This window comes from Noviherbaspirillum sp. (genome assembly GCF_036563305.1).
Taxonomy (GTDB): Bacteria; Pseudomonadota; Gammaproteobacteria; order Burkholderiales; family Burkholderiaceae_D; genus Noviherbaspirillum.
In genome coordinates, this window is record NZ_DATCMQ010000016.1 from 1 (window position 1) to 56,612 (window position 56,612).

General features: G+C 63.1%; 55 protein-coding genes, 1 pseudogene and 1 riboswitch (1 of these 57 running past the window's edge). Of the genes and pseudogenes, 39 read left to right on the top strand and 17 right to left on the bottom strand.

The genetic code is table 11. The annotated features are described in order from the left end of the window. The 3 genes and pseudogenes from VIM12_RS16385 to VIM12_RS16395 all read right to left on the bottom strand — a co-directional run. A pseudogene (locus VIM12_RS16385) lies at nt 1-232 on the bottom strand (hypothetical protein); the annotation flags it as partial. Nucleotides 233-294: 62 nt separating this feature from the next. Then, entirely contained in the window at nt 295-831 is a 537-nt protein-coding gene (locus VIM12_RS16390) for an acyloxyacyl hydrolase (RefSeq protein WP_331942746.1), read from the bottom strand. A 227-nt stretch (nt 832-1,058) separates the two neighbouring features. Further along, on the bottom strand, nt 1,059-1,949 hold the full coding sequence (locus VIM12_RS16395) for an SMP-30/gluconolactonase/LRE family protein (protein ID WP_331942747.1): 891 nt from the start codon (nt 1,947-1,949) through the stop codon (nt 1,059-1,061). A 106-nt stretch (nt 1,950-2,055) separates the two neighbouring features. On the opposite strand from VIM12_RS16395, the gene VIM12_RS16400 reads away from it, so the two are divergent. Then, the gene (locus VIM12_RS16400; RefSeq protein ID WP_414691810.1) at nt 2,056-2,931 is read left to right on the top strand and encodes an NAD(P)-dependent oxidoreductase; all 876 of its coding nucleotides are present in this window, start codon (nt 2,056-2,058) and stop codon (nt 2,929-2,931) included. Nucleotides 2,932-3,329: 398 nt separating this feature from the next. Next, complete coding sequence (locus VIM12_RS16405) at nt 3,330-4,154, top strand: DUF3047 domain-containing protein (RefSeq protein ID WP_331942748.1); 825 nt, start codon at nt 3,330-3,332, stop codon at nt 4,152-4,154. 16 nt (nt 4,155-4,170) lie between these two features. Here VIM12_RS16405 and VIM12_RS16410 read toward each other — a convergent pair whose 3' ends face one another. Together VIM12_RS16410 and VIM12_RS16415 are read right to left on the bottom strand one after the other, a co-directional pair. Next, nucleotides 4,171-5,184: a DUF2891 domain-containing protein gene (locus VIM12_RS16410; protein ID WP_331942749.1), complete on the bottom strand. Its 1,014-nt coding sequence runs from the start codon at nt 5,182-5,184 to the stop codon at nt 4,171-4,173. Then, nucleotides 5,181-6,374, bottom strand: coding sequence for a M20 aminoacylase family protein (locus VIM12_RS16415; protein WP_331942750.1), 1,194 nt, complete (start codon nt 6,372-6,374; stop codon nt 5,181-5,183). The genes VIM12_RS16410 and VIM12_RS16415 overlap by 4 nt, the downstream gene beginning before the upstream one ends. A gap of 128 nt (nt 6,375-6,502) precedes the next feature. Here VIM12_RS16415 and VIM12_RS16420 point away from each other — a divergent pair, with 128 nt between their 5' ends. The 3 genes from VIM12_RS16420 (at nt 6,503) to VIM12_RS16430 (ending at nt 11,561) form a co-directional block, all read left to right on the top strand. Continuing rightward, a complete protein-coding gene (locus tag VIM12_RS16420; protein ID WP_331942751.1) occupies nt 6,503-8,575 on the top strand; it encodes a molybdopterin oxidoreductase family protein in 2,073 nt (690 codons plus the stop codon). Nucleotides 8,576-8,583: 8 nt separating this feature from the next. Next, nucleotides 8,584-9,672 (top strand): aminopeptidase, encoded by a 1,089-nt coding sequence (locus VIM12_RS16425; protein ID WP_331942752.1) that lies wholly within the window; start codon nt 8,584-8,586, stop codon nt 9,670-9,672. A gap of 206 nt (nt 9,673-9,878) precedes the next feature. Next, nucleotides 9,879-11,561: a long-chain fatty acid--CoA ligase gene (locus tag VIM12_RS16430; RefSeq protein ID WP_331942753.1), complete on the top strand. Its 1,683-nt coding sequence runs from the start codon at nt 9,879-9,881 to the stop codon at nt 11,559-11,561. Nucleotides 11,562-11,630: 69 nt separating this feature from the next. On the opposite strand, the gene VIM12_RS16435 is transcribed toward VIM12_RS16430, so the two are convergent. After that, entirely contained in the window at nt 11,631-12,038 is a 408-nt protein-coding gene (locus VIM12_RS16435; protein WP_331942754.1) for an acyl-CoA thioesterase, read from the bottom strand. A gap of 93 nt (nt 12,039-12,131) precedes the next feature. On the opposite strand from VIM12_RS16435, the gene VIM12_RS16440 reads away from it, so the two are divergent. The 10 genes from VIM12_RS16440 (at nt 12,132) to VIM12_RS16485 (ending at nt 22,746) form a co-directional block, all read left to right on the top strand. Further along, the gene (locus tag VIM12_RS16440) at nt 12,132-13,988 is read left to right on the top strand and encodes an ABC transporter ATP-binding protein/permease (RefSeq protein WP_331942755.1); all 1,857 of its coding nucleotides are present in this window, start codon (nt 12,132-12,134) and stop codon (nt 13,986-13,988) included. A gap of 32 nt (nt 13,989-14,020) precedes the next feature. After that, nucleotides 14,021-14,998 carry a LysR family transcriptional regulator gene (locus VIM12_RS16445; RefSeq protein WP_331942756.1) on the top strand — a complete coding sequence of 326 codons (978 nt, stop codon included), beginning with the start codon at nt 14,021-14,023 and terminating at the stop codon, nt 14,996-14,998. Between the two features lie 142 nt (nt 14,999-15,140). Next, nucleotides 15,141-16,427, top strand: a complete 1,287-nt coding sequence (locus VIM12_RS16450; protein ID WP_331942757.1) for a Glu/Leu/Phe/Val dehydrogenase — start codon at nt 15,141-15,143, stop codon at nt 16,425-16,427. 126 nt (nt 16,428-16,553) lie between these two features. Then, nucleotides 16,554-17,456, top strand: a complete 903-nt coding sequence (locus VIM12_RS16455; RefSeq protein WP_331942758.1) for an amino acid ABC transporter substrate-binding protein — start codon at nt 16,554-16,556, stop codon at nt 17,454-17,456. A gap of 155 nt (nt 17,457-17,611) precedes the next feature. After that, nucleotides 17,612-18,505: a transporter substrate-binding domain-containing protein gene (locus VIM12_RS16460; RefSeq protein WP_414691799.1), complete on the top strand. Its 894-nt coding sequence runs from the start codon at nt 17,612-17,614 to the stop codon at nt 18,503-18,505. Between the two features lie 130 nt (nt 18,506-18,635). Further along, a complete protein-coding gene (locus VIM12_RS16465; RefSeq protein WP_331943846.1) occupies nt 18,636-19,361 on the top strand; it encodes an amino acid ABC transporter permease in 726 nt (241 codons plus the stop codon). Next, on the top strand, nt 19,361-20,047 hold the full coding sequence (locus VIM12_RS16470) for an amino acid ABC transporter permease (RefSeq protein WP_331943848.1): 687 nt from the start codon (nt 19,361-19,363) through the stop codon (nt 20,045-20,047). Before VIM12_RS16465 ends, VIM12_RS16470 begins: the two co-directional genes overlap by 1 nt. A gap of 10 nt (nt 20,048-20,057) precedes the next feature. After that, a complete protein-coding gene (locus tag VIM12_RS16475; RefSeq protein WP_331942759.1) occupies nt 20,058-20,786 on the top strand; it encodes an amino acid ABC transporter ATP-binding protein in 729 nt (242 codons plus the stop codon). 107 nt (nt 20,787-20,893) lie between these two features. Continuing rightward, nucleotides 20,894-21,937, top strand: a complete 1,044-nt coding sequence (gene pyrC / locus VIM12_RS16480) for a dihydroorotase (RefSeq protein WP_331942760.1) — start codon at nt 20,894-20,896, stop codon at nt 21,935-21,937. Nucleotides 21,938-21,954: 17 nt separating this feature from the next. Beyond that, nucleotides 21,955-22,746, top strand: coding sequence for a DUF3025 domain-containing protein (locus tag VIM12_RS16485; protein ID WP_331942761.1), 792 nt, complete (start codon nt 21,955-21,957; stop codon nt 22,744-22,746). A 142-nt stretch (nt 22,747-22,888) separates the two neighbouring features. Here the strand turns inward: VIM12_RS16485 and VIM12_RS16490 are convergent, their stop codons facing one another. Both VIM12_RS16490 and VIM12_RS16495 read right to left on the bottom strand, forming a co-directional pair. Further along, the gene (locus VIM12_RS16490; protein WP_331942762.1) at nt 22,889-23,908 is read right to left on the bottom strand and encodes a porin; all 1,020 of its coding nucleotides are present in this window, start codon (nt 23,906-23,908) and stop codon (nt 22,889-22,891) included. A 348-nt stretch (nt 23,909-24,256) separates the two neighbouring features. Next, nucleotides 24,257-25,273, bottom strand: coding sequence for a porin (locus VIM12_RS16495; RefSeq protein WP_331942763.1), 1,017 nt, complete (start codon nt 25,271-25,273; stop codon nt 24,257-24,259). 340 nt (nt 25,274-25,613) lie between these two features. On the opposite strand from VIM12_RS16495, the gene coq7 reads away from it, so the two are divergent. Then, nucleotides 25,614-26,222, top strand: coding sequence for a 2-polyprenyl-3-methyl-6-methoxy-1,4-benzoquinone monooxygenase (gene coq7 / locus VIM12_RS16500; RefSeq protein ID WP_331943850.1), 609 nt, complete (start codon nt 25,614-25,616; stop codon nt 26,220-26,222). A 29-nt stretch (nt 26,223-26,251) separates the two neighbouring features. Here the strand turns inward: coq7 and VIM12_RS16505 are convergent, their stop codons facing one another. After that, nucleotides 26,252-26,698, bottom strand: coding sequence for an OsmC family protein (locus VIM12_RS16505; protein WP_331942764.1), 447 nt, complete (start codon nt 26,696-26,698; stop codon nt 26,252-26,254). 131 nt (nt 26,699-26,829) lie between these two features. Beyond that, nucleotides 26,830-27,027 carry a hypothetical protein gene (locus tag VIM12_RS16510; RefSeq protein ID WP_331942765.1) on the bottom strand — a complete coding sequence of 66 codons (198 nt, stop codon included), beginning with the start codon at nt 27,025-27,027 and terminating at the stop codon, nt 26,830-26,832. Nucleotides 27,028-27,164: 137 nt separating this feature from the next. Here VIM12_RS16510 and rplM point away from each other — a divergent pair, with 137 nt between their 5' ends. The 6 genes from rplM to erpA all read left to right on the top strand — a co-directional run bounded on the left by rplM (nt 27,165) and on the right by erpA (nt 30,748). After that, entirely contained in the window at nt 27,165-27,593 is a 429-nt protein-coding gene (gene rplM / locus VIM12_RS16515; RefSeq protein WP_331942766.1) for a 50S ribosomal protein L13, read from the top strand. Nucleotides 27,594-27,602: 9 nt separating this feature from the next. Continuing rightward, a complete protein-coding gene (gene rpsI, locus VIM12_RS16520) occupies nt 27,603-27,995 on the top strand; it encodes a 30S ribosomal protein S9 (RefSeq protein ID WP_135088272.1) in 393 nt (130 codons plus the stop codon). Nucleotides 27,996-28,135: 140 nt separating this feature from the next. Further along, entirely contained in the window at nt 28,136-29,179 is a 1,044-nt protein-coding gene (gene argC, locus VIM12_RS16525) for an N-acetyl-gamma-glutamyl-phosphate reductase (RefSeq protein ID WP_331942767.1), read from the top strand. Nucleotides 29,180-29,303: 124 nt separating this feature from the next. Next, nucleotides 29,304-29,945: a DUF6776 family protein gene (locus VIM12_RS16530; RefSeq protein ID WP_331942768.1), complete on the top strand. Its 642-nt coding sequence runs from the start codon at nt 29,304-29,306 to the stop codon at nt 29,943-29,945. A gap of 12 nt (nt 29,946-29,957) precedes the next feature. After that, complete coding sequence (locus VIM12_RS16535) at nt 29,958-30,347, top strand: polymer-forming cytoskeletal protein (protein ID WP_331942769.1); 390 nt, start codon at nt 29,958-29,960, stop codon at nt 30,345-30,347. Nucleotides 30,348-30,397: 50 nt separating this feature from the next. Beyond that, nucleotides 30,398-30,748 (top strand): iron-sulfur cluster insertion protein ErpA, encoded by a 351-nt coding sequence (gene erpA, locus VIM12_RS16540; protein WP_331942770.1) that lies wholly within the window; start codon nt 30,398-30,400, stop codon nt 30,746-30,748. 67 nt (nt 30,749-30,815) lie between these two features. On the opposite strand, the gene VIM12_RS16545 is transcribed toward erpA, so the two are convergent. Next, nucleotides 30,816-31,934: an anhydro-N-acetylmuramic acid kinase gene (locus tag VIM12_RS16545; protein ID WP_331942771.1), complete on the bottom strand. Its 1,119-nt coding sequence runs from the start codon at nt 31,932-31,934 to the stop codon at nt 30,816-30,818. A 77-nt stretch (nt 31,935-32,011) separates the two neighbouring features. Further along, nucleotides 32,012-33,373 carry a M23 family metallopeptidase gene (locus VIM12_RS16550; RefSeq protein ID WP_331942772.1) on the bottom strand — a complete coding sequence of 454 codons (1,362 nt, stop codon included), beginning with the start codon at nt 33,371-33,373 and terminating at the stop codon, nt 32,012-32,014. Nucleotides 33,374-33,601: 228 nt separating this feature from the next. On the opposite strand from VIM12_RS16550, the gene tyrS reads away from it, so the two are divergent. The 8 genes from tyrS (at nt 33,602) to ruvC (ending at nt 40,291) form a co-directional block, all read left to right on the top strand. Continuing rightward, on the top strand, nt 33,602-34,837 hold the full coding sequence (gene tyrS, locus VIM12_RS16555; RefSeq protein WP_331942773.1) for a tyrosine--tRNA ligase: 1,236 nt from the start codon (nt 33,602-33,604) through the stop codon (nt 34,835-34,837). A gap of 2 nt (nt 34,838-34,839) precedes the next feature. Then, on the top strand, nt 34,840-35,295 hold the full coding sequence (gene dtd, locus VIM12_RS16560) for a D-aminoacyl-tRNA deacylase (RefSeq protein ID WP_331942774.1): 456 nt from the start codon (nt 34,840-34,842) through the stop codon (nt 35,293-35,295). A 47-nt stretch (nt 35,296-35,342) separates the two neighbouring features. Beyond that, entirely contained in the window at nt 35,343-35,984 is a 642-nt protein-coding gene (locus VIM12_RS16565; RefSeq protein WP_331942775.1) for a YbhB/YbcL family Raf kinase inhibitor-like protein, read from the top strand. Nucleotides 35,985-35,999: 15 nt separating this feature from the next. After that, entirely contained in the window at nt 36,000-36,653 is a 654-nt protein-coding gene (locus VIM12_RS16570; protein ID WP_331942776.1) for a histidine phosphatase family protein, read from the top strand. Between the two features lie 108 nt (nt 36,654-36,761). Continuing rightward, complete coding sequence (gene dusB / locus VIM12_RS16575; RefSeq protein WP_331942777.1) at nt 36,762-37,778, top strand: tRNA dihydrouridine synthase DusB; 1,017 nt, start codon at nt 36,762-36,764, stop codon at nt 37,776-37,778. Nucleotides 37,779-37,806: 28 nt separating this feature from the next. Then, nucleotides 37,807-38,040: a Fis family transcriptional regulator gene (locus VIM12_RS16580; protein ID WP_331942778.1), complete on the top strand. Its 234-nt coding sequence runs from the start codon at nt 37,807-37,809 to the stop codon at nt 38,038-38,040. Between the two features lie 93 nt (nt 38,041-38,133). Continuing rightward, complete coding sequence (gene purH, locus VIM12_RS16585; protein WP_331942779.1) at nt 38,134-39,699, top strand: bifunctional phosphoribosylaminoimidazolecarboxamide formyltransferase/IMP cyclohydrolase; 1,566 nt, start codon at nt 38,134-38,136, stop codon at nt 39,697-39,699. Nucleotides 39,700-39,748: 49 nt separating this feature from the next. Then, nucleotides 39,749-40,291, top strand: a complete 543-nt coding sequence (gene ruvC, locus VIM12_RS16590; RefSeq protein ID WP_331942780.1) for a crossover junction endodeoxyribonuclease RuvC — start codon at nt 39,749-39,751, stop codon at nt 40,289-40,291. Here the strand turns inward: ruvC and VIM12_RS16595 are convergent. After that, nucleotides 40,288-40,749, bottom strand: coding sequence for a signal peptide prediction (locus VIM12_RS16595; protein ID WP_331942781.1), 462 nt, complete (start codon nt 40,747-40,749; stop codon nt 40,288-40,290). The genes ruvC and VIM12_RS16595 overlap by 4 nt on opposite strands. Before the next feature lie 207 nt (nt 40,750-40,956). Here VIM12_RS16595 and ruvA point away from each other — a divergent pair, with 207 nt between their 5' ends. The 3 genes from ruvA to VIM12_RS16610 all read left to right on the top strand — a co-directional run bounded on the left by ruvA (nt 40,957) and on the right by VIM12_RS16610 (nt 43,722). Continuing rightward, nucleotides 40,957-41,535 (top strand): Holliday junction branch migration protein RuvA, encoded by a 579-nt coding sequence (ruvA, locus tag VIM12_RS16600; RefSeq protein ID WP_331942782.1) that lies wholly within the window; start codon nt 40,957-40,959, stop codon nt 41,533-41,535. A gap of 6 nt (nt 41,536-41,541) precedes the next feature. Then, nucleotides 41,542-42,600 (top strand): Holliday junction branch migration DNA helicase RuvB, encoded by a 1,059-nt coding sequence (ruvB, locus tag VIM12_RS16605; protein WP_331942783.1) that lies wholly within the window; start codon nt 41,542-41,544, stop codon nt 42,598-42,600. A 291-nt stretch (nt 42,601-42,891) separates the two neighbouring features. Continuing rightward, the gene (locus VIM12_RS16610) at nt 42,892-43,722 is read left to right on the top strand and encodes a 2-keto-4-pentenoate hydratase (protein ID WP_331942784.1); all 831 of its coding nucleotides are present in this window, start codon (nt 42,892-42,894) and stop codon (nt 43,720-43,722) included. Nucleotides 43,723-43,807: 85 nt separating this feature from the next. Here the strand turns inward: VIM12_RS16610 and VIM12_RS16615 are convergent, their stop codons facing one another. Beyond that, nucleotides 43,808-44,215 carry a DUF2147 domain-containing protein gene (locus VIM12_RS16615; protein ID WP_414691811.1) on the bottom strand — a complete coding sequence of 136 codons (408 nt, stop codon included), beginning with the start codon at nt 44,213-44,215 and terminating at the stop codon, nt 43,808-43,810. A gap of 119 nt (nt 44,216-44,334) precedes the next feature. Then, the gene (locus VIM12_RS16620) at nt 44,335-47,142 is read right to left on the bottom strand and encodes a valine--tRNA ligase (RefSeq protein ID WP_331942785.1); all 2,808 of its coding nucleotides are present in this window, start codon (nt 47,140-47,142) and stop codon (nt 44,335-44,337) included. A 96-nt stretch (nt 47,143-47,238) separates the two neighbouring features. After that, nucleotides 47,239-47,348: riboswitch (TPP riboswitch) on the top strand. A gap of 51 nt (nt 47,349-47,399) precedes the next feature. Here VIM12_RS16620 and thiC point away from each other — a divergent pair. The 6 genes from thiC to VIM12_RS16650 all read left to right on the top strand — a co-directional run bounded on the left by thiC (nt 47,400) and on the right by VIM12_RS16650 (nt 54,114). Continuing rightward, a complete protein-coding gene (thiC, locus tag VIM12_RS16625; protein WP_331942786.1) occupies nt 47,400-49,313 on the top strand; it encodes a phosphomethylpyrimidine synthase ThiC in 1,914 nt (637 codons plus the stop codon). A gap of 5 nt (nt 49,314-49,318) precedes the next feature. Beyond that, nucleotides 49,319-49,519, top strand: coding sequence for a sulfur carrier protein ThiS (thiS, locus tag VIM12_RS16630; protein ID WP_331942787.1), 201 nt, complete (start codon nt 49,319-49,321; stop codon nt 49,517-49,519). A gap of 24 nt (nt 49,520-49,543) precedes the next feature. Further along, nucleotides 49,544-50,341: a thiazole synthase gene (locus VIM12_RS16635; RefSeq protein WP_331942788.1), complete on the top strand. Its 798-nt coding sequence runs from the start codon at nt 49,544-49,546 to the stop codon at nt 50,339-50,341. Continuing rightward, a complete protein-coding gene (locus tag VIM12_RS16640) occupies nt 50,338-51,132 on the top strand; it encodes a hydroxymethylpyrimidine/phosphomethylpyrimidine kinase (RefSeq protein WP_331942789.1) in 795 nt (264 codons plus the stop codon). The genes VIM12_RS16635 and VIM12_RS16640 overlap by 4 nt, the downstream gene beginning before the upstream one ends. After that, entirely contained in the window at nt 51,129-51,737 is a 609-nt protein-coding gene (thiE, locus tag VIM12_RS16645; protein WP_331942790.1) for a thiamine phosphate synthase, read from the top strand. Before VIM12_RS16640 ends, thiE begins: the two co-directional genes overlap by 4 nt. Before the next feature lie 106 nt (nt 51,738-51,843). Next, entirely contained in the window at nt 51,844-54,114 is a 2,271-nt protein-coding gene (locus VIM12_RS16650; protein WP_331942791.1) for a UvrD-helicase domain-containing protein, read from the top strand. Between the two features lie 511 nt (nt 54,115-54,625). Here the strand turns inward: VIM12_RS16650 and VIM12_RS16655 are convergent. Further along, nucleotides 54,626-55,852, bottom strand: a complete 1,227-nt coding sequence (locus VIM12_RS16655) for an HD-GYP domain-containing protein (protein WP_331942792.1) — start codon at nt 55,850-55,852, stop codon at nt 54,626-54,628. A 73-nt stretch (nt 55,853-55,925) separates the two neighbouring features. Further along, a protein-coding gene (locus VIM12_RS16660; protein ID WP_331942793.1) for a BPSS1780 family membrane protein crosses the window boundary here: on the bottom strand, nt 55,926-56,612 show its 3' portion. Its footprint extends 117 nt past the window's final position; only the last 687 of its 804 coding nucleotides appear in the window; its start codon lies off the right edge, out of view; it ends in the stop codon at nt 55,926-55,928.

Here is a 56,612-nt window from a genome sequence, read left to right on the forward strand (position 1 = left end):
AAACCACAAACCACAAACCACAAACCACAAACCACAAACCACAAACCACAAACCACAAACCACAAACCACAAACCACAAACCACAAACCACAAACCACAAACCACAAACCACAAACCACAAACCACAAACGTCGAACGTCGAACGTGGCAGCCGGTAGTCGGCAGTCAGATGACGGAAGTCGGACGAAGCACGCCGTACTTCGTGCATCCACCAGCAGAGTGTACTACTCACACATGCAAGTTGCTGCCCGGCCCCGTGCAAAGGCGAACGCGACGGTTGCGGGCACTGCGAAGCTAAAATGTGTAGCGCAAGCGTACCACCGCAAAATCTACGCCATCGTTCGGCTTCTTGATGCCGCCGTTCGAGAAGTGCTGGATCTTCAGCCCAATATCCAGGTTATTGTCGAACACGTAGCCGACGCCGATATGATCACCGAACTGGAAAGCCGTCGACAACTGCTTCCCGTCGTTGTCATACAGCTCGGAAAACAGGTGCGCGCCAATGCCGGCTTCGGCGTAAAACCCTTTCAGACTGTCGTTTTGAAACCGGAAAACAGGGGTAATTCCGAGGACAGCGATATCCTGCCTTCTGCCAGGAATGTCGCGATATCGCTGACCTCTCCATTGGGCAAGCGTCAGGTCCCAGTAGCCACCGATGTGCGTGCCGTTCGACTTCCACCACTGTTTGTCCCAGGCCCACTGCACCCCCACCCGGACGAGGCGAGTCCGGTCGCCCGCGCCATACTCGAGGGATGCGGAGTCGACAGCGTGTGCGACGACGCTTGGCAGCAAGAGGGCGAACGCGGCGCTGACAAATTTTCTTGTTCTCATTGTGTTACTCCAGCAAAGATGGGGGCGACGGCATATCCGCCTGCATTGTCTGCCATCCAATCGGCTCCCCCCCGCACGTCATTTCCGCTTGCGGAAGGATGGGGCAAACGCATTTGCTCGACCCATTCTCGCAGCGGACCGCACGGCGGGCATGCTCACCCTCAAACAAGTCCCTGGCCTTCTTTGATTCAGTTCTATGGACCAGCGCACGCCATCGCCCACTGCGCCTAGGGGAGGTAAGCGGGCTCGACGCGGCCCGGCACGTCCGTTCTCATCGTGAGCACGCAGCCGGACAGCGGGAAGGCTGCAAGCTCCTCCGCTGGACGCTTGTGACGAACCGTTGTGATGAAGAGCGTCCTGAGATCGTCGCCACCAAACGCGAGCATCGTCGGACACCGGACCGGCAGGGGAATTTGATTCAGGATGGCGCCGGACGGCGCAATGCGCAGCAGCCGTCCACCTTCATACATCGCGCACCAGTACGCGTCCTCGCTGTCGACGGCTGCCCCGTCGGGGCGTCCGCCGTAGTCCTTGCCGCGCTCGGACGGGAATTCCTTGAAGATGCGGGCAGAACCGATCGTGCCGGTGTCGAGATCGAAATCGTAGGCGGTGATCCGGTGGGCGCTCGTATCAGCGTGATAGAGCGTGCGCTGATCGAGGCTGAATGCAACGCCGTTGGACACCGTGACGGGAAGGCCGATATCGCGCAATGCGCCACGTTCGATGCAGTAGAGCGAGCCAAGCGCCTTGTCCCGCGCGTCGTAGGCGGTTCCGGCCCAGAGACGGCCCCTGCCGTCGCAGCGTCCATCGTTGAACCGCATCAGGCCAGGATCGTACGGCGGGTCCGCAATCGGGGCAAGGACGCCGGTCGCAGTATCAAGAAAGGCCACGCCGCTGCGCATCGCGACAATCAGCCTGCCGTCAGCTGCAAGGGCAATACAGCCGGGCTCCGCAGGAAGCGGCCACAGTCGGTGAAGGCCGGCGCCCATCTGAAAGCGATGAACGGCAAGGCCTGCGATATCGATCCAGTACAGTGCCTGCTCCTTCGGATGCCACACCGGACTCTCCCCAAGTTGCATGGGCAGGGCCAGGAGGGCCTCGATGTTGCCTGTCGACATAGCATCAGATTCTTTGAGATGATGACATCGCGATTATGCAGCGAATTCGTTTTGGACGAGGAGACGGACATTGAACACGAACGGAGGACTTCCAACCATCGCCTTTCTGGGCATTGGACTAATGGGAAAGCCGATGGCGGCACGCCTGCTGCAGGCGGGATATCCGGTCACAGCATGGAACCGTACGCCTGAAAAGGCCGCCGCGCTGCTGCCGCTGCAGGCGTCAGTCGCCGCCTCCGTGGAGGCCGCGGTCAGCAAGGCGCATATCGTCATCACCATGCTGGAGGCGGGCCCTGTCGTCGCGGAGGTTCTCGCGCTTGCCGTGCCCGCCATGGGTCCCGCTACGCTTGTGATCGACATGAGTTCAACCCGCCAGTCGGAAGCGCAGGCGTTCGATGCACTGGTGCGCGACGTCGGCTGCACATTCATCGATGCCCCGGTGTCAGGCGGCGTGATCGGCGCAGAGGCCGGGACACTGGCGATCATGGCAGGCGGCTGCGCCGAGGACTTCCAGCGGGCGGAACCTGTGCTGCGCGTCCTCGGAAGGCCGACGCTGGTCGGCGGTGCCGGCTGCGGCCAACTCGCCAAGCTGTGCAATCAGCTGATCGTTGGCGGCACCCTCAACATCGTGGCCGAGGCCCTGCTGCTGGCGCAGGCGGGGGGCGCGAATCCGGCAGCGGTCAGGGCCGCCCTGCGCGGCGGATTTGCGGAAAGCCGCATACTCGACGTGCACGGCCAACGCATGCTGGACCGGAATTTCCTGCCTGGCGGGCAGGTGAAGAGCCAGGCCAAGGATCTCGACAATGTGCTGGCTGCTGCAGCGGCAGCCGGCGTGAAGCTGCCGGTAGCCGAGATGATGGCAGAGTGGTATCGGGACATCGTCGACGCGTTCGGGGGCGCCGACCAGTCAGCGACGCTGCTCGGGCTGGAACAGATCAATCCACTTGTCCGCCTTGGGGAAGGGCCGGATCGCTTGCCCTGAACGTCTGCCGGGCGACGCCACACCCGCTGACCAAGGGAGCGGCGCGCAGGATGGCAGGCGCGAATCATCGCGGATCGCGATGCCCGAGAATTGCGAGGAGACGATCGGGCGAAGCGATTCGTCGCCGGTAGCAGGACGGCGTCTCGCGGAGGGGTGACTTTCCCCAGCCGGACGCCATCGAGTTCGGGATGCAGGTCCATGAATACCTGGCTGCTGCCGGCCACCTGCAGACAAACCCAGGTGAACGTGCCCGTGACATGGGGCCGGCGTCGGGACGGCCGCATCTCAACTTGCGCCTGCACGCTGTTGCGACAGACGTCGCGCCCGGTGCGCGGGGACGCAGACACGGCGGCGCACCGGTTATACAATCCTGATGACCAATATTTCTGGCCGGCAAGATGGCCGCTTTCTTCAAGCCGTGGCGGATGCGATGCTTGCGCCTGCCATCACCTTTCGACGACATAATGCGCCTGTTTGCACTGATTCCGATCGCCATCGCCATCGCCGGCTGCGCAGCACCGCCTTCTATACCGCCAGCGGCCCCTGGTGTCACACCTGAAAGCACATTGCCCTCGTTGTTTTCGTTAAGCACCAGCGATGGCTTGCCGCCGGGCTGGGAGCCAATGGTCATCCTGCGACACAAGAAGCAGACGCAGTACCAGCTCGTGCGCAAGGAAGAGCGGACGGTCTTGCATGCGCGGGCAGACAACGCCTCTTCCGGGCTGATGCATCGAACGCTTATCGATCCCATCGCACGGCCCTGGCTGCACTGGCAGTGGAAGATCGAGGATGTGCTGCCCGACGCCGACAACACCCGCCGGGCGACCGAAGATTCACCGGTCCGGATCATCCTCGGGTTTGACGGCGACAAGGAGAGCCTGCCGTTCTCGGACCAGATCCTCTTCGAGACTGCCAAGATGGTGACTGGCTACGACTTCCCTTATGCGACGCTGATGTATATCTGGGAGAACAAGGCGCCCGTCGGCACCGTCATCCGCAGCACGCACAGCGGCCGCATCCGCATGGTGGTCGCGGCTCAGGGCGCGGAAGGCGTCGGCAAGTGGCACAGTTTCACTCGCAATATCGTCGAGGACTTCGAAAAGGCCTACGGCGAGAAGCCAGGCAAGCTCATCGGCATCGGTGTGCTGACCGACACCGACAATACCGGGGACAGCGTCGAGGCCTGGTACGGCGACATCCGGATTCTGGGCAACTACGAATAGCAGCGAACGGCATCGCCTATTCTGCAAGCGCAAGCAGTGCGAAACTGGCAAGCCAGTGGGTGCGGGCGTAGGCTCCCTCGGCGGCATGGGGAAGCGCGGCGGCGAGATGCGCTTCGATGGACTTTCCGACAACGTCCTGCAGCGAGGACGGCAGTTGCGGCAGCAATTGCTTCCAGCACCATGCGCGGGAAAGGTTCAGCCCGTCAAGATGGGCCAGGCGAAAGTCGTTCCTGTCGCTGACCTGCACCGGCAGCAGCCAGGCCCGCAGGTCCAGGCTGTCCGGCCGGAATACTTCCCACCAGTCGGCAAAGCTGCAGCCATCGACCAGCCGCAGCATCAGCACGGCTTCCACCAGGCCGGGTGACAGGAAGTCCTCGCCGCCCGGTTCATACGCCGCAGGATAGCGGCGGTCCCGGCCGAACCAGTCGTTGGCCTTGCGGGCGATCAGCTTGCGCAACGCGAGATGCTGGCGTCGCTCGGCGTAGTCCAGGGTCAGCAACAGGCCGAACGCGCTATTGCCGTGGGTGCCGGCGCGAACCGGGTAAGTGGCGAGTGGAAGGTGATGCAGGGTGCGATCGACGACGGCATCCGCCAGCGGTTGCAGGGCGTCGCGCCAGCGGACTGCCGGCGGTGTGATCTCGGCCAGCGCGTCGAGCTCCGCCTGCAGTTTCAGGAGCCAGGCCCAACCGTATGGCCGTTCAAAGGTTTCGCGCCCGGGCTGTTGCAGGTAGGCGATTTCGTCCGCCACCTTCGCGGCTTGCAGGCCGTCCGACAGCGCGGCCCGGATGTTGGCGGCTTCCGGCAGGTCCGGAAAGCGCCGCAGCAGGTGGGCAAGCGACCAGTGCATGTGCACCGCCGAGTGCCAGTCATAGCAGCCATAGAAGACCGGGTGGAGTGTGCGCGGCGCAAGCGCATCGTCAGCACCCTGCAGGACATGATCCGGCTTGTTCGGATACTCGCGCCCGATATTGTCCAGCGCAACCCGGGCGAACCGGGACGCGTATGCGCGAGCCGGATCCAGGTGTCTCACCGCTTGCGCAGCCAGGTCTCCGCCAGGCGCACCCAGTAGGTTGCCCCGAGCGGCAGCAGCTCGTCATTGAAGTCGTAGCTGCCGTTGTGCAGGTTGCAGGGGCCCGCGCCGTGCCCGGCGCTGCGATGGCCGCCTTCGCCGTTGCCGATGAAGACGTAGCAACCGGGCTTCTCCTGCAGCATGAAGGCAAAGTCCTCGGCCCCCATCGTCGGCTCGACCCGGGCGTCGATCCCCGCGTCCCCGACGATGGAGCGGATGACGTCGACCGCGAATTCGGTTTCCTTCGCATGATTCACCAGCGGTGGATAGTTGCGGACGAACGCGAAATCGACTTCGGCGCCGAAGGCCGCGGCAATGTGCGTAGCCAGCTCGCGCATCCGGCTTTCGACGAGGTCGAGCACGCCGGTTGTGAAGGTCCGCACCGTTCCGATCATGGTGGCGCTGTCGGGAATGATATTGGTCGCGCTGCCGGCGTGGATCTGGGTGATCGACAATGCGGCCGCGTCGAGCGGACTCTTGTTGCGCGTGATGATCGTCTGCCAGCCCTGCGCGATCTGGATCGCCGTCATGATCGGGTCGATGCCCTTGTGCGGCTGCGCGGCGTGCGCGCCCTTGCCGCGGATGGTGACTTCGAACTCGTTCGACGACGCCATCATCGGCCCCGCGGTAACGCCGAAAGTGCCGGTAGCGACGCCGGGCCAGTTATGCATGCCGAACACGGCGTCCATCGGGCACTTCTCGAACAGGCCGTCCTCCATCATCCGCCGCGCGCCACCGCCGCCTTCCTCGGCGGGCTGGAAGATCAGGTAGACGGTGCCGTCGAAGTCACGGTGCCGCGCCAGGTAGTGCGCCGCCCCCAGCAGCATGGCGACGTGTCCGTCGTGGCCGCAAGCGTGCATCTTGCCGGGATGACGCGATGCATGAGCAAAGGTATTGGTTTCCTGGACCGGCAGGGCATCCATGTCGGCGCGCATGCCGATCGCGCGCTTGCTCTCGCCGTTCTTGATGATGCCGACAACGCCGGTCAGCCCCATGCCGCGAATCACCGGGATGTCCCACTCCGCCAGTTTTGCTGCAACCAGGTCCGCGGTACGCAGCTCTTCGAAGCAGAGCTCCGGATGGGCATGGATGTCGCGCCGGATCTGCTGCAGTTCGGCGTGGAACTGCACAATCGGATCTATCAGTTTCATTTCTGGCTCCAGGGGCGGCCCCGGCGATACATGCGCCGGCGGCTCAATATAGGTATATTACGACGCATCGCCTCAGTCCTATTTTAACGAGGCTCACGCCTGTTCGCCCGCCTCTCCGGATTGCCACTATGCCTACAAAAACCGTTCGCGCCACCTGCCCGCACGACTGCCCCGACACCTGCGCGCTGCTCGTCACCGTCGAGGATGGCGTCGCCACTCAGGTGCGCGGCGACCCGGAACATCCCACTACCGCCGGCGTCCTTTGCAACAAGGTCTCGCGCTATACGGAGCGCACCTACCACAAGGATCGCCTGCTCCATCCGCTCAAGCGCGTCGGGCGCAAAGGAGAGGGGCGGTTCGTGCGCATCGGCTGGGACGAGGCGATCGACACCATCGCGACGCGACTGGGCGAAATCGCCGCACGCGACCCGCAGGCCATCCTGCCATACAGTTACGCGGGCACAATGGGCCTGGTGCAGGGGGAATCGATGGCCGCGCGCTTCTTCCACCGGATCGGCGCCTCGTTGCTCGACCGCACAATCTGCGCCTCCGCCGGCGGCGCCGGTTACAAGTACACGATCGGCACCCGTATCGGCACCGACCTCGAGCAGTTCCAGGATGCGAAGCTGATCCTGATATGGGGAGGCAACCCGATCGCATCCAACCTCCACTTCTGGATGCGCGCGCAGGAAGCCAAGCGGCGCGGCGCGAAGCTGATTGCCATCGATCCCTACCGCTCCCTGACGGCGGAAAAATGCCACCGGCACATTGCACTGCTGCCGGGGACCGACGCCGCGCTCGCGCTCGGCATGATGCATGTGCTCGTGCGCGACGGACTGCTCGATGAAGACTACATTGCCCGCTACACGCTGGGATTCGAGAAGCTGCGGGAGCGTGTTGCGGATTGGACGCCGGCGCGCACCGCGGAGGTGTGCGGGATTGCTGCGGACGAAGTCGAGCAGCTCGCGCGCGACTACGGCGAGACGGCACGCCGCGGCGAGCCGGTCGCCATCCGGGCCAACTATGGCTTGCAGCGGGTGCGCGGCGGCGGCATGGCGGTGCGCAACATTGCCTGCCTGCCGGCCCTGGTCGGGGCATGGCGCCACGCGGCGGGCGGCATGCAGCTTTCCTCGTCCGACGGTTTTCCGAAGAACAGCCGAGGCCTGCAACGCCCGGACCTGCTGCAGCAACCGGCACGCACGATCAACATGAGCACGATCGGCGACGATCTGCTGCGACCGGCCTCGCCGGCGTTCGGACCGAAGATCGAAGCGCTCGTGGTCTACAACGCAAACCCGGTGGCCGTCGCGCCCGAGTCGCCGAAGGTGGCGCAGGGCTTTGCCCGCGACGACCTGTTCACGGTCGTGCTCGAGCATTTTCAGACCGACACGGCCGACTATGCCGACATCGTGCTGCCGGCGACGACCCAGCTAGAGCACGTCGATGTCCATACCGCGTATGGCCACAACTACATCATGGCCAATAATGCCGCCATCGCACCCGTCGGAGAGGCAAAGCCGAACACCGAAATCTTTCGCCTGCTTGCCGCGCGCATGGGGTTCGAGGACGCGTGCTTCCGGGAGAGCGACGAGGAGCTCGCCGCGCAGGCCTTCAACCGCCAGGACGCGCGCGCCGTCCACGTCGACTGGGAGTCGCTGCGGCGCAAGGGCTGGGAAAAGCTGAGGCTGCCGGCGGCGCCGTTCGCGGAGGGTGGCTTCGGCACGCCATCCGGCAAGTGCGAGTTCTATTCCGAGCGCATGCACGCGGACGGACTTGATCCGCTGCCAACCTACATCCCTCCTTACGAGTCGGTGGCCAGCGCGCCAAGGTTGGCAGAAAAATATCCGCTGGCCATGATTTCTCCGCCTGCAAGGAACTTTCTTAACAGCACCTTCGTCAATGTGCAGAGTCTGCGTGATACCGAAGGCGAACCTCATCTCGACATGCATCCGGTGGATGCCGCGACAAGGGGAATCGCCGACGGCGCGACGGTCCGCATCTTCAACGACCGCGGATCGTTCGAGGCAAAGGCACGCGTGACCGACCGGGCCCGGCAGGGACTCGTGGTCGGCCTGTCGATCTGGTGGAAGAAGTTTGCCGCCGATGGCAGGAATGCCAACGAAGTGACCAGCCAGCGCCTGACCGACATGGGAAACGCGCCGACGTTCTACGACGTACTGGTGCAGGTTGCGAAAGTGTAGAAATGAAAATGAAGTGGCGGGCCTTGCTGTTGTTCGGCGTGGCGGCTGCGGCTGCCGGCTGCAGCAGTATCGGATATTTCGTCCAGGCCGCGCACGGCCAGTTCTCGCTGCTGTCGGAGGCGCGCCCGATCGACGACTGGCTGGCCAGTCCCGCCACCGAAGGCAAACTGCGGGGCAAGCTGACGCGGGTGAAGGAGATCCGCGCGTTCGCCGCGCGCGAGCTCGGCCTGCCCGACAACGGCACCTTCACCACCTACGCCGATGTCAAGCGACCGTTTGTGATGTGGAACGTGGTGGCCACGCCCGAACTTTCGCTCAAGCCGATGCAATGGTGCTTCCCGGTCGCCGGCTGCGTGAAGTACCGCGGCTACTACAGCAAGGAAGAAGCGCAGGCCTATGCCGCCGGGCTGAAGTCGGAGAAATTCGACGTCGAGGTGTCCGGCGTGCCCGCCTATTCGACGCTCGGCTGGTTCAACGACCCGGTGCTTTCCACGTTCATCCAGTACCCTGACGGCGAACTCGCCCGGCTGGTGTTCCATGAGCTCGCGCACCAGGTTGTCTACGTGCCCGGCGATTCCACGTTCAACGAGTCCTTCGCGGTAGCCGTGGAAGAGGCCGGCGTCGAGCGCTGGCTGATGAAGCACGGTGACGACAAGACGCGCGCCGCTTATCTCGCCTACGAAGGCCGCAAGCGCGACTTCCTCGCTCTTCTGCTGAAGCATCGCAACCAGCTCAAGGAGCTCTACGACAGCGACCTCACGGACGAGCTCAAGCGCAAGGAAAAGGCGGCAATATTCCAGAGCCTGAAGTTGGAATACAAGGCCATCAAGGAGGAGCGCTGGAACGGTTACGCCGGCTATGACCGCTTCTTCGCAGAACCCTTGTCCAATGCCCACCTGTCGGCCATTGCGACCTACAACGACTTTGTGCCCGGCTTCCGGGCGCTGCTGTCGCGGCAGAAGGGACTGCCCGGCTTCTACGACGCGGTGCGCGCATTGGCCGTGCTCGACAAGGACGAGCGGCACCGCCAGCTTGCCAGCTACGGTCAGCCGCCGTCCATCGCCTCCGGCGACCTGCAGGCGGCGGGCTCGCAGTAGCAAGCCAGCCATGTACTCCGAAGCGGCCCGCGGGCCGCTTTTTTGTTGCGGTGCAAAACCAGGCGGCTGCTAGAAGAAGTATTCTGATAGCGCTTAAAAGACTTGCATCGGCTGGCGCGCATGGATAGCATCTACGCTGACAAAAAAACCGGTCGTTCTTTTTTCGCGGCCACCATCACATCAGAACAGAAGACGAGAGGCAGACAATGGAAAAAATCTGGCTGAATTCCTATCCCGAGGGCGTGCCGGCCGAGATCGATTACACGCAGTACCGGTCCCTTGCCCATCTGCTTGACGAGTCCTTCCGCAAGTTCGCAAGCCGCAATGCCTTCGTCTGCATGGACAAGTTCCTCACCTACGCCGAACTCGACGAGCAGTCGCGCAAGCTGGGTGCATGGCTGCAGGGACGCGGCCTGAAGAAGGGCGCGCGCGTCGCGGTGATGATGCCCAACGTGCTGCAATACCCGATCGCCCTTGCAGGGATCCTGCGCGCCGGCTATACCGTCGTCAACGTCAACCCGCTGTACACCCCGCGGGAGCTGGAGCACCAGCTCAACGACTCCGGCGCCGAGGCCATCATCATCCTCGAGAATTTCGCGACCACGCTGGAACAGGTGATCGCCAAGACCAAGGTCAGGCATGTCGTCGTGGCCAGCATGGGCGAGATGCTCGGTGGCGTCAAAGGCATGCTGGTCAATTTCGTCGTCCGCAACGTCAAGAAGATGGTGCCCGCGTTTTCGCTGCCCAATGCCACCCGCTTCAAGGCGGCGTTGGCTGAAGGCGGACGCTCGACGTTCAAGCCGGCCGAACTCGGCCACGACGACATCGCCTTCCTGCAATATACCGGCGGCACCACCGGCGTCTCGAAGGGCGCGACCCTGACCCACCGCAACGTCATCGCCAATGTGCTGCAGAACGACGCATGGGCGCAGCCGGCCCTGAACCAGGAACCGAAGATTGATCCCATCACGATCGTCTGCGCGCTGCCGCTGTATCACATCTTCGCGCTGACCGCGTGCGCCCTGATGGGCATGCGCTGGGGCGCGATGAACATCCTGATTCCCAATCCGCGCGACATCGGCGGATTCGTGAAGGAGCTTGCCAAGTACAAGTTCAACTCCTTCCCGGCGGTGAATACGCTCTACAACGGCCTGCTCAATCACCCGGATTTCGCCAAGCTCGATTTCTCCGGCCTGAAGATTTCCAACGGCGGCGGCATGGCCGTGCAGAAGGCAGTCAACGACAAGTGGCTGAAGGTGACGGGCTGCCCGATCGTCGAGGGCTACGGCCTGTCGGAAACGGCGCCGGTCGCCACCTGCAATCCTGGCAACGCCACGGAATTCTCCGGCACCATCGGTCTGCCGATCCCGGGCACCGACATCGCCATCCTCGACGACGCCGGCAATCCGCTGCCGATCGGCCAGGCCGGCGAGATCGCCATCCGCGGTCCGCAGGTGATGGCAGGCTACTGGAACCGCCCGGACGAGACCGCGAAGGTCATGACGCCCGACGGCTTCTTCAAGACCGGCGACGTCGGCGTGATGGACGCGCGCGGCTACGTGAAGATCGTCGACCGCAAGAAGGACATGATCCTGGTCTCTGGCTTCAACGTGTACCCCAACGAGGTCGAGGAAGTGGTCGCCGCCCACCCCGGCGTGCTCGAGTGCGCTTGCATCGGCGTGCCCGACCCGAACTCCGGCGAGGCAGTGAAGCTGTTCGTGGTGCGCAAGGACCCGGCACTGACGGTGGACGAGCTGATGAACTTCTGCAAGGAGCAGTTCACCGGCTACAAGAAGCCGAAATACATCGAGTTCCGCGACGAACTGCCGAAGACCAACGTCGGCAAGATCCTGCGCCGCGAGTTGCGCGACGAGAAGAAGGCCGCCTGAAGCCTCGACGGCTGAAAAAAACCGCCTGTCCAGCAGGCGGTTTTTTTTTTGACCCGGGTATCGGCGCGGTCACTCCGCGAGCGGCGGGATCGGGCGAGGCTTGCGGTCGTCGTCGGTTGCGACATAGGTAAGGGTAGCTTCCGTCACCTTCACCGTCTCCACCTGAAGCCGATTGCGTTCCGCGTACACCTCGACATTGACGGTGATCGAGGTATTGCCGACCTTGACCACTTCGGCGTAGAAGGACAGCAGGTCGCCGACGAAGACCGGCTGCTTGAACAGGAAGGAATTGACGGCAATTGTCGCCACCCGGCCGTTCGCCCGGCGTACGGCCGGCAGCGAGCCGGCGATGTCGACCTGGGCCATGATCCAGCCCCCGAACACATCGCCGTGCACATTGGCGTCGGACGGCATCGGCATCACCCGAAGTTGCGGGATTTTCCCGTCGGGTAGCGTGGTCTGGTAAGGATTGGTCATTTTTCTCTCCCTTTTCGCATGCCGGCCCGCCATTTCCCGACGGGCTACAATCGTAAAAGCCGAAGCATAAACCATTCCGCCGAAAAACCCTCCATGCGCCGCAACCCCGTTTCCTCTCCCGAACCGCCCGCTAATCAGGGCACCCGCAACGACTGGGCCACCCTGAAGACGCTGGTTCCCTATCTGTGGGCCTACAAATGGCGCGTGATGATGGCGCTGGCCTTCCTGGTCTCCGCCAAGCTGGCGAACGTCGGCGTGCCGCTGGTGCTGAAGGCCTTGGTGGACAGCATGACCCTCGGCCCGGACAAGCCAAAGGCGGCGCTCGCGCTTCCGGTCGGCATCCTGATCGCCTACGGATTTTTGCGCCTTTGCACCACCATGTTCACCGAGCTTCGCGAATTCGTTTTCGCCAAGGTCACGCAGAGCGCGGTGCGCACCATCGCGCTGCAGGTGTTCCGGCACCTGCACTCGCTGTCGCTGCGTTTTCACCTCAACCGACAGACCGGCGGCATGACGCGCGACATTGAACGCGGCTCGCGCGGCGTCTCGTCCCTGGTGTCCTATACGCTGTACAGCATCATCCCCACGCTGGTCGAGGTCACACTGGTGATCGGCTACCTGCTGCTGCATTACGACATCTGGTTCGCGGCCATCACGATTTCCGCGCTCGTGATTTACATCCTGTACACCGTGCTTGTCACCGAGTGGCGCACCCACTTCCGGCGTACGATGAACGATCTCGACTCCAAGGCGAACGTCCGTGCCATCGATTCTCTGATCAACTACGAGACCGTCAAGTATTTCGGCAACGAGGAATACGAGGCCCGCCGCTACGACAGCAGCATGCGCAATTGGGAGGCGGCCGCCGTCAAGTCGCAGACCTCGCTTTCCATACTCAACACCGGGCAGTCGCTGATCATCGCCGTCGCCGTGACACTCATCCTCTGGCGCGCGACGCAGGGCGTGATCGACGGCACCATGTCGCTCGGCGACCTGGTGCTGGTGAACGCCTTCATGATCCAGCTGTACATTCCGCTCAACTTCCTCGGGGTGATCTACCGTGAGATCAAGCAGAGCCTTGCGGACATGGAGCGCCTGTTCGGCCTGCTCGACCAGCACCGCGAGGTGGCGGACGCGCCGGACGCGAAGCCGCTTGCAATCACTGGCGCCGAGGTTCGCTTCTCGCATGTCGACTTCAGTTACGAAGCGAAGCGGCAGATCCTGTTCGGCGTCGATTTCACCGTCCGCGCCGGCACCACCACCGCCGTAGTGGGGCACAGCGGCTCGGGCAAGTCGACGCTGTCGCGGCTCCTGTTCCGTTTCTATGACATCGGCAGCGGTCGCATCGAGATCGACGGGCAGGACCTGCGGTCGGTGACGCAGGCCTCATTGCGGCGGGCCATCGGCATCGTCCCCCAGGATACCGTCCTGTTCAACGACACCATCGAGTACAACATCGCCTACGGCAAGCCGGAGGCGAGCAGGGAAGAGATCGTGGCCGCCGCCAAAGCGGCCTACATCCATGATTTCATCGAGAGCCTGCCGGACGGGTACGCAACGATGGTGGGCGAGCGCGGCCTCAAGCTGTCGGGCGGCGAGAAGCAGCGTGTCGCGATTGCCCGCACGCTGCTGAAGGATCCGGCCATCCTGATCTTCGACGAGGCCACTTCCGCCCTCGATTCCCGGTCGGAGCAGGCGATCCAGGCGCAGCTGAAGGAAATTGCCCGGGACCGGACCACGCTCGTGATCGCGCACCGTTTGTCGACGATTGCGGATGCCGCGCAAATCCTGGTGCTCGACCACGGCCGCATTATCGAGCGCGGCACCCACAACGAACTCATCGCACGCGGCGGCGCCTACGCCCAGATGTGGGAACGCCAGCAGGCGCGCCAGGATGTCCCCGCATCCCCGCCCTCCGGCGACGGCATGGACCTGGAGTCCGCCGCCTAGCCCGGCGCCGCCATTACGGCTAACATAGCGCAATGGAAACCAAGTGGCTGGAAGACTTCATATCCCTGGCGGAGACCCGCAGCTTCAGCCGGTCGGCGGAACTGCGCCACGTCACCCAGCCGGCGTTTTCGCGGCGCATCCAGTCTCTGGAAGCCTGGCTTGGTGCCGATCTTATCGACCGGACCTCGTATCCCACGCGCCTGACGCCCGCCGGCGAAGTCTTCTACGAGCAGGCGCTCGAGATGCTTGGCCAGATCAACAACGCGCGCGCCCTGTTGCGCGGCAAGCGGCCGACGGCGCAGACCACCGTGGATTTCGCGGTGCCCCATACGCTGTCCCTGACCTACATGCCGAAGTGGATGACCGAACTCGAATCCGGTTTCGGCAGCTTCAACACCCGGCTGATGGCGCTCAACGTCCATGACGCGGTAATGACCCTGGTGGAAGGCGGCTGCGACCTGCTGCTGTGCTACCACCATCCTCGCCAGCCGGTGCAGCTCGACAGCAGCCGCTACGACATGCTGACGCTCGGCGGCGAAACCTTGCGGGCCTATGCGCGCTGCGACCGCTCGGGCGTACCCGAACTGCTGTTGCCGGGGAGCGCCCGTGCGCCGCTGCCCTTTCTCTCCTATACCAGCAATGCCTATCTCGGGCGCATGGTGGAACTGATCCTCGGCGACGCCAAGCGCCCGCTGCATCTCGAGAAGCGCTATGAAACGGACATGGCGGAGGGCCTGAAGATGATGGCCCTCGAAGGCCATGGCCTGGCGTTCCTGCCGGAGTCGGCCGTGGTGCGCGAACTGAAGCAGAAGCAGCTCGCCCGCGCCGACGGCGGCATGCCGGACTGGGAAGTGCACATGGAGATCAGGCTGTACCGGGAGCGGCCCTCGGGCCAGCGTCCGGGGAAGCCGCTCGTGGGCCGGGTGTGGGATTACCTCAGGCAGCGGATCGCGGCACGCGAAAAGGCAAAGTCGGGGAAGAGAAGCACCGTTCCCGCCGCCTCTGCATGATGTTTCTTGCTGACTAGATGTTATGCATTTCCTGCATAATTGCATGCCTACAAAGCATTGGATTCGCTACCGGGCGTTGTTCTAGGATTCGGACTGCCAGCCTCGCCTACCCGCGCGGGGAATCAACAGGAGCAGTCGAAACATGTCTATCCCGCATGAAATACCGTCCTACCTGACGCAGACCGAAATCGGTCCGTGGGGCGTCTACCTCGAGCAGATCGATCGGGTCACGCCCTATCTTGGAACACTGGCCCGCTGGGTCGAAACCCTCAAGCGCCCCAAGCGCATCCTCGTCGTCGACGTGCCGATCGAGCGTGACGACGGCACCATCGCCCACTTCGAAGGCTACCGGGTGCAGCACAACACCTCCCGCGGTCCCGGCAAGGGCGGGGTACGCTTCCACCAGGACGTCACCCTGTCCGAAGTCATGGCGCTGTCCGCCTGGATGACCGTCAAGAACGCCGCGGTCAACGTGCCGTACGGCGGCGCGAAGGGCGGCATCCGCGTCAATCCAAAGACGCTGTCCAATGGCGAGCTGCAGCGCATGACCCGTCGCTACACCAGCGAGATCAACATCATTATCGGACCCAACAAGGACATCCCCGCGCCCGACGTCAATACCAACGAAAAGATCATGGCGTGGATGATGGATACCTACTCCATGAACCAGGGAAGCACGGCTTCGGGCGTCGTTACCGGCAAGCCGATATCCCTCGGCGGCAGCCTGGGCCGCCGTGAAGCTACCGGTCGCGGCGTCTATGTGGTTGGTTGCGAAGCGGCCGCGCGACGGGGCCTCGATATCCATGGCGCGCGCATCGCGGTGCAGGGTTTCGGCAATGTCGGCGCCATCGCCGCCCGCCTGTTCGCCGAAGCGGGCGCCAAGGTCGTGGCAGTCCAGGACCACATGGGCACGGTGTATCGCGATACGGGACTGGATGTCCCGGCGCTGGAGCAGCACGTCGCGCAGCACGGTTCGGTGTCCGGCTTCCCGAGTGCGGAGGCGATCGAGGACAGGAGCCGCTTCTGGGAAATCGATTGCGACATCCTGATTCCTGCGGCGCTGGAGCAGCAGATCACAGAAGCAAACGCGAACAAGATCCGCGCAAAGATCATCCTCGAAGGCGCCAACGGCCCGACCACGCCCGCGGCGGACGACATCCTGCACGAGAAGGGCGTACTGATCGTTCCCGACGTGATCGCCAACGCCGGCGGCGTGACCGTCAGCTATTTCGAATGGGTGCAGGATTTCTCCAGCTTCTTCTGGACCGAGGACGAGATCAACCAGCGCCTTACCCGCATCATGCGGGAAGCGATCGCTGCCGTATGGCATATCGCCGACGAGAAGAAGGTGTCCTTGAGGACTGCTGCATTCATCGTCGCATGCACCCGTGTATTGCAGGCACGGGAAATGCGAGGGCTGTACCCTTGATGCACCATTGAAGAGCAAGCCGCCGGCAATGTACCGGCGGCAGCGGAAGCAGCGGCGCAGTTTCAATTCTTTTTATAAAATGTCGCCGCCGCTGCGTCGCTTCGACCAGCATGAGATGGAGACCTTATGCATACCAAACCCGCCCGCCTGGCCGTGAAGGCCTGCGTCATCGCGATGTCCTTTGTCGCCATCCACACGCAGGCTTCCGCCGATACTCTCGCCAAGATACGCGAAACGCGCACCATCACGATCGCGCACCGGGAGGCTTCGGTGCCGTTCTCTTACCTCGACCCGAACAAGAAGCCGATCGGCTACGCAGTCGAGCTGTGTCAGAAGATCGCTGACGCCGTCCGCCGCGAGCTCAAGCTGACGCAGCTCGATGTCCGTTACCTTGCGGTCAACCCGTCGACCCGCATCCAGGCGATCGCGGAAGGCAAGGCAGACCTCGAGTGCGGATCAACCACGAACAACGCCGAGCGCCGCAAGCAGGTCGCCTTCACGATTCCCCATTTCGTTGCCGCCGCGCGCATGGTGGTGCGCACCGATTCGGGGATTCGCAACTGGTCGGACCTGCGCGGCAAACAGGTCGTCACCACCAAGGGCACGACCAGCGTCAAGCTCCTCACCGACCGCGACAAGGTAAGGTCGCTGAACCTGTCCCTGGTTGAAGGCCGCGACCATGATGATTCGTTCAACATGGTGGAGAAGCGGGAAGCCGCCGCGTTTCCGATGGATGACGTACTGCTGTACGGGTTGCGCGCCAACGCGGCGGACCCGGCCAGCTTCGCCGTCGTCGGCGACGCGTTGTCCGCTGAACCGTACGCCATCATGCTGCGCAAGGACGACCCCGCGTTCAAAGCAGTGGTCGATCGTGAAATGGGCAGGATCATCAATGACGGCGAGATCTACAAGCTGTACGACAAGTGGTTCCGTTCACCTATTCCGCCGAAAGGGCAGAACATGAACATGCCCATGGGTCACTTGCTGCGGGATACCTTCCGTTTTCCTACCGATAAAGTCGGCGACTAATAAGTAGAAACCCGTAGCGTTTGACACGGACAAGCACGTAGCCCTCGACCATATGACGGCAGAGGCCCGCCAGTGCTTGTTTTGCGGCGAAAAACCGCGTTTTGAGTGAATAAATTTTGTTACACTAGATTGGCAACTTTTTCCCAGGAGGCATAATGAAAGCAACCAAAATGATGGCGGTACTGATCGGAGCAGGACTGCTTGCCGGCGTCGCCCAGGCGCAGGATCTGACCGGTACCCTGAAGAAGGTGAAGGACACCGGCTCGATCACGGTAGGCCACCGCGAATCCTCCGTGCCGTTCTCCTACCTCGACGACAAGCAGCAGCCGATCGGCTATGCGATGGATCTCTGCATGAAGATCGTCGACGCAGTGAAGACCGAACTGAAGCTGCCGAACCTGAAAGTGAACCTCCAGCCGGTTACCTCCAGCAACCGTATCCCGCTGCTCCAGAACGGCACCATCGACCTCGAGTGCGGCTCGACCACCAACTCCACCGCGCGTCAGCAGCAGGTGTCGTTTGGCCCGACCTACTTCGTGATCAACGTGACCGCCGCCGTGAAGAAGACTTCCGGCATCAACGCCCTGGCAGACCTCGCAGGCAAGACCGTGTCGACCACCTCGGGCACGACCTCGGTTCCGCTGCTGAAGGCCTATGAGAAGACCAAGAACGCCGAAGTCAAGGAAATCTACGGCAAGGATCACGCCGAATCCTTCCTGCTGATGGCCGACGACCGTGCCGCTGCCTTCGTGATGGACGACATCCTGCTGGCCGGCCAGATCGCCAACTCGCGCAACCCGAACGATTTCAAGATCATTCCCGAGTCGCTGCGTGCCGAGCCGTACAGCATGATGCTGCGCAAGGATGATCCGCAGTTCAAGGCGCTCGTCGACAAGACCATCGGCGCCGTGATGAAGTCCGGCGAGATCGATAAGATCTACGCCAAGTGGTTCACCAGCCCGATCCCGCCGAAGAACATCAACGTCAACTTCCCGATGACGCCGGCGACCAAGGAAGCGTTCAAGAACCCGAACGACAAGGGCGTTTAAGCGCTTGCAATTGAAGTAGGGCCGGATGGCGTCATGCCACTCCGGCTTTTTTTCGGGCGGCCGATTGAAAAATGACCGGCCGCGCGATCCGGCGCCGTCGAAAGGGCGGCGCAAGCTGGGAGAAACACAAATGAACCTGGGGATATTCCTTGAAGAGATTCCCGATGGCGACGGCACCTGGATGGCGTCGCTGCTGGACGGCCTGGGCTGGACACTAAGCACCGCGGCTCTCGCGTGGATCATGGCCTTCGTGCTCGGTTCCATCATCGGCGTCGCCCGCACCACCGACAAGCCCTGGCTGGTCCGCCTCGGCAATGCCTACGTCGAGCTGTTCCGCAACATTCCGCTGATCGTACAGTTTTTCGTCTGGTACTTTGTCATCCCGGGCATCATCCCCGCGGTCAAGGCTTGGGTCACCACCCTCGATCCGACGCAACACCAGTTCGTCACGGCCGTCGTCTGCCTGGGCTTCTTCACTTCCGCCCGCGTCGCCGAACAGGTCCGCTCGGGCATCCAGTCGCTGTCCCGCGGCCAGCGCAATGCCGGCTATGCACTCGGCCTGACACAGATCCAGACCTACCGGTTCGTGCTGTTGCCGATGGCTTACCGGATCATTATCCCGCCCCTCACCTCGGAGGTGATGAACCTGATCAAGAATACGGCAGTCGCCTATTCGATCGGACTCGTCGAGCTCTTCTTCCGTACGCGCGAGATGGGCGAGATGACGTTCCGCTACTTTGAAGCCTTTGCTGCGGCAACGCTCGTCTATATCATCATCGCCATGACCGCAAACCGCGTGATGGCCTTTATCGAGCGCCGCGTGGCGGTGCCCGGATACATCGCAGGAGGCAAATGATGGGCGATCTCGATTTCGACGTCATCGGCCGTACCTGGCCCTATCTGCTGACCGGCCTGCAATACACGCTGCAGCTGACCGTGGTTGCCGCCGTCGGCGGCACGATCTTCGGCACGTTGCTGGCGATGGCGCGGCTTTCGCGCTTCAAGGTACTGTCGTCGCTCGCGGCGGCCTACGTGAACGTGATGCGTTCGATTCCGCTGCTGCTTGTGATCTTCTGGTTCTATTTCCTGGTTCCGGTCGTACTGCAGGCCGTGACGGGAAGCGAGCGCCCGATACAGCTCGGCGCGGACCGCTCTGCCTACATCACGTTTATCATGTTCGAAGCAGCGTACTTCTGCGAGATCATGCGTGCGGGTATCCAGAGCATCTCCAAGGGGCAGGTCGGCGCGGCGTATGCAATTGGTCTGAACTACCGGCAGTCGATGCAGCTCGTGATCCTTCCTCAGGCGTTCCGCAACATGTTGCCGATCCTGCTGACCCAGACCATCGTTCTGTTCCAGGACGTCTCGCTGGTGTCGCTGCTGAACGTCACGGACTTCGTCGGCGCCTCGGTCAAGATCGCGCAGCGCGACAGCCGCGTGGTCGAGATGTACCTGTTTGTCGCAATCGTCTATTTTGCGTTGTGCTTCACGCTGTCTACCCTGGTCAAGCGCCTGCAGAAACGCATCGCCATCATTCGCTAAGGATAAGGAAATGATTGAAATCAAAAACGTCAGCAAGTGGTACGGGAGCTTCCAGGTCTTGACCGACTGCACGACGAATGTGAAGAAGGGCGAAGTGGTCGTCGTCTGCGGTCCTTCCGGTTCGGGCAAATCGACCTTGATCAAGACCGTCAACGGTCTCGAACCCTTCCAGAAGGGCGAAATCCTGGTTAACAACGTGTCGGTCGGCGATCCAAAGACCGATCTTCCGAAGCTCCGTTCGAATATCGGCATGGTATTCCAGAACTTCGAACTGTTTCCGCACCTGTCGATTCGCAAGAACCTGACCCTGGGCCAAGTGAAGGTGCTTGGCCGCAGCGAGGAGGAAGCGACCGAAAAAGGGCTGAAGTACCTGGACCGCGTCGGCCTGCTCTCGCAGAAGGACAAGTTCCCGGGGCAGCTTTCCGGCGGCCAGCAGCAGCGCGTCGCCATTGCGCGCGCGCTGTCGATGGACCCGATCGCCATGCTGTTCGATGAGCCGACGTCCGCACTTGATCCCGAAATGATCAACGAGGTACTCGATGTGATGGTGGGGCTGGCACACGACGGCATGACGATGATGGTCGTCACGCACGAGATGGGTTTCGCGCGCAAGGTGGCCAACCGCGTCGTGTTCATGGACAAGGGCTACATCGTCGAGGACTGCTCGAAGGACGAGTTCTTCGGTTCGCCGCGTTCGGATCGCGCCCGCGATTTCCTTTCCAAGATCATCACCCACTGATCGCCGCCGTACCAGGAGCCGCCCCCGTTTCCGCGGGGGCGGCTTTTTCTTTGGCGCGCCGCCCTTCGCGACGCAGGTAAAATAGCGGCTTCCAACGGGAATACTCCATGTCCACGCAAGCCGAAACCCTCACCATCACCCGCCCCGACGATTGGCACCTGCACCTGCGCGACGGCGCCGTCCTCGCCAGCGTCCTGCCGCACAGCGCGCGCCAGTTCGGCCGCGCCATCGTCATGCCCAATCTCAGGCCCCCCGTCACCACCACCGCACAGGCGGTGAGCTACCGCGATCGCATCCTTGACGCCTTGCCGGCAGGAGCCGACTTCGAGCCGCTGATGACGCTTTACCTGACAGACAACACGCCACCCGACGAGATTCGTCGCGCGCGGGACAGCGGCGTTGTCCACGCAGTGAAGCTGTATCCGGCCGGCGCAACGACGAATTCGGACGCCGGGGTGACGGCGCTCTCGAAGTGCTACAAGACCCTGGAGGTGATGCAGGACCTCGGCATGCCTTTTCTTGTGCACGGCGAGGTAACCGACCCGGCGATCGACATTTTCGACCGCGAGGCGGTTTTCATCGACCGCGTGATGCAGCCGCTGCGCCGCGACATGCCGGCGCTGAAAGTGGTTTTCGAACACATCACGACGCGTGAAGCTGCGCAGTATGTCGCCGAGGCCGAAGGACCGGTCGCGGCGACCCTGACCGCGCATCATCTGCTGTACAACCGCAACGAGATCTTCCGGGGCGGCATCCGGCCACACTACTACTGCCTGCCGGTGCTGAAGCGGGAGGAGCACCGCCTCGCGCTGGTCCGCGCCGCCACTTCCGGCAGCCCGCGGTTCTTCCTCGGTACTGATTCGGCGCCACACGCAAAGGGTCTCAAGGAGCATGCGTGCGGCTGCGCAGGATGCTACACGGCGCTCCATGCGATGGAATTGTATGCACAGGCATTCGACCAGGCCGGCGCAATCGACAAGCTGGAAGCTTTCGCCAGCTTCCATGGACCCGCTTTCTACGGATTGGCACGCAACGCCGGTACCATCACATTGAAACGGGAAACATGGACTGTTCCGGTTGAACTACCGCTTGGAGACGCGAGCGTGGTTCCTCTGAATGGCGGCGAATCCATCGGCTGGAAAGTCTACTGATTCCAGGAGATGCCCGCATGGGCGCCGATTTCCTGCAGCGCATCGACTGGAGCCGCCCCTGGCTTGCACCGTACCGTGAGCTCGGCTGCGTGCTTGCGGCGGCTGCCGACTGGCGTGGCTGCGCCAACGCGCGGGCCGCAGGCATCCGGAACAGCCGCGGCTTGCAGGTCCGCTTCGTCCCCCAGTCCAGCCTGCCCGAAGGGGTATCCTATGAAGCCTACATTGCGGAGACCGGTCAGGTGCCAACACGGGAAAACCTGCACGACTTCTTCAATGCGCTCGTCTGGCTGACGTTCCCGCGTACCAAGGTGCAGCTCAATGCACGGCAGGCCGCCGAGCTCGAGCAGGCAGCGAACCGCCCGACTTCGCGGCGTGGCCGGGTAAGGGATGCGGCGACTCTTTTCGACGAGAATGCGGCCGTCCTCGTCGTCCGTGATCCCGGGCTGCTGGCGGCTCTGCGGGCGCACCGATGGTTCGAGGTCTTTGTTGGGCAGCGAGCACGTTTTGCGGCCGGCTGCGAAGTAGTACTGTTCGGCCATGCGCTGCTTGAGAAGCTGGTCACGCCATACAAGTCCATCACTGCCCATGCTTGGCCGATCGTTGACGACGCATTCTTCTCGCAGCCGGCGCCTGATCAGCTGAGCATGCTCGACCTGTCCACGGCAGGGGATCTGCACGGGACGCTGGATACTTCCCGCTTCACCCCCTTACCGGTACTGGGGGTGCCTGGTTGGTGGGAGCATCAGGACGAGGCCTTCTACGCGGATCCAACCGTATTCCGACCGCTCCGCGCACGCCCCCGCTCCTAACGAAACCACCGAAGGGGTACGCGTCGCCAGGACCTACAGGCGGCGGGTGCTTTACGAGATTTTGATGCAAAAAAGAGAAAAGGCACCCGAAGGTGCCTTTTGGTCGTCTTGCTACTCACAGCAGGCCTAAGCCTGCATGTGATTAGAAGCGGTGACGGATACCGACGTTGAACCAGCTCACGTCGCCGCCAGGGCCAGCAGCGAAGCCACCAACGTTGCCTGCGTCGTCGTTCTTGATGACGGAGTACGAGGTGTACAGGTTGGTACGCTTGGACAGGCTGTGAACGTAAGCGATTGCCCAGTAGTCGCCGTCTGCGTCAGCAACCAGGCGCTCGTCGCGACGGATGTACGATGCGGAGATCGTACCTGCGCCGACCGGTGCGCTCACGCCGAGCATGTAGTCACGGCTACGGATGCCGGTTGCGCCAGCAGCGGTGTCGCCACGGTTGTCACCGTAAGCTGCGTGCAGCTTCGCCACGCGGAAGTCGAATGCGCCACCGACGAAGAAGGTGCGAGCATCAGCATCGCTAGCAGCGATCGGGTCTTGTGCGTCGTGGTAAGCAGCGACAACGGTCAGCGGGCCGTTAGCGTAGCTTGCACCCAGGCCGATCTGGCGGCCAGCGGAGGTTGCGCCGGCAACTTCGCCGAAGCCGTATGCAGCTTCAGCCGAGAAACCCGCTGCGGAGAACGAGTAGTTGACGGTGTTGTCCATGCGGACGCCGTACGGGTTGAACACTGCGGACATGCCGCTGCCAGCGCCGCTCAGGCCGGTGCCCATCGGGTCGATCGTGTCGTGTGCAACGAAGATCGGGGTCATTTGACGACCGAACTTGACTGCACCGAAGCCGCCGCTCAGGCCAACCCATGCTTGACGACCGAACAGACGGCCACCTTGGCCGAGCGTACCGGTGTCAATGTTGAAGCCGTTTTCCAGCACGAAGTTCGCCTTCAGACCGCCACCCAGATCTTCGGTGCCACGGAAGCCGATACGGCTGCCGGACTGGTTGCCGCTGGTCAGGCCCCAGGTTGCGCCAGCAGCGCCGTCGTTGTCGAAGCGCTCGATGCCGACGTCTGCGACACCGTAGATGGTCACGCTGGATTGCGCGGAAGCTGCACCAGCGAAGGCGCCGAGCACTGCGAGCGCGAGAAGCGATTTTTTCATTGAATAATCCCCAAAGGTTTATCGAGCTAAGTTTTTGTTAGTGTTTCGGCAGCAGACGTGGGTTACGTCGTTGCCAGGAAACATGGCCTCTTAATCATTTAATCAAGAAGCTGGTGGCTATTTCATCAAATATCGGGGGGGACGACAAAGAGAATTTGCCATTTGCTGCTGGATGCGGCCCTTTTGTGGTGTTACTACAACGAGAACATCTTAATCTATTGTCGAATAAATAACATCTTGTTACTGGCGCCCTTGCGAGGGGCGAGGACCGTGCACGAAAAAAAAGGCCCGTTCTCACGGGCCTTCTTGTCGTGCTAGCAAGAATCAGAAAGCCTGATTCCGCGACGATTAGAACAGGTGGTTCACACCGATCGAAACACCGGTAACGCGGTCTTCGGTTGCAGCGGCCGGCAGCGTCACGCCGTAGATGACCGGATTGCCACCCGAGAAGCGGCTGTGGTCGATGTCGAAGTACAGATTGGTACGCTTCGACAGCGCGTACGTTGCGCCAACGATGTAGGTATTGCGACGGGGGTCGCCTGCTGCATCGGACTTGGTACGGTAGTAGCCAGCGGTCAGCTGAACTGCCGGCGACACGTTGAAGCTGCCGCCCACCCATGCGTCATCGATCTCGGCGCCAGCTGCGCCTTCGGTGTCAGTGCGGGCAAAGCCGGCTGCGACGCGGAATGCGCCGAAGTTGTATGCACCACCGACGGTCGAGACCTTGGTGTCGACGTCAGTAACGGACGTGGTGACGGTGTAAGCCGCGCCTGCGGAGATCGGGCCGCCGGTGTAACCAACGCCCAGAGCGCGGCTTGCGCCCGCAGTGTTGTCACCCGGGGTTTCGCCGAACGCCCACGAAGCGCGCGCGGTGATCGGGCCGAAGTTGCCGGTGTACTGGACGTCGTTGTTCACCCAGGTCAGGCCGCCGATACCAGCCAGCGGAACCAGGCTGGTGAACTTGTAGCTGAACGGATCGTACAGGCCAATCGTCTTGAAGTTCACGGAGTACTGACGACCGAAGTCGAGGGAGCCCCAGGAACCGCCGATACCGACGAATGCCGAACGGTTGAACAGGCGGTTGGCAGCGTTGTCGAGCGCGCCGGTGCCGGTGTTCCAGCCGGATTCGAGCGTGAAGTGAGCGTTCAGACCGCCACCCAGATCCTCGACGCCTTTGAAGCCGATACGGTTACGGTTGAACTGGCCGTTGCTGCCCATCGTAACGTTGCTTTCGCCTGCTGCGTTGGCGTTGTTAACCCAGCGAACGCCGCCGTCGAACGAACCGTAGATGGTGACGTTGGTCTGGGCTTGTGCGGAAGCTGCAAATGCACCGAGAACTGCCAGTGCGAGAAGCGATTTTTTCATTGATTAGGTCTCCAAGGGTTGGCATGCTAGATTTTTGGTATTGCTTCATACTTCGGCAGTGCGCAAGTTCTAGCGCTTGCACTTGCCGCGACTTCCAAACCTTTCTGATCAAGAAGCTACTAGCGATTTCAACAAAAGTGGCTGTGCAGGGCAAAGAGAATTTGGCGAACCTGCGGTTTGGCAAAGGTTTGTGTGGTTATGTAACAACATGTTCCAAGGAGTTGATGCAATGTCGACAACAGTTTCACTTTGCGCCGTCGACTTTTTATTGTGTTTCTGATATTTGGTCGGCCGTGCGTGCCGGCCCGAAGATTACCGAGGTGGCAAAGAAGTGGATGATCTGATTTCTGGATTCGACAGACTGCTACGGGTCGTGAGTGGTGTGGCACGTGCGTCGAGACCGAATCCCGCAGCCAAACTGCCGGGCACCCAGCTCAGCGATGTCGAGCGCCGGCATAGTGCGGGGTTGATGCGCGTGAACCATGTCGGTGAAGTGTGCGCCCAGGCCCTGTACGACGCACAGTCTCGCTTCGCCCGGACGGAAGCACTACGTCGTCAGTTCCGGGAGGCCGGCCGCGAGGAAGAGGATCACCTCGCGTGGACCGCCGAGCGCATTTCCGAACTGGGATCGCGCACCAGTGTTCTGAACCCGTTCTGGTATGCGGGTGCCTATTTGACGGGGATGATCGCTGCAAAGGCCGGGGATGCGCGAAGCCTCGGCTTCGTCGTCGAGACGGAGCGACAGGTCGAAGCCCACCTCGCAAGCCATTTAGAAAGGCTGCCCGAGAACGATGAGAAATCACGCGCCATCGTCGAGCAGATGCGGACCGACGAAATCGTCCATGGATCGGATGCGCAGGCGCTGGGGGCGGACCCAATGCCCGCGCCGGTCAAAATGGGCATGCGCGCCATGGCAAAGGTCATGACGTCAGCCGCCTATTATATTTAGGCGACTGCCAGGTTACGGCGACCGCAGAGTTACTGGGTCGCGGTTTCGGATTCGAGGTCGTCGACGATCTCGAAAGAGTGCGTCAGTTCCGCTGTCTTCTCCAGCATGATGGAGGCGGAGCAGTACTTCTCATGGGATAGCTTGATTGCGCGCTCGACGAGCCCGGGTTTCAGATTGCGCCCGCGGACCGTGAAGTGGAAGTGCACCTTGGTGAATACCTTCGGGTCCTTCTCAGCCCGCTCTGATTTCAAAGTGACGTCGCAGCCGCGCACGTCCTGCTGGCTCTTGCGGAGAATGAGAACAACGTCATAGGCAGTACATCCGCCGGTGCCCGCCAGGACTACCTCCATCGGCCTAGGAGCGAGATTCCTCCCGCCTCCCTCGATGGCGCCGTCCATGGTCAGCATATGCCCGGACCCGGTCTCGGCCAAGAATGTCATGCCGGTCGTCCCGGCCCAACGTACTGTGCATTCCATGTTTTTCTCGCTGTGATATGAGGCGCCTATTTTAACTGTTGGGCGAGCGACACATTGGGGTGCCCGCATTTTGCTCCACGAAGAAAATTTTCATGATGTGGAAAACCGCAGGCACTTATCACTTTTTTATCTCAACTTGCTTCCAATTCCTCTTCTACATACGGAATGGCGCAGTTTTTCTTGCGTTGCACAATAAAATTGACTACACTTTTTTTGCTGGTCGCCAACTCGCGACCTACCGATTGTCTCCTCCACCCTCCTGATGGTGTGGATTTGAACCCGAAGCCTGTCTTCGGGTTTTTTTTGCCTGCACTTCCGGCGTTCATCATGTGTTTGACGCCAAGTCTTTGAAAAGGCTATACTTTCGGGCTTTCCTCCAGCTCAGGGAAAGACAACAAGGATGTGTCGGCTTCGATCGGAGGCCGAACCGCCAAATTGAGCGTTTTTTTCATTATTAGGACATCACATGAAAACCTTCTCCGCCAAAGCCCATGAGGTGAAGCGCGCGTGGTTCGTGATTGACGCAACGGACAAGGTCCTCGGACGTGTTGCCAGCGAAGTGGCACGCCGACTGCGCGGCAAGCACAAACCCGAGTTCACTCCGCACGTCGACACCGGCGACTACATTGTCGTCATCAACGCAGGCAAGCTGCGCGTGACCGGCAACAAGGCAACGGGCAAGATGTACTACCGCCATTCGACCTATCCGGGCGGTATCTACGAAACGAACTTCCTGAAGATGCAGCAGCGCTTCCCGGGCCGTGCCTTGGAAAAGGCTGTCAAGGGCATGCTCCCCAAGGGTCCCCTCGGCTATGCCATGATCAAGAAGCTGAAGGTGTATGCGGACGCTACCCATCCGCACAGCGCACAGCAACCCACGCCTCTCGAAATCTAAGGAACGGACATGATCGGTAACTACAACTACGGAACCGGCCGTCGCAAGAGTGCAGTTGCGCGCGTTTTCATCAAGGCCGGCAGCGGCAACATCGTCGTGAACGGCAAGCCCGCGGCGGAATACTTTTCGCGCGAAACCGGTCTCATGGTCATTCGCCAGCCGCTCGAGCTGACCGGCAATGTCGAGCGCTTCGACATCATGGTCAACGTGCATGGCGGCGGTGAGTCGGGCCAGGCCGGCGCGGTGCGTCACGGCATCACCCGCGCACTGATCGACTACGATGCAGGCCTGAAGCCGGAACTGGCCAAGGCAGGTTTCGTGACGCGCGATGCGCGTGAGGTCGAGCGTAAGAAGGTCGGCCTGCGCAAAGCACGCCGCGCAAAACAGTTCTCCAAGCGCTAATCTGCGTTTTCAGAGCACCGAAAAGCCGCCAGGTTCGCGCCTGGCGGCTTTTTGCTTTCCAAGTGCTGCTGCTGATGTCAGATGCAATGCGCTGTTAGAATTTCACGATCGAATCACGAACATACAGGCAAGGACGCGACATGATCAAAGTCGGAATCGTTGGTGGCACCGGATACACGGGTGTCGAATTGCTGCGGTTGCTCGCCGCCCACCCCGAGGTGCAGCTGACTGCCATCACCTCGCGCAAGGAAGACGGCCTGCCTGTCGCCGACATGTATCCGTCGCTACGCGGTCATGTGTCGCTCGCATTCTCCTCTCCCGACAAGGCTAACCTGAAGGAATGCGACGTCGTGTTCTTCGCGACGCCACACGGTGTTGCGATGGCCCAGGCGCCGGAACTGCTGGCTGCGGGAGTGAAGGTGATTGACCTTGCTGCGGATTTCCGGATCAAGGACACCGCCCAGTTCGAAAAATGGTATGGCATGCCGCACAGCTGCCCGGATATCCTGGAGGAGGCCGTGTACGGCCTGCCCGAGGTTAACCGCGAAGCAATCAGGAAGGCGCGCATCATCGGTCTGCCGGGCTGCTATCCGACCTCGATGCAACTCGGCTATGCGCCGCTTCTCGCCCAGGGCAAGCCGCTGGTAAATGAAGGCTCGCTCATTGCGGACTGCAAGTCGGGCGTTTCGGGCGCTGGCCGCAAGGCGGAGGTGCACACGCTGCTTGCGGAGGCCGCCGACAACTTCAAGGCATACGGCGTGAAAGGGCACAGGCACTTGCCGGAGACGACGCAGGGCCTGCAGGCGATTGCCGGCCGCAAGATCGGGCTGACGTTCGTGCCGCACCTGGTGCCGATGATTCGCGGCATACATTCGACCCTCTACGCGACCATCCTTCCAGAGGCGCGCGAAACTGACTTCCAGGCCTTGTACGAGAAGCATTTCGAGGGCGAGCCGTTCGTCGATGTCATGCCGCCCGGAAGTCATCCGGAGACCCGTTCCGTCAGGGCGTCGAACAAGCTGAGGATTGCGGTTCACCGCCCGGAAGGCGGCGACCTGCTGGTGATACTGGTCGTTGAGGACAACCTGGTGAAGGGGGCGGCGGGGCAGGGCGTGCAGTGCATGAATATCATGTTCGGACTGAACGAAAGCACCGGACTGATGCAGGTTCCGGTCCTGCCTTGACAGGTTGCGTTCGATGATGAAGTCCATGCCTCCCGTGCAGGGAAGGGCAAAGACTCCCCGGCGACGACGGGCGCCTTCCTCGCCAAAACTCACGATCAAGGCGCAGACGTCCTGGACGAAGCGCATGCTGGCAATGCTGCTGGCCGCCGCCGTCGGCGCCGCGGGTGCATGGAGCTTCGGACAGCTTGGGAACACCGGCTCCGGCAGTGCGGCGACGGGCGCGGCGGCGGAGCAATACAGGGAGCAGGTCGAGGCGCTGACCGTCGAGCGTGACAAGCTGTCGACGAGCGCCAACGCGGCCGAAAGCCAGCTGAACATGGAGCGGGCGGCCCAAAAGCAGCTCGCTGCCCAGATCAAGGTCCTGGAGTCCGAAAATGTTCGTCTGAAGGAGGATCTTGCGTTCTTCGAAAGCCTGCTGCCGAACGCCACAGGCCCGCAGGGCATAGCGATACGGCGCCTGAAAGTGGACGCAGTCGCCCCGAACCAGCTTCGCTATCGCTTGCTTGTCATGCAAGGCGGAAATGGCGCGCAGTTGTTTTCCGGCAATTTACAACTGCTGGTATCGGCTATCCAGGACGGCAAAAATGCTATGATGACCTTTCCTGACAGAAGCCCTGCGGAGCAACAAAAGTACGTCTTGAGCTTCAGGCATTATCAAAGGGTAGAGGGCGTCCTCACCCTGCCCGATGGCGTAACCGCCCGTTCGGTCCAGGCGAGGGTGCTTGAGAAGGGGCAGTTGCGGGCGCAGTTATCCGCAAATTTGTAAAGGAGGGTCGCCATGTTAGGCCGAAAAAGCAAAGGCACGATCGACAGTCTGATCGGTATCTCTACGAACATTGAAGGCAACGTGCACTTCCAGGGCGGCCTGCGCATCGACGGCCGGGTCAAGGGGAATGTGGTTGCGGACGGCGAAGAGCCGAGCATGCTGGTCATCTCCGAGCACGCGCGGGTCGAAGGGGAAGTGCGCGTCGCCCACCTGGTTGTCAACGGGGAGATCGTCGGTCCGGTTCATTCGTCCGAACTCCTTGAATTGCAGCCGCGTGCCCGCATAACCGGAGACGTGCACTACAAGGCACTGGAAATGCACGGCGGTGCATTGGTGTCCGGAAAACTGACGCACGACCAGGCCGGCGAGCCGGTGCTCAAGCTGGCGCTTGCGAACACGTGAAATCCGCAGCCGGTCTATAATCGTTCAAACGACCTTTGCTGGAGTCCCAAATGAATGCTGTCACCGAAATGCCTGACCCGATTGTCTTCACCGACAGTGCCGCCTCGAAAGTCGCCGAACTGATCGCCGAAGAGGGCAACCCCGACCTGAAACTACGTGTATTCGTCCAGGGCGGTGGCTGCTCCGGCTTTCAGTATGGATTTACCTTTGACGAAATCGTCAACGAAGACGACACGACGATGTCGAAGAATGGCGTCCAGTTGCTGATCGACTCGATGAGCTACCAGTACCTGGTCGGCGCGGAGATCGACTACAAGGATGATCTGGAGGGCGCCCAGTTCGTGATCAAGAATCCGAACGCGACGACGACCTGCGGCTGCGGCTCCTCGTTCTCCGCCTGACTGTGCAGGCATAAAAAAAACGCGGCTCCGGCCGCGTTTTTTATTTCACCTTTCTCGTTTCACCTGACTAGCGCGGATAGAGCGCGCCAAGCACACGCGGGCCGACCGCGCCGGTGACGGCGGCAAGGTTGCCAGGGTGGCGGAGTACATGCGCGCGTGCCAGCCATGCGAATGCAAGCGCTTCCACCTGACCGGGAGGCACGCCGAGTGCCGCCGTCGATGCAACCCGCGCCTGCACGCCGCGTTCGTCCAGGCAAGCTTGCAAGTCCTGCATCAGGAACCGGTTGTGCGCGCCTCCGCCACAGATGAAGACGGATCCCGCGGCAGGCGCGTGCATCTGAATCGCGTCGGCGAGGGTCGCGGCGGTGAGCCGGGCCAAGGTCGCCTGTATGTCCTCGGCCGGTAGGTGGGCGTGGGAGGCGAGTCTTTGGCGTAGCCAGTCGCCATGGAACAAGTCCCTTCCGGTGCTCTTTGGCGGCGGGAGCCTGAAATAAGGGTCATCGAGCAGCGCCGTCAGCAGCGCTTGCTGCAGTTTTCCCGTGGACGCCCATGCGCCGTCCGCGTCGTAAGATTTGCCCAGGTGCGCCTCGATCCAGTGATCCATCAGCACATTGCCGGGACCGGTGTCGAAACCGGTGGCGCTGCCTTCGGGTTGCAGGATGCTGATGTTCGCAATGCCGCCGATGTTGGCCACCACGCGGACTTCGTCCGGCTTCCCGAACACCGCTGAGTGAAAGGCCGGAACCAGTGGCGCGCCCTGACCTCCGGCTGCAATGTCACGGCTACGGAAATCCGCGATCACGTCGATCCCGGTCAGTTCGGCAAGCAGGGCAGGATTGCCGGTCTGCCGGGTGAAGCCAAGTTCGGGTCGGTGTCTGACGGTTTGCCCGTGCGCGCCGATCGCGCAAACTCCGGTCGCGGCGATCTCCGATTCGTCCAGCAGACGTCGAACACAGTCGGCATAGATTCTTGCGAGGCTATTGGCCGCCAGTGCCTCGCGGTGGATCTCGTTGTGCCCTGCGGCTTGCAGCAGCATCAGATCCTCGCGCAGGGTGGGCGGGAAGGGGATGTATGCAGCGGCAAGTGTGCGTATGCCGCCGGTCGAGCCGTCGGGAGGGAAGGCGGCGAGGACGCCGTCGACCCCGTCCATGCTGGTACCCGACATCAGCCCAATGTAGTGTTGCATGATCTGCCCGCAATGAAAAAACCGTTCAAGTCGGCCTGATTCTACAGCCGACTGAACGGTTTTCGGGGAGCCAGGAGTTACTTCGACGCGAGCTTTGGCAGGTCGGCGTTGTTAAGCAGCGCAAACCGGTGACGCATCTCGCTTGCGACAGTGCGGAAACGCTGCAGGTCCGCGCCCGCCAGCGGCTGCGCGTTCGGCACCTGGATGCGCATCGGATCGCGCGGCTCATTGTTGACGCGGAACTCGTAATGCAGGTGCGGCCCGGTCGACCAGCCTGTCGAACCAACATACCCGATGAGCTCGCCCTGGCTCACTTTCATCCCTTTTTTCAGGCCCGCGGCAAAGCGGCTCAGGTGCGCGTAGGCTGTCGAGTAGTTGTTCCAGTGCTTGAGCACGACAACGTTGCCGTAGCCACCCTGGACGCCGACGAAATCCACCACGCCATCGCCCGCGGCCTTGACCGGCGTGCCGGTGGCGGCGGCGAAGTCGACGCCCTGGTGGCGCTTCCATTTGCCGGAAATGGGATGGACCCGCATCGAGAAGCCCGATGATACGCGCGAGAATTCCAGCGGCGACTTCAGGAAGGCCTTCTTCAGCGACTTGCCGTCGAACGTGTAATAGCCTCCGCCTTGCTTGCTGCCCGGCTCGTCGAACCAGACCGACTGGTACTTGTTGGCCCCGTTCACGAATTCTCCGGCCAGCACGCGGCCAGAGCGAAGATACTCGCCGTTCTGCCAGAAGGTTTCGTAGATGACGTTGAAACGGTCGCCGCGGCGCAGGTCGGACGCGAAGTCGATGTTGGTGGAAAACATCTCGACGATCTGCATCGCGACGCTGTCCGGGATTTGTGCGGCGTCGGTGGCGGCGAACAGGGAAGAGGTGATGAGGCCGGAATGCATTTCGACCCGGCGTTCGGGGACGGCATCCACGGAGGTCGCTGCAAAGCGGTCGCCGTCGCGTGTGATCACCAGGTTGCGGACGCCGCCGTTCCCGTCCGGGAGGCTGGTCGCCAAGCGTTGCAGGAGACCGGATTTGTCCGTCTCGGCCTGTACCCGCCGGCCCGTCTTCAGCTGCAGCACATTGTAGGCGAGCTTGTCGGACTTGATGAAGCTGGCAGCCGCGTCGTCCTGCACCCCGAGGCGCGCCAGCAGCGTTGCCAGGGTGTCGCCGGCGCGCACCTTCTCTTCGCGCAGATATACCTGCTGTCCTGCCTGGAGGCTTTCCACCTGCGCGGCGAGGCTAGGGATCTCAAGCTCCTGCGCGATCGTCCTGACAGGCAGGTCGGCGGCGTCGGGCGCCATTGGCGCGACGCCGGCCGCGCCGAATGCGCAGACGGCAAGGAACAATGCGGTAGCGGAGAGGATGCGCGACTTGCGCGACCCGACGAAGAATGGCTTGCTGCTCGAGCCCGTGCCCAGGTTTTTGTCTGTATTGAGCATGCAATAAGATAGAATTTGCCGTTTAGCCGAAGAGCTTGCGGGGGAGGCGCGTTGCAGCATGACGCGTCTCGCGGGCGGGCGATGCGTATCGCCGGCAAGCTCCGCATGTGACCTGATTGTTGCTGCTTTGAAAGCTTCAAAAAGGAGCAACGATTATACCAAACACATGGTATTGATTTTTCACAGTCGTTTCTTAATCTCCCTCATCTCATGGACGTCTCCCCGAATTTGCAAACAAACAAGAACACCGCGGCGCTGCCGCTGTCAGATGCCGTCCTGGAGGCCCTGGCCGTTGCGAAGCGCGGCGTAGACGAGTTGCTGATTGAATCCGAATTTGCACAGAAACTGGCGCGGTCAGAGCAGAGCGGGAAACCGTTGCGCATCAAGCTTGGCCTGGACCCCACTGCGCCGGACCTGCATCTCGGCCACACGGTGGTGCTGAACAAGATGCGGCAACTGCAGGACCTCGGTCATACCGTCATCTTCCTTATCGGCGATTTCACGTCGATGATCGGCGATCCGTCGGGGCGCAACGTGACCCGTCCGCCGCTCACGCGCGAGCAGATCGAGGAGAATGCGAAGACTTACTTTGCCCAGGCCAGTCTCGTGCTCGACCCGGCCCGCACCGAGATCCGCTACAACTCCGAGTGGTGCGATCCACTCGGCGCCCGCGGCATGATCCAGTTGTCGGCGAAATATACCGTCGCGCGAATTCTGGAACGTGAGGATTTTACAAAGCGTTTCAAGGCAGGCACACCGATCTCGGTGCATGAACTGCTTTACCCGCTGATGCAGGGATACGACTCCGTTGCGCTGCAGTCGGACCTCGAGCTCGGCGGCACCGACCAGAAATTCAACCTGCTGGTGGGGCGCGAATTGCAGAAGGATTTCGGCCAGGAGCCCCAGTGCATACTCACCATGCCGTTACTGGAAGGCCTGGACGGCGTGGAAAAGATGTCGAAGTCGAAAGGGAATTACGTCGGCATCACCGAGCCCGCCAATACAATGTTCGGCAAGCTGATGAGCATTTCGGACGGCATGATGTGGCGGTACTACGAGTTGCTGTCGTTCCGCTCGCTGGCCGAGATCGGCCAGTTCAGGAAGGACGTCGAGGGCGGGCGCAATCCACGGGACATCAAGGTGCTCCTGGCGCAGGAAATCGTCGCGCGCTTCCATACGCAGAGGGCGGCGGAAGAGGCGCTGGCGGATTTCAACAACCGGGCCCGCGGCGGCATTCCCGACGAGATGGATGAGGTCAGCCTGTCGGGCGCGCCGCTCGGCATCGGCCAGCTGCTGAAGCAGTCCAACCTCTGCGCCTCGACGTCGGAAGCGCTGCGCATGGTGGAGCAGGGCGGCGTGCGCATCGACGGCGCGGCGGTGAGCGACAAGGGACTGAAGGTCGAGGCCGGCACCTTCGTGCTGCAGGTCGGCAAGCGCAAGTTCGCGCGCGTTACGCTGGCCTGAGCGTGATCGCGCTGCTGCAACGGGTCTCGCAGGCGAAGGTCGAAGTGGATGGAGAGACCGTCGGCGCGATAGGCCGCGGCCTGCTGGTGCTGCTGTGCGCCGAGCGCAACGACAGCGAGGCGGAAGCCGATGCGCTGCTGTCCAAACTCATCGGCTACCGGGTCTTTTCCGACGATGACGGGAAGATGAACCGCAGCGTCGCGGACGTCGGCGGCGCGCTGCTGCTGGTGCCGCAATTCACGCTGGCCGCCGACACGCGTTCCGGCACGCGGCCGTCGTTCACGCCGGCGGCGGCACCGGAGGACGGACAGCGGCTGTTCTCGTATTTCGTCGAACGCGCACGCGGCCGCCTGGCGCCGGTCGAGACCGGGCGCTTCGGTGCGCACATGCAGGTATCCCTGACCAACGACGGTCCCGTCACGTTCTGGCTGCAGGTCAAGCCGGCCGCGGCGAATTGAACGAGAATGAACCCCCGACTGTTGCAATCAACCATGAGGAGGCATCGATGAAGCTATGGAGCGATTCTTTCAAGGACGGCGCCGGCATTCCCGGCGAATTCGCATTTTGCGTGATCGACCCGGCCGCGCACGTCGCCATGTCCGCCAACCGCAATCCGCACCTGGCGTGGTCCGACCTGCCGGCTGGTACCAAGTCCCTGGCGTTGATCTGCCACGACTACGACGTGCCGTCGCGCGGCGATGACGTGAACCAGGAAGGCAAGACCGTGCCGGCCGACCTTCCGCGCGTCGACTTCTTCCACTGGGTGCTGGTCGACCTGCCGGCGACGACCGGCGCCATCGCGGACGGCCAGTACTGCAATGGCATCACGCCGCGCGGCAAGGGCGGCCCGGCCATCGGCAGCGGGCAGCCGGGCCGCCACGGGCTCAACGATTACACCGGCTGGTTCGCAGGCGACGCCGAGATGGCGGGCGACTACTTCGGCTATGACGGTCCGTGCCCGCCCTGGAACGACTCGATACGCCATCACTATGTGTTCACGCTGTATGCGCTCGACATCGACCGCGTTCCCGTCGATGGCAAGTTCACCGGGCAGCAGGTGCGTGATGCGATCCGGGGTCACATCCTGGCCGAGGCGAAACTGACCGGCACCTATACCCTCAACCCTGGCCTGGCAACGCCCGGCTGATCCTGGAGCCTCTCCGTGACCGAAATCCTGTTGATCCGACATGGCGAAACCGCATGGAATGCGATCAGGCGCCTGCAGGGACATCTCGACATCCCGCTCAACGCCGAAGGCCTGCGCCAGGCGGCGGCCCTTGCGCGGGCGATCGCGGGAGAGGAGATCGACGCCGTGTTCGCCAGCGACCTGATGCGGGCACGGCAGACCGCACAGGCGATCGCCGCACCGCGCGGGATGACGGTGCAACTGGACCGCGGCCTGCGCGAGCGCTGCTATGGCGCGTTCGAAGGCATGCTGTATGCGGACATCGGCAAGCGGTATCCGGACGCGTACGCCGCATGGAAGGCGCGCGACATCGACGCCCGTTTCCCCGCGGGCGTCCATGTCGCCGAGACGATGCGCGAGTTCTCGCACCGTACCGTGAGCACCATCCTGCGCATCGCCGGCAGCGGCCGCCATCGGAAGATCGCGATCGTCTGTCATGGAGGCGTCCTCGAGTGCGCCTACCGGGCGGCGCTGGAGATGGACTTCGACCAGGCGCGGGATTTCGATATCTTCAACGCGAGCATCAATCGTTTCGAGAGCGACGGCGGCCGCCTGCACTTGCTCCACTGGGGCGATGTTGCGCATCTGGAATCACTCGACGTCGGCGCGCTTGACGAACTCGTGAAGTAGCCGGAAAGCCTTGTTCGCCGCTGCAGTGCGCAAGTTTTCCCGATTTGAAGTGCCGGCCGAAGCGGCTAAAATAGCGGCTTCCCAGCGCCAGCATTCCCCGCACACCCCGTGAACATCGGCCCGCACATCCTCCGCAACAATGTCTTCGTCGCCCCGATGGCGGGGGTGACCGACCGGCCGTTCCGGCAGTTGTGCAAGCAGCTCGGCGCCGGGTATGCGGTGTCGGAGATGGCGGCCTCCGATCCGCGGCTGTGGGCCAGCGAAAAGACGTCGCGCCGCATCAACCACGACGGCGAAATGGAACCCAAGGCGGTGCAGATCGCCGGTGCCGATCCGGACATGCTGGCGACCTGCGCGAAGTTCAACGTCGATCGCGGTGCGCAGATCATCGACATCAACATGGGTTGTCCGGTGAAGAAGGTGTGCAACAGCTGGTGCGGCTCGGCGCTGCTGCAGCATGAGTCGCTGGTCGGCCGCATCCTGGAAGCCGTCGTCGCCGCCGTCGCCGTCCCGGTCACCCTGAAGTTTCGTACGGGCTGGGACAGGCAGCACAAGAATGCGCTCGCGATTGCCCGCATGGCCGAGGCCAGCGGTATCGCGATGCTGACGCTGCACGGACGCACCCGTGCGGATGGCTACAGCGGCGACGCCGAATATGAAACGATCGCGGCGGTGAAGGCGGCCGTGGGCATTCCAGTGGTGGCCAACGGCGACATCACCACGCCGCGCAAGGCGAAGCAAGTGCTGGCGCAGACCGGGGCCGACGCGGTGATGATCGGCCGTGCGGCACAGGGAAGACCGTGGATCTTCCGCGAGATCGACCATTTCCTGCGGACCGGCGCCGAACTTCCGCCGCCGCTGGTGGCGGAAGTGCAGTCCCTGATGAACGAGCACCTGCAGGCCCACTACGCTTTCTACGGCGAGTACCTTGGCCTGCGTACCGCGCGCAAGCACATCGGCTGGTACGTGCGGGACCTGCCGGGCGGAGAGGAATTCCGGCAGCGGATGAACCGGCTGGAAAGCTGCGAGGAGCAGCTGGCGGCCGTCGACCTGTTCTTCGAATCGCAGTCCGCCCATGGCGAGCGGTTACAATACGGCCTTCCCGCGCACAAGCTGGCCGCCTGACCAACGAGAAAAACAGCACTACACTCCAATGAGCAAAGACAATATCCAGGACGTCGTCAAGAAAAGCCTTGAGAAATACTTCAGGGACCTGGGCGAGCAGCAGCCGTCGAACGTCTACGAAATGGTCGTCTTTACCGTGGAGCGGCCCATCCTGGAAGTGGTCATGGAGCGGGCGGAGGGCAACCAGTCGCTGGCGGCCGAAATGCTCGGCATTAATCGCAACACCCTGCGCAAGAAGCTGCAACAGCACGGGTTGCTGTGATCGATAACGTAAGTGGCGGCATGCGCCGGCCGATGTAACCGCAGGCATCGGGCCTGCAGCACTTACGTTATCCATCACTTCCGCATCTCCATCATGATCAAGCAAGCCCTCATCTCCGTTTCCGACAAAACGGGCGTACTCGAATTCGCCAAGGCCCTGGCGGCGCAAGGCGTCAGGATCCTTTCCACCGGCGGCACCGCCAAGCTGCTCGGCGACAACGGCGTCGCGGTAACCGAAGTCGCCGACTACACCGGTTTTCCCGAGATGCTGGACGGGCGCGTGAAGACGCTTCATCCCAAAGTCCACGGCGGCATCCTCGCGCGGCGCGACCTGCCAGAGCACATGGCTGCGCTTGAAGAGCACAATATCCCGACCATCGACATGGTCGTGGTGAACCTCTATCCTTTCCAGCAAACGGTTGCGAAGGAACAGTGCTCGCTGGAGGATGCGATCGAGAACATCGACATCGGCGGACCGACCATGCTGCGCTCGTCGGCGAAGAACCACAAGGATGTCGTCGTCGTCTGCGATCCGGCGGATTATGGCCGCGTGCTCGAGGAAATGAAGGCGAACGCCGGCGAGGTGTCGTATGACACCAGGTTCGCGCTGGCGACCAAGGTGTTCGCGCATACCGCTCAGTACGACGGCGCCATCACCAACTACCTGAGCGCGCTCGGCGCCGACCGGCAGCATGCCACCCGCAGCGCCTATCCGCAGACGTTCAACCTGCACTTCGAGAAGGTGCAGGAAATGCGCTACGGCGAGAACCCGCACCAGTCCGCGGCGTTCTACCGAGACCTGTCTCCAGTGGCCGGCTCGCTGGCCAACTACCGCCAGCTGCAGGGCAAGGAACTGTCGTACAACAATATCGCTGATGCCGACGCGGCCTGGGAATGCGTGAAGACCTTCGAGGCCGATGCCTGCGTGATCATCAAGCATGCCAATCCGTGCGGCGTGGCAGTGGGCGCGAATCCCCTCGAAGCCTACGACAAGGCGTTCAAGACCGACCCCACCTCGGCTTTCGGCGGCATCATCGCCTTCAACCGCGCGCTGGACGGCAAGGCCGCGGAAGCCGTGGCGAAGCAATTCGTCGAAGTGCTGATCGCGCCTGCGTTCACCGCCGAAGCCAGGCAGGTGTTTGCCGCCAAGCAGAACGTCCGCCTGCTTGAGATCCCGCTCGCCAACGCGGTCAATGCCTATGACGTCAAGCGCGTCGGCGGCGGGCTGCTGGTGCAATCGCCGGATGCGAAGAATGTCGCGGTGGCCGAATTGAAGGTCGTGACCAAAAAGCAGCCGACGCCGCAGCAGATGGAAGACCTGATGTTCGCCTGGCGCGTCGCCAAGTTCGTCAAGTCGAATGCCATCGTGTTCTGCGCGGGCGGCATGACGCTCGGCGTCGGCGCCGGCCAGATGAGCCGCATCGATTCCGCGCGCATCGCTTCCATCAAGGCGCAGAACGCCGGCCTCACGCTGGCGAATTCGGCGGTGGCGTCGGATGCCTTCTTCCCGTTCCGCGACGGCCTCGACGTGGTCGTGGATGCGGGGGCGACCTGCGTGATCCATCCGGGCGGCTCCATGCGGGACCAGGAAGTGATCGACGCGGCCGACGAACGCGGTGTCGTGATGCTGTTCACCGGCACCCGCCACTTCCGTCATTGATCAACCTGCCGCTCCCGTTCCGGCGGGAGCGGCCCATGAAGCGGCCTGAATGAAAATCCTCGGCATCGACCCCGGCCTGCGCACCACCGGTTTCGGGGTGATCCACAAGCAGGGAAACAAGCTGGGCTACATCGCATCGGGCACGATCAAGACCGCCGACGTCGACCTGCCGCAGCGGCTCAAGACCATCCTGTCGGGTGTCTCCGAAATCATCCGCACCTATTCGCCCGATTGCGCGGCGATCGAAAAGGTGTTCGTCAACGTGAATCCGCAGTCGACGCTGCTGCTGGGGCAGGCCAGGGGCGCCGCGATCTGCGCGCTCGTCGGCGCGGACCTGGTGGTGGCGGAATATACCGCGTTGCAGATCAAGCAGGCGGTGGCGGGGCATGGCCGTGCCCAGAAGCAGCAGGTGCAGGACATGGTGCAGCGCATGCTGCAATTGCCGGGCATGCCGGGCCCGGACGCCGCCGACGCCCTCGGCGTGGCGATCTGCCACGCGCATAGCGGCGATGCCCTGAGCACGCTCGGCGGCCTCGCCCCCGAACTGGCACGCAAGGGGCTGCGCATGCGCCGCGGGCGGCTCGTCGGCTAGAAGTGCTTCTCGGCGCGCCGCGCCGCCACCTCGAAACGATTGTGCCAGTAGGCGTTCTTGCCGCGCACGAGCGCCCACGCGCTGGATGCGAGATACGCGAACGGAAACAGCACGCCCCAGCGAGCCGCCTGGCGGACATGCGCCAGTTCATGGACCAGCACCCGCGTTGACATACCGTCGTGCGAGGCCACGACGACGTGGCCGAGCGCCATCGCGTTCATCGGACCGAAAGGATGGCGGCGCAGCAGGAAATCGGCGAACCGTCCCCGGACCAGCAGCGCCACGGTATGGCCGTGGACCAGTTGCAGATGGCCGCGAAAAAGCACGACGGGAAGGGCGACCAGCAGGCCGAAGAGGGTCAGCGGCGCGGCCCAGACGACGCCGAGCAGGCTGAGCGTCCAGAAGCGCATGCGCTGCGTGGCGGGATGGTGCAGGAATGTTCGGAAAAGCGGTCGCATCTGGTGCCTGAAGGTGACGGGTCGGACTGCCGCGCGCGCTGCCGCGACGGAAACGGAAGGGGCCGGGGAGGGTGCCCGGCTGCCGGTTGGAGTATTCTGCATCCGAAAAAAATCCCTCGCCGGCAATGCCTGCACGTCGGTCGCGCTTATCGGCCGCGGTGCAATGTCCTGTATCATGCAACAGACTTCCTATCCTTCCGATACCCCATGATTGGCCGCCTCTCCGGACTCCTGATCGAGAAAAATCCGCCGCAGATCCTGATCGACTGCAACGGCGTCGGTTACGAGGTCGACGTCCCGATGAGCACGTTCTACAACCTGCCCGGCCTTGGCGAGAAAGTGACGCTCCTGACCCATCTTGCGGTACGCGAGGATGCCCACCTGCTGTACGGCTTCGGCAGTGTCGACGAGCGCAACCTGTTCAAGCAGCTGATCAAGATTTCCGGAGTCGGCGCGCGTACCGCCCTGTCGATCCTGTCCGGGATGTCGGTCGGCGACCTGGCGCAGGCGGTGACCTTGCAGGAATCCGGCAGGCTGACGAAGATCCCGGGCATAGGGAAGAAGACCGCCGAGCGCCTGCTGCTCGAACTCAAGGGCAAGCTGGGCGCCGACCTCGGGACCGCCGCCGGCGTGCAGCACCACGATGCCGGCGCGGACATCCTGAATGCCCTGCTGGCGCTGGGTTATTCCGAGAAGGAGGCCGCGCTCGCGCTGAAGCAGGTGCCAGCAGGCAGCGGCGTCTCGGACGGCATCAAGCTGGCACTGAAGGCCTTGTCGAAAGCGTAACTCCCCATGAGCATCCAGACCGATAATTTCACCGAGCAGCGGATCATCTCCGCCACGCCGGCCTCGGCCAACGAAGAGGCGATCGAACGTGCGCTGCGGCCGAAGCAGCTGGACGAATACGTCGGCCAGGCGAAGATACACGCGCAGCTCGAGATCTTCATCGCGGCCGCCCGCCAGCGCCGCGAGGCCCTCGACCACACGCTGCTGTTCGGGCCGCCCGGCCTCGGCAAGACCACCCTCGCGCACATCATCGCCCGTGAGATGGGGGTCAACCTGCGGCAGACCTCGGGCCCGGTGCTGGAACGGGCGGGCGACCTCGCCGCGCTGCTGACCAACCTCGAGCCGAACGACGTGCTGTTCATCGACGAGATCCACCGCTTGTCTCCGGTGGTGGAGGAGATCCTCTACCCGGCGCTGGAGGATTACCAGATCGACATCATGATCGGGGAAGGGCCCGCGGCGCGTTCGGTGCGGCTCGACCTGCAGCCATTCACCCTGGTGGGCGCCACCACGCGCGCCGGTATGCTGACCAACCCGCTGCGCGACCGCTTCGGCATCGTCGCGCGTCTCGAGTTCTATACGCCGCAGGAGCTGGCGCGCATCGTCACCCGCAGCGCCAGCCTGCTGAACGCCGCCATCGTCGACGAAGGCGCGCTGGAGATCGCGAAGCGCAGCCGCGGTACCCCGCGCATCGCCAACCGGCTGTTGCGCCGTGTGCGCGACTATGCCGAGGTCAAGGGCAACGGCGAGATCACCAAGGACATGGCCGATGCGGCACTGAAGATGCTGGACGTCGACCCGGTCGGTTTCGACGTGATGGATCGCAAGCTGCTCGAGGCCGTGCTCTTCAAGTTCAGCGGCGGCCCGGTCGGCCTGGATAATCTGGCGGCGGCAATCGGTGAAGAGCGCGACACGATCGAAGACGTGCTCGAGCCCTACCTTATCCAGCAGGGTTTTCTGCAACGCACGCCGCGCGGGCGCATTGCCACTCCGGCAACCTATGCGCACTTCGGCGTCACGGCGCCGCGCGGCAGCGGCAGCGGCGACCTGTGGGAGCAGGGCTAGCGTCGGCCGTACTAAATCCGCGCCGGTCCGGAACTTAGCTTTCCCGCAATCTTCAAACCGCAGACGGAAAGGCCGCCCCCAGCGGGCGGCTTGTCTATATGTCATCCGTAGAAATACGGTGCCAATTTCGCTCACCGAAAAAGTGCATCCGGACAGCCTATAATGTTTTCCTTTAGGCACGGTCGCTCTTTTTCGTTTGAGAAAACGCAAACCTGCGACCTTCCTCCTGCGTAGAGTACAGGGCTGGTCGCAATGCGCTGTAACCCCAATCGATACCGAACGAGTCCCGCCATGCTCATGTCCACGCAAGCAAGCCGCTATGCGCACCAGTTGCTTGACGCCCGCGCACTCGCGCAAATGATTCCCCCGCTGTCCGCCAACGGCCCGCTGTCGATCGCCGACAGTTATGACGTCGCTCGATGCATTGCCGACATCCGGATTGCCCAGGGCGAGACGATGGTGGGCCGCAAGATCGGCTTTACCAATCGCAAGATCTGGTCGAAGTACGGCGTGGCCGAGCCGATCCGCAATCCGATCTGGACGCCGGTCTTCGATGACACCGTTCGCTACACCGAGGACAACCGCGGCCTGCAATGCCTGAAGGGCGCCATGCAACCGCGCATCGGCCCGGAACTGGTATTCAAGCTCGGCTGCACGCCGGCGCCGGACGCCAGCATCGAGCAGCTGGCGGAATGCATCGAGTGGATGGCCCATGCATTCGAGATCGTCACCTGCCCCTATCCCGACTGGAAGTTCGAGATGGCGGACTCGATCGCCGCCTTCGGCCTGCACGGCTCGCTGATCGTGGGCGAGCCGAAGATGCTGTCTGCTGCCAGCCGCCGCAGCCTGGGCGAAGTGCTGGCGCATGCGAGCCTGTCGCTGTCCTGCGGCGACGAGCTGCGTTCCGCCGGCTTCGGCCATGATGTGCTCGGCAGCCCGCTGCACGCGCTCTGGCACCTGCACCAGCTGCTCAAGGAGCAGGCCCAGTTCCAGCCGTTGCAGGCGGGGGAGATCATTACGACCGGCACCTGGACCGACGTCTGCCCGATCAAGCCGGGCGAGACGTGGACCTCCGCGTTCTCCGGTGTCAGCCTTCCCGGACTGACGATCTCCTTCGTCTGACAAGCCCCGGCCGATAAAAAAGGGCTGCCACCGGGCAGCCCTTTTTTTGTGCACGCGGCGGAGCGCCGCATGCGATCTTCGGCGATTACTCGACCCGCACCCAGGTCTGGGTGCGTCCGAACATCGGCACGCCGACGTAGCCGCGTACATCCAGCTTGCGACCGCCATCCGCGAGCGACATCTTGCTCTTGTAAACCTTGCCGCTGGCAGGATCCAGGATCTGGCCGCCGGCGTAGCCGTCGCCTTCCTTGCGCATGCCGGTGATGATCGTCATGCCGAGGATCGGCTGGTCCTTCAGCGCGCCTTCGCAACTGGTGCATTTCGGATTCTGTTCTTCGCCGGCATCCCGGAACAGCCGCTCGATGCGGCCGCGAAGCTCGCCGTTGGTCTCGCTGATCCGGACGAGCGACTTCGGCTTGCCGGTCTCGTCATCGATGGTCTTCCAGACGCCTACCGCGGTTTCCTGCGCCGAGGCGGCGGGCATGACCGACATGGTGAGCGCCGTCACCGCGACGGCGCAGAGTAGCTTCTTCATCATTTTCCTTGTCTCCAGGTAGGTATGCGGTACGCGCCCCGCGTGGGGCGCGCGTACCAGTGTTGCTCTTGTGATTGTTATGATTTTTGTAATTTGTCAAATTGCTCGCGCAGCTTGGCCACGGTTGCGCCAAAGTTCGCCACCCGTTCCTTTTCCTGGGCGACCACCTGCGCGGGCGCGCGGGCGACGAAGCTTTCATTGGCGAGCTTGGCATTGGCCTTGGCGATCTCGCCTTCGAGGCGCGTAATCTCCTTGCCGAGACGCTCGCGCTCCGCGGCGACGTCGATGTCGACCTTGAGCATCAGCTTGACGGTCCCGACCACGGACACCGGCGCCGGCGATTCCGGCAGTGCATCGACCACCTGCACTTCCGACAGCTTGGCGAGCGCCTGCAGGCAGGGCACGAAGGACTGCGCAAGGTTGCGATCCGACGACTCGATGAACAGCGGGACCTTCTGCGCCGGAGACAGCTGCATCTCGCCGCGCAGGTTGCGGCATGCGTCGGTCATCGCCTTGAGCTGCGCCATCCAGGCTTCCGCCTGCTCGTCGATCTTCTCGGCGTCGCTGAGCGGGAAGGGCTGCACCATGATCGAGTCGCCGGCGGGATTCAGCTTGCGGTCGGTCATCGGGGCGATCTTCTGCCACAACTGCTCGGTAATGAACGGGATGATCGGATGGGCGAGGCGCAGCACCGTTTCCAGGACCCGCAGCAGCGTGCGGCGGGTCGCGCGCTGCTGCGCCTCGGTACCGGTCTGGATCTGCACCTTCGCCACTTCCAGGTACCAGTCGCAATACTCGTCCCAGATGAACTTGTAGACGGCCGACGCGATGTTGTCGAAGCGGTAGTCGGCAAAGCCCTTCTCGACTTCGGCCTCGGTCCGCTGCAGCAGCGACACGATCCAGCGGTCGGCCTGCGAGAAGTCGCGGCCTTCGGGACCGCAGCTCATTGCATCGAAGCCGCAGTCCTTGCCCTCGGTGTTCATCAGCACGAAGCGCGTTGCATTCCACAGCTTGTTGCAGAAGTTGCGGTAACCCTCGCAGCGGTTGAGATCGAAGTTGATGTTGCGGCCGAGCGAAGCGTAGCTCGCCATCGTGAAACGCAGCGCATCGGTGCCGAAGGCCGGGATGCCGTTCGGGAATTCCTTGCGGGTGGCCTTGGCGATGCTCTCCGCCTGTTTCGGATTCATCAGGCCGGTGGTGCGCTTGGCCACGAGCGATTCGACGTCGATGCCGTCGATCAGGTCGATCGGGTCCAGGGTATTGCCCTTGGACTTGGACATCTTCTGGCCGCTGGCGTCGCGCACCAGGCCATGCACATACACCGTCCGGAAGGGCACCTGGCCGGTGAAGTGGGTGGTCATCATCACCATCCGGGCGACCCAGAAGAAGATGATGTCGAAGCCGGTGACCAGCACCGAGGACGGCAGGAACAGCTTGTAGTCCGGCGTCTCCTGCGGCCAGCCGAGCGAGGAGAACGGCACCAGCGCCGACGAGAACCAGGTGTCGAGCACGTCGCTCTCCCGGGTCAGCGGCTTGTTGCCGGCCCTGGCGCGCGCCTCTTCCTCGTTGCGGGCGACATAGATGTTGCCCTCCTCGTCGTACCACGCCGGGATCTGGTGGCCCCACCACAGTTGCCGCGAGATGCACCAGTCCTGGATGTTGTTCAGCCACTGGTTGTAGGTCGTGGTCCAGTTCTCGGGGACGAAGCTGATCTCGCCGCCGGCAACCTTTTCCAGCGCGACGTCCGCGATCGACTTGCCGGGGAAGTGGGTGCCTTCCGGCGCCGGCTTGCTCATCGCGACAAACCACTGGTCGGTCAGCATCGGCTCGATCACCACGTTGGTGCGGTCGCCGCGCGGCACCATCAGCTTGTGCGGCTTGACGGATTCCAGCAGGCCCTGGGCCTCGAGGTCGGCGACAATCTGCTTGCGGGCGTCGTAACGGTCGAGGCCGCGATACTGCGCCGGCGCGTTCTCGTTGATCTTCGCATCCAGCGTGAAAATGCTGATCTGCGGAAGCTGGTGGCGCTGCCCGACAGCATAGTCGTTGAAGTCGTGGGCAGGCGTGATCTTCACGCAGCCCGTGCCGAACTCCTTGTCCACGTACTCGTCGGCGATGATCGGGATCTGGCGGCCGGTCAGCGGCAGCGTCAGCATCTTGCCGAGCAGCGGGACGTAGCGCTCGTCCGTCGGGTCGACCGCGACGGCGACGTCGCCCAGCATGGTTTCGGGACGGGTGGTGGCGACCGTGATGTGGCCGCTGCCGTCGGCCAGCGGGTAGCGGATGTGCCACATGTGGCCGTCTTCCTCCTCCGATACGACCTCCAGGTCGGAGACGGCGGTCAGCAGCTTCGGATCCCAGTTCACCAGCCGCTTGCCGCGGTAGATCAGGCCCTGCTCGTAGAGACGGACGAACACCTCGGTGACGGCCTTGGACATCTTCTCGTCCATCGTGAAGTATTCGCGGCTCCAGTCGGTGGAGGCGCCCATGCGACGCATCTGGCCGGTGATGGTGGAGCCGGAGTGCTCCTTCCATTCCCAGACTTTTTCGAGAAATTTTTCGCGGCCAAGGTCATGGCGCGAAACCTTCTGCGCGTCGAGCTGGCGCTCCACCACGATCTGGGTCGCGATGCCCGCATGGTCGGTGCCCGGGATCCACGCCGTGTTGTGGCCGCGCATCCGGTAGTAGCGGGTCAGCCCGTCCATCACCGTCTGGTTGAACGCGTGGCCCATGTGCAGCGTGCCGGTCACGTTCGGCGGCGGCAGCTGGATGCAGAAGGAGGGCTTGCCGGCGTCGGTGGTGGCGGTGTACAGGCCGCGCTTTTCCCATTCGGTGCGCCATTGCTTTTCAATCTCTGCGGGCTCGAAAGATTTGGCTAATTCCATGATTTGATTTGTGTTTCTGCGAAACCAGTGATTATAAGGGAGGGACAGGATGACAACGGCCTCCAGGCGCGTATAATTCGCGCAGTCATGCAGATGACGAAATGCTAGGGGTCCTGCGGCGCGTCCAATACGCGCGCGGCGGGTGAGAAATACCCTCGGAACCTGATCTGGGTAATGCCAGCGAAGGGAAGCAACCGGAAGTATGCGCATCACCGTTCCGTCGCTCCTTCGCTTTCCTGTTTTAGCAAAGGAGCAACATGAACGCGAACCCCCAATTCCTCGCCGCGACGGCGACGGTCGATGAAGCGGCGATCCAGCCGCTGCCGAATTCCCGCAAGATCTACGTCGGAGGCTCGCGCCCGGACATCCGCGTGCCGATGCGCGAAATCAGCCAGGCCGACACGCCGGCATCCTTCGGCGCCGAGAAAAATCCCCCGGTCACCGTCTACGACACTTCCGGTCCTTATACCGACCCCGCCGCCCGCATCGATATCCGCTCCGGCTTGCCGGCCCTGCGCGCAGGCTGGATCGCCGAACGCAACGACACGCGCGAGCTGGCCGGGCCGAGTTCGCAGTACGGGATCGAGCGCCTGAACGATCCGAAGCTGGCCGAACTGCGCTTCAACCTGCACCGCAAGCCGCGCTGTGCGATACCCGGCCGCAACGTGACGCAGATGCACTATGCCCGCAGCGGCATCGTGACGCCGGAGATGGAGTACGTCGCCATCCGCGAGAACCTGCGCCGCAAGGAATACATCGAGAGCCTGAAGGCGTCCGGCCCGAATGGCCAGCGCCTGGCCGAACTGATGGGCCGCCAGCACCCCGGCCAGTCGTTCGGCGCGGCGATTCCCGCCGAGATCACGCCCGAATTCGTCCGTTCGGAAGTGGCGCGTGGCAGGGCGATCATCCCGGCCAACATCAACCATCCGGAGAGCGAGCCGATGATCATCGGCCGCAACTTCCTCGTGAAGATCAATGCCAACATCGGCAACTCGGCGGTGACCTCCTCGATCGGCGAGGAAGTCGAGAAGATGACCTGGGCGATCCGCTGGGGCGGCGATACCGTGATGGACCTGTCGACCGGCAAGCATATCCACGAGACCCGGGAATGGATCATCCGCAATTCCCCGGTGCCGATCGGAACGGTGCCGATCTACCAGGCGCTGGAGAAGGTGAACGGCAAGGCCGAGGAACTGACCTGGGAGATTTTCCGCGACACGCTGATCGAGCAGGCGGAGCAGGGGGTCGACTACTTCACCATCCACGCCGGCGTGCGGCTGCAATACGTGCCGCTGACGGCGAAGCGGATGACGGGCATCGTCTCGCGCGGCGGCTCCATCATGGCGAAGTGGTGCCTCGCGCATCACCGCGAGTCCTTCCTCTACGAGCATTTCGAGGACATCTGCGAGATCATGAAGGCCTACGACGTATCGTTCAGCCTCGGCGACGGCCTGCGTCCGGGCTCGATCTACGACGCCAACGACGAGGCGCAGCTCGGCGAGCTGAAGACGCTGGGCGAGCTGACCCAGATCGCGTGGAAGCATGACGTGCAGGTGATGATCGAAGGCCCCGGCCATGTGCCGATGCACCTGATCAAGGAGAACATGGACCTGCAGCTGGAGCAGTGCCACGAAGCGCCGTTCTACACGCTGGGGCCGCTGACCACCGACATCGCCCCGGGCTACGATCACATCACCTCCGGCATCGGCGCCGCAACCATCGGCTGGTATGGCACCGCGATGCTCTGCTATGTGACGCCGAAGGAGCACCTTGGCCTGCCGAACAAGGACGATGTGAAGGAAGGCATCATCACCTACAAGCTGGCGGCCCATGCCGCCGACCTGGCCAAGGGCCACCCCGGCGCGCAAATCCGCGACAACGCGCTGTCCAAGGCGCGCTTCGAGTTTCGCTGGGAGGACCAGTTCAACCTCGGGCTCGACCCGGACAAGGCGCGCGAATTCCACGACGAGACCCTGCCCAAGGATTCGGCCAAGGTCGCGCATTTCTGCTCGATGTGCGGTCCGCATTTCTGCTCCATGAAGATCACCCAGGACGTGCGCGACTATGCGGCCAGCCAGGGCATCTCCGACGAGCAGGCGCTGAAAAAAGGGATGGAAGTGAAGGCGGTCGAATTCGTCAAGGGCGGCGCCGAGCTCTATCGCAAGCAGTAAAGGCCATGGACATCGAACTCAACGGCGCCCCGCACCGGGTTGCCGACCGCCTCGACGTGCAAGGACTGCTGGCCTCGCTCGACCTGGTCGACAAGTCGCTGGCAGTCGCCATCAACCGCGAAATCGTGCCGCGCAGCGCATGGCAGGAGCGGCTGCTGCAGCCCGGCGACCGGGTCGACATCGTGCGCGCCATCGGCGGCGGCTGACCACATTTTTGGAGGATGAACGAGATGCAGAATCCGCAGAACCACGATGAAGGCCTGACCATCGCCGGACGGACCTACCGCTCGCGCCTGCTGGTGGGCAGCGGGAAGTACCGCGACCTGGAGGAAACCCGCGCCGCGACCGAGGCCAGCGGCGCCGAGATCATCACGGTGGCCATCCGGCGCGTGAACATCGGCCAGGACCCGAATGCGCCCAGCCTGCTGGACGTGGTGCCACCGTCGAAATACACGATCCTGCCGAATACGGCAGGCTGCTACAACGCGAAGGACGCGGTCTACACCCTGCAGCTGGCGCGAGAACTGCTGGACGGGCACAAGCTGGTCAAGCTCGAAGTGCTGGGCGACGAGAAGACCCTGTTCCCCAACATGCCGGAGACGCTGAAGGCGGCCGAGACCCTGGTCAAGGATGGATTCGACGTGCTGGTCTATTGCAGCGACGACCCGATCCAGGCGCGCATGCTGGAGGACATCGGCTGTGTCGCGGTGATGCCGCTGGCGTCGCTGATCGGTTCCGGCATGGGCATCCTCAATCCCTGGAACCTGTCGCTGATCATTGCGCAGGCCAGGGTGCCGGTGCTGGTCGACGCCGGCGTGGGCACCGCGTCGGACGCGGCGATCGCCATGGAGCTCGGCTGCGACGGCGTGCTGATGAACACCGCCATCGCCGGCGCGCGCGAGCCGGCGCGCATGGCGCGGGCAATGAAACTGGCGGTGGAGGCCGGTCGTGAGGCCTACCTCGCCGGGCGCATCGCGAAGAAGTTTGCGGCCTCGCCCTCGTCGCCGATGGAAGGGCGGCCGGTGTGAACGCAGGTCGTCCCGCGGTACTGGTTTTTGCCGGCGCCGACCCGAGCGGCGGCGCGGGCATCCAGGCCGACGTGCAGGCGATCGCCGCGCTCGGCGCGCATCCGTTGTCGGTCATCACCGTGCTGACGGTGCAGGACAATGACCGGGTATATGGCATCCATCCGGTGGACGCCGACCTGGTGCGCCGGCAGGCGCAGGCCCTGATCGACAAGATCGACATTGCCGCCGTCAAGATCGGCATCGTCGGCACCCGTCCCAACGCGGAGGCGATTGCGGACCTGCTGCAGGTGCTGCGGCAGCGCCGGCCGGCGCTGCCGGTGGTGCTCGACCCGGTGCTGGCCAGCGGCCATGGCGACGCGCTGGCGGCCGACAGCCCTGCGCAGCTGGTGTCGACGCTGCTGCCGTTTGCCACGATCGTGACGCCCAACCTGCCGGAGGCCGCGGCACTGTGCGGCGAGCTCGCGCCTGAACGCCAGGCGGCCGCCCTGCTCGGACAATGCGCGCATGTGCTGATCAAGGGCGGCCACGCGGACGGCGACGACGTCGTCAACCGCTGGTTCAGCGCGCACGCCGGCCGGACTTGGCGTTGGCCGCGCCTGCCCGGCAGCTTCCATGGCAGCGGCTGCACCCTGGCATCGGCGCTGGCAGCACGGCTGGCGGCAGGAGCACCGATGGAAGCCGCACTGGACCAGGCCCAAGCCTATTGCCACCGGGCCCTGGCGTCGGCTTATGCGGTCGCCGACGGACAACGCATGCCCCATCGCAACATCACTCTGGGAGATTCCGCATGAAAGGCCTTTATCTCGTCACGCCCGACTGGGACGACACCGAACGGCTGCTGGACGTCACGGACGCGGCACTGCGCGGCGGCGCCACGCTCCTGCAGTACCGGCACAAGACTGCGGCGCCGTCACTGCGCAGGACGCAGGCGGAGCGTCTCCAGGCGCTGTGCCGGCGCCATGGCTGCCCGTTCATCATCAACGACTTCGTCGAACTGTGCCGGGACGTGGATGCGGACGGCATCCACGTGGGCGGCACCGACCTCGCGGTCACCGAGGTGCGTCGGGTGCTCGGGCCGGACAAGATCGTCGGGGCGTCCTGCTACGGCAGCCTGCAGCTGGCGCGCGAGGCGCACGCGGCGGGCGCGAGTTACGTCGCCTTCGGCGGCTTCTATCCGTCGCGGGTGAAGAAGTACGAGGTGTCGACGCCGCCGGCGATCGTGGCCGAAGCGAAGCGCGAGATTCCACTACCGGCGGTGGTGATCGGCGGCATGACGCGGGAGAACGCGCAGCCGCTGGTGGCCCAGGGCGCCGACATGGTGGCGGCGATCAGCAGCGTGTACTTCGCGGTCGACCCCGAGGCGGCCGCGCGGGAGTTTGCGATGCTGTTCGCCTAGTCGCTGCGGAAGGACTGCGCGCGCACGGCGGCCGGGCGGTCGCGTTGCAATACCGCAAGCGCCGATGATGGCGGTGCGGACATGCCCTCGCGGCTATAATCTGGCGATGCAGAACCTTCTTCTCAACCTCAATCCCGAGCAGCTCGCCGCCGTCACGCTTCCCGCACAGAATGCGCTTATCCTTGCGGGGGCGGGCTCCGGCAAGACCCGCGTCCTGACCACCCGGATTGCGTGGCTGATCCAGTCGCAGCAGGTATCGCCGGCCGGCATACTCGCGGTCACGTTTACCAACAAGGCCGCCAAGGAAATGCTGTCGCGGCTGTCGGCGATGTTGCCGATCAATACGCGCGGCATGTGGATCGGCACTTTCCACGGACTGTGCAACCGGCTGCTGCGCGCGCACCACCGCGACGCCGGCCTGCCGCAGACCTTCCAGATCCTCGACAGCGCCGACCAGCTGTCGGCGATCAAGCGCCTGTTGAAGACCCTGAACGTCGACGACGAGAAATACCCGCCGCGCAACCTGATGTACTTCATCAACAACGCCAAGGACCAGGGGTTGCGCGCGCACGAGGTGGAGGCCTACGACGATTTCAATCGTCGCTTCGTCGAGCTGTACCAGGCGTATGACGACCAGTGCCAGCGCGAGGGGGTGGTGGATTTCGCGGAACTGCTGCTGCGCTGCTATGAGCTGTTGATGCGCAACCAGCCGCTGCGCGAGCACTACCAGCGGCGCTTCCGCCACATCCTGGTCGACGAGTTCCAGGACACCAACAACCTGCAGTACAACTGGCTCAAGCTGCTGGCCGGCGAGCACAACGCGGTGTTCGCGGTGGGCGACGACGACCAGAGCATTTATGCGTTTCGCGGCGCCAATGTCGGCAACATGAGCGCGTTCGAGCATGAATTCCGGGTGCAGAACCTGATCAAGCTGGAGCAGAACTACCGTTCGCATGGCCACATTCTCGATACCGCGAACACGCTGATCGCCAACAACAGCAAGCGCCTCGGCAAGAACCTGCGCACCGATGCCGGTCATGGCGAACCGGTGCGCATCTACGAAGCGAGCTCCGACATCCAGGAAGCACAGTGGATCATCGAGGAGGCAAAGAGCCTGATCAATGAAGGCGCCTCGCGCAGCGAAATCGCCATCCTCTATCGGTCGAATGCCCAGTCGCGGGTGATCGAACACGCGTTGTTCACAGCCGGCATCCCCTACCGGGTCTACGGCGGGCAGCGGTTCTTCGAGCGCGCCGAGATCAAGCATGCGATCGCCTACCTGCAGCTGATGGACAATCCGCACAACGATTCCGCCTTCCTGCGCGTAGTGAACTTTCCGGCGCGCGGCATCGGCGCACGCTCGCTCGAGCAGCTGCAGGACGCCGCACGCCAGCAGGGCGTTTCGCTCTATGCCGCGGTGCCCTACGTCGCCGGCAAGGCAGGCACCTCGCTGGGCGGCTTCGTGAAGCTGGTCGAGGGCATGCGCTTCGAGTCGCAGAACCTGCCCCTGCAGGAGATGGTGAAGGTGATGCTCGACATGAGCGGCCTGCTCACGCACTACCAGACCGAGAAGGAAGGCGCCGACCGCATCGAGAACCTGGAGCAGCTGGTCAGCGCGGCGATGCTGTTCGTGTCCGAAGAGGGCTACGGCATCGACGCGCCCGCCTTCCTCGGGCCGAAGACGCAGGCGTCGGCGGGCGTGCCCCTGCCCAACGGCGACGAGGTGCTGGACGCCGACGCACCGCTGCCGGCGGTAATGTCGCCCCTGTCCGCCTTCCTGTCGCATGCGTCTCTGGAAGCCGGCGACAACCAGGCGCAGGCAGGCCAGGACGCGATGCAACTGATGACCGTGCATTCGGCCAAGGGACTCGAGTTCGACGCGGTATTCATCACCGGTCTCGAGGAAGGCCTGTTCCCGCATGAGAACAGCGCGCAGGAGGAGGGCGGCATCGAGGAGGAGCGACGCCTGATGTATGTCGCCATCACGCGCGCCCGCAAGCGCCTCTACCTGAGTTTCTCGCAGACCCGGATGCTGCACGGCCAGACCCGCTACAACCTGAAGTCGCGCTTCTTCGATGAATTGCCCGACGCCGCGCTCAAGTGGCTGTCGCCGAAGGTGCAGCAACACTGGTTCGGCCAGCGCAAGTCGGCGTGGGACGATGCGCCGGAAAGCGGCGTGAACACGATCGCGCAAGGCTTTGTCCGCAAGGACGTGGGCTGGCGGATCGGGGAGACGGTCTCGCACCAGAAGTTCGGCGAGGGGGTGATCGTGAATATCGAGGGAAGCGGGACGAATTCGCGGGCGCATATCAATTTCGGCAGGCATGGGATGAAGCTGCTGGATTTGAATATTGCGAAGTTGGAGAGGGTGGGGTGAGGCGCGCTGTTTCGCTGCTCCAACTGCCTCGGCGGTCAGGAGTCACCCTCCCTGCTTGAGCTGCCAGACCTCACATTTCTGGCCGCGTCCGCCAAGACTTCAACGCTAACTTCAACTGCAATAGATTCGCCGGCGACCGCGCATGACTGAACAAGTGGCGCGGACCGGTTGTTCAGTTGCCGTACTTTTCTTTGGTGGTGCTGTGCCGCAGGCGCTCTGCGATTCGTAGCGGGGGCCAGTCCCGGCCAGTCCCACGGCGTGACAGCCGCGCAGGGGCATCGAAGAGAACGCGCCAGCCTCCCCAAATGCCTGGTCTCGCGCAGTGGCAATAGCATGCTCGGGACGACAGCGGACCTTAGCCAAGCCACGCTTCGTCCCCTTTCCGTCAAGGGAAGGGCAAGCCAAGGATGTTGGAGGGTGCGCAGTGGATGAGGAAGCGAATCATGGCCGAGCTGCAGGCGAGTTTGTTGCGACGCCCCGCCCCGCCCCGCCGGTCCAGCCAGCAACGCTCCTATGCCCCAATCCCAAAAAAACGCATCGGCTCAACCCGCCACTTCTCGGCCGACTCATGGCTGAGAATACGGTCCCCGCCGCCCATGCCCAGCGGCTTGGACAGATCAAGATCGAGCGGCTTGATATACGTATTCGACTTGGTGCTGAAGAACACCCGGACCTTCGGTGCGAGCAAATTGGTCTCGTGCGGTTCGATCACGACGCCGAGCCGCCCGGACTCCAGCAGCACCAGCGTACCCACCGGGTAGATGCCGACGCAGCGCATGAAAGCCTGCACCTGCGCCGGATCGAAATGGAACTTGCTCCATTCGTAGATCTTGCGCAGCGCTTCGGCGGCGGGCATGCCCTTGTGATAGCAGCGGTCGGCGGTGATGGCGTCGTAGACGTCGACGATGGCGGCCATCTGCGCAAAGGCGGTGATGCGCTGGCCAGGCAGCTTGTCGGGGTAGCCGCTGCCGTCCATCCGCTCGTGATGATGCAGCGCGATGTCCAGCGGGATGTCGCCGACACCCGGCGTGCGTAGCAGGATCTCGTAGCCATCGCGCGGGTGCTTGCGGATGATGTCGAACTCGGCGTCGGTAAGGCGGCCCGGCTTGTTCAGTATCGCGTCGGGAACCAGCGCCTTGCCCGTGTCGTGCAGCAGGCCGCCGAGGCCTGCCTGCCGCGTCTCCTCGGCACCGAGGCCGGCCGAACGGCAGAAGGCGACCAGCAGCGTGCAGACGCTGACGGAATGCAGGAAGGTGTAGTCGTCCTTGTTCTTGATGCGCAGGAGGCCGGTCAGCGCGCCGGGATTGCGCAGGATGGACTCGGTGATGGACTCGACGACCGGCTCGACTTCGTCGAGCTCGACCGCCTTGCCGAGGCGGGCATCCGCCATGACGTTGCGCACCAGCTGGTGCGCCTGGTGCTTTACCTGGGCGGCGCGGGCGAGCTCTTCGGCGAGCGAGACCCGGATCGTCGCGGCGGGCTGGCGGGCGGCCATGTCGTGCAGCTCGCGTTCCAGAGTCGAGCGTACCTGCTCCGCGCTCGGCGCATCGGCCACGTCCAGGCCCTTCCCGGTATCGATGTAGAGTTCGTGGATGCCGGACTCATGCACCTTGCGGAGCTGCTCCTCGGAGGTGATCGCGAGCTGGTTGCGCATGAATGGATGCTCCATCCAGTCGCAGTTGAAGTCGTGCACATACATGCCGACCTTAAGCTGCCGCACGCCGATTTTCTTGATCATCGCACCCCCGCCATCCGCCCATGCCGCGGCCGCGGCTATCGAGGTCGGAAGGAATGGGGGCTAGTATAAGCGATCATTGCCCAAAAGCATCAAAACCGCCGGGCTCCGGCGTACCGTCGGCATAGGGCTTGCCGAAGACGTGGGTATAGGTCGGGTAGAACGAGCAGTACATCACGACCGTCAGCACCAGTGACAAGGGCAGCAGCACCACCATGACCACCAGCGAGCGCGAGAACAGCATGGCGACAAGACTGGTGACGATGGCGGGAAGGATGACGCCGATCAGGATCCAGGCCAGGCCGTAGACGATGAAGGCGCCGCCGGCGCGCTTCACCGCGAAGAAGCTGTAGAACACGGCCTTGCCGACCCCCATCTTGTGCCAGACGATCAGCGGCGCCGCGTGCCAGAAGGCCATCGCCGCGGGCGCGTAGGCGAGCGCGGCAAACATCATCGCGGTCGACATGTTGGAGTTGCGGACGGTCTCCTCGTCCACGCCGCGGCCGCCGCTCATTACCTGCCAGAATTCGCCGCCGTCGACCAGGGAAGAAGCGGCCACGGCCAGTACCGCGGCCAGGATGTAGAGGGTGCCGAGCAGCAGCAGCCTGCGGAAGGCCGGCGTGCGAAAACCCGTGAGCAGCAGCGTTGGATAGACTTTCCTGCCTTGTTCGATGTTGGCGCAGGCCTGCATGAAGGCCATCGAGAATACCGGCACCAGCAGGATCGGCAGGACCTGGCCGAGCAGCGGCAGGATGCCGAGCGC

Excerpts from the sequence above, each read along its gene's own strand:
- VIM12_RS16440 (WP_331942755.1), top strand. The coding sequence starts at position 12,132 with ATGCGCCGCAACCCCGTTTCCTCTCCCGAACCGCCCGCTAATCAGGGC.
- VIM12_RS16610 (WP_331942784.1), top strand. The coding sequence starts at position 42,892 with ATGCTCATGTCCACGCAAGCAAGCCGCTATGCGCACCAGTTGCTTGAC.
- VIM12_RS16395 (WP_331942747.1), bottom strand. The coding sequence starts at position 1,949 with ATGTCGACAGGCAACATCGAGGCCCTCCTGGCCCTGCCCATGCAACTT.
- VIM12_RS16650 (WP_331942791.1), top strand. The coding sequence starts at position 51,844 with ATGCAGAACCTTCTTCTCAACCTCAATCCCGAGCAGCTCGCCGCCGTC.
- pyrC (WP_331942760.1), top strand. The coding sequence starts at position 20,894 with ATGTCCACGCAAGCCGAAACCCTCACCATCACCCGCCCCGACGATTGG.
- VIM12_RS16615 (WP_414691811.1), bottom strand. The coding sequence starts at position 44,215 with ATGTCGGTCATGCCCGCCGCCTCGGCGCAGGAAACCGCGGTAGGCGTC.
- thiE (WP_331942790.1), top strand. The coding sequence starts at position 51,129 with ATGAAAGGCCTTTATCTCGTCACGCCCGACTGGGACGACACCGAACGG.
- ruvB (WP_331942783.1), top strand. The coding sequence starts at position 41,542 with ATGAGCATCCAGACCGATAATTTCACCGAGCAGCGGATCATCTCCGCC.
- argC (WP_331942767.1), top strand. The coding sequence starts at position 28,136 with ATGATCAAAGTCGGAATCGTTGGTGGCACCGGATACACGGGTGTCGAA.
- VIM12_RS16430 (WP_331942753.1), top strand. The coding sequence starts at position 9,879 with ATGGAAAAAATCTGGCTGAATTCCTATCCCGAGGGCGTGCCGGCCGAG.
- VIM12_RS16545 (WP_331942771.1), bottom strand. The coding sequence starts at position 31,934 with ATGCAACACTACATTGGGCTGATGTCGGGTACCAGCATGGACGGGGTC.
- VIM12_RS16415 (WP_331942750.1), bottom strand. The coding sequence starts at position 6,374 with ATGAAACTGATAGATCCGATTGTGCAGTTCCACGCCGAACTGCAGCAG.
- VIM12_RS16530 (WP_331942768.1), top strand. The coding sequence starts at position 29,304 with ATGCTGGCAATGCTGCTGGCCGCCGCCGTCGGCGCCGCGGGTGCATGG.
- VIM12_RS16485 (WP_331942761.1), top strand. The coding sequence starts at position 21,955 with ATGGGCGCCGATTTCCTGCAGCGCATCGACTGGAGCCGCCCCTGGCTT.
- VIM12_RS16595 (WP_331942781.1), bottom strand. The coding sequence starts at position 40,749 with ATGCGACCGCTTTTCCGAACATTCCTGCACCATCCCGCCACGCAGCGC.
- VIM12_RS16580 (WP_331942778.1), top strand. The coding sequence starts at position 37,807 with ATGAGCAAAGACAATATCCAGGACGTCGTCAAGAAAAGCCTTGAGAAA.
- rplM (WP_331942766.1), top strand. The coding sequence starts at position 27,165 with ATGAAAACCTTCTCCGCCAAAGCCCATGAGGTGAAGCGCGCGTGGTTC.
- erpA (WP_331942770.1), top strand. The coding sequence starts at position 30,398 with ATGAATGCTGTCACCGAAATGCCTGACCCGATTGTCTTCACCGACAGT.
- VIM12_RS16550 (WP_331942772.1), bottom strand. The coding sequence starts at position 33,373 with ATGCTCAATACAGACAAAAACCTGGGCACGGGCTCGAGCAGCAAGCCA.
- VIM12_RS16450 (WP_331942757.1), top strand. The coding sequence starts at position 15,141 with ATGTCTATCCCGCATGAAATACCGTCCTACCTGACGCAGACCGAAATC.
- rpsI (WP_135088272.1), top strand. The coding sequence starts at position 27,603 with ATGATCGGTAACTACAACTACGGAACCGGCCGTCGCAAGAGTGCAGTT.
- purH (WP_331942779.1), top strand. The coding sequence starts at position 38,134 with ATGATCAAGCAAGCCCTCATCTCCGTTTCCGACAAAACGGGCGTACTC.
- VIM12_RS16420 (WP_331942751.1), top strand. The coding sequence starts at position 6,503 with ATGCCTACAAAAACCGTTCGCGCCACCTGCCCGCACGACTGCCCCGAC.
- ruvA (WP_331942782.1), top strand. The coding sequence starts at position 40,957 with ATGATTGGCCGCCTCTCCGGACTCCTGATCGAGAAAAATCCGCCGCAG.
- VIM12_RS16425 (WP_331942752.1), top strand. The coding sequence starts at position 8,584 with ATGAAGTGGCGGGCCTTGCTGTTGTTCGGCGTGGCGGCTGCGGCTGCC.
- VIM12_RS16620 (WP_331942785.1), bottom strand. The coding sequence starts at position 47,142 with ATGGAATTAGCCAAATCTTTCGAGCCCGCAGAGATTGAAAAGCAATGG.
- VIM12_RS16655 (WP_331942792.1), bottom strand. The coding sequence starts at position 55,852 with ATGATCAAGAAAATCGGCGTGCGGCAGCTTAAGGTCGGCATGTATGTG.
- VIM12_RS16390 (WP_331942746.1), bottom strand. The coding sequence starts at position 831 with ATGAGAACAAGAAAATTTGTCAGCGCCGCGTTCGCCCTCTTGCTGCCA.
- VIM12_RS16445 (WP_331942756.1), top strand. The coding sequence starts at position 14,021 with ATGGAAACCAAGTGGCTGGAAGACTTCATATCCCTGGCGGAGACCCGC.
- VIM12_RS16470 (WP_331943848.1), top strand. The coding sequence starts at position 19,361 with ATGGGCGATCTCGATTTCGACGTCATCGGCCGTACCTGGCCCTATCTG.
- VIM12_RS16495 (WP_331942763.1), bottom strand. The coding sequence starts at position 25,273 with ATGAAAAAATCGCTTCTCGCACTGGCAGTTCTCGGTGCATTTGCAGCT.
- VIM12_RS16405 (WP_331942748.1), top strand. The coding sequence starts at position 3,330 with ATGGCCGCTTTCTTCAAGCCGTGGCGGATGCGATGCTTGCGCCTGCCA.
- VIM12_RS16505 (WP_331942764.1), bottom strand. The coding sequence starts at position 26,698 with ATGGAATGCACAGTACGTTGGGCCGGGACGACCGGCATGACATTCTTG.
- VIM12_RS16435 (WP_331942754.1), bottom strand. The coding sequence starts at position 12,038 with ATGACCAATCCTTACCAGACCACGCTACCCGACGGGAAAATCCCGCAA.
- VIM12_RS16475 (WP_331942759.1), top strand. The coding sequence starts at position 20,058 with ATGATTGAAATCAAAAACGTCAGCAAGTGGTACGGGAGCTTCCAGGTC.
- VIM12_RS16490 (WP_331942762.1), bottom strand. The coding sequence starts at position 23,908 with ATGAAAAAATCGCTTCTCGCGCTCGCAGTGCTCGGCGCCTTCGCTGGT.
- VIM12_RS16565 (WP_331942775.1), top strand. The coding sequence starts at position 35,343 with ATGAAGCTATGGAGCGATTCTTTCAAGGACGGCGCCGGCATTCCCGGC.
- VIM12_RS16460 (WP_414691799.1), top strand. The coding sequence starts at position 17,612 with ATGAAAGCAACCAAAATGATGGCGGTACTGATCGGAGCAGGACTGCTT.
- VIM12_RS16535 (WP_331942769.1), top strand. The coding sequence starts at position 29,958 with ATGTTAGGCCGAAAAAGCAAAGGCACGATCGACAGTCTGATCGGTATC.
- VIM12_RS16635 (WP_331942788.1), top strand. The coding sequence starts at position 49,544 with ATGCAGAATCCGCAGAACCACGATGAAGGCCTGACCATCGCCGGACGG.
- ruvC (WP_331942780.1), top strand. The coding sequence starts at position 39,749 with ATGAAAATCCTCGGCATCGACCCCGGCCTGCGCACCACCGGTTTCGGG.
- thiS (WP_331942787.1), top strand. The coding sequence starts at position 49,319 with ATGGACATCGAACTCAACGGCGCCCCGCACCGGGTTGCCGACCGCCTC.
- VIM12_RS16465 (WP_331943846.1), top strand. The coding sequence starts at position 18,636 with ATGAACCTGGGGATATTCCTTGAAGAGATTCCCGATGGCGACGGCACC.
- thiC (WP_331942786.1), top strand. The coding sequence starts at position 47,400 with ATGAACGCGAACCCCCAATTCCTCGCCGCGACGGCGACGGTCGATGAA.
- VIM12_RS16510 (WP_331942765.1), bottom strand. The coding sequence starts at position 27,027 with ATGATGAACGCCGGAAGTGCAGGCAAAAAAAACCCGAAGACAGGCTTC.
- VIM12_RS16455 (WP_331942758.1), top strand. The coding sequence starts at position 16,554 with ATGCATACCAAACCCGCCCGCCTGGCCGTGAAGGCCTGCGTCATCGCG.